The organism is Bacteroides sp. GD17, from assembly GCF_038448625.1.
Classification (GTDB): Bacteria; Bacteroidota; Bacteroidia; order Bacteroidales; family Bacteroidaceae; genus Bacteroides.
Genome location: NZ_JBCEZS010000012.1, coordinates 115,344 through 173,014, shown reverse-complemented (window position 1 = coordinate 173,014; position 57,671 = coordinate 115,344). Strand labels below are relative to the sequence as shown.

35 protein-coding genes (2 of these 35 cut by a window edge) are annotated in these 57,671 nt (G+C 47.1%); 24 read left to right on the top strand and 11 right to left on the bottom strand.

Going from position 1 to position 57,671, the window contains the following annotated elements; translation table 11 throughout:
• Both AAE250_RS17570 and AAE250_RS17565 read right to left on the bottom strand, forming a co-directional pair.
• A protein-coding gene (locus tag AAE250_RS17570; RefSeq protein WP_294601246.1) for a fimbrillin family protein crosses the window boundary here: on the bottom strand, positions 1–2,296 show its 5' portion. It extends 167 nt beyond the left edge of the window; the window shows 2,296 of its 2,463 coding nt (coding positions 1–2,296); it begins with the start codon at positions 2,294–2,296; its stop codon lies beyond the left edge, outside the window.
• A 76-nt stretch (positions 2,297–2,372) separates the two neighbouring features.
• Positions 2,373–4,175, bottom strand: coding sequence for a helix-turn-helix domain-containing protein (locus tag AAE250_RS17565; protein WP_294601248.1), 1,803 nt, complete (start codon positions 4,173–4,175; stop codon positions 2,373–2,375).
• Positions 4,176–4,307: 132 nt separating this feature from the next.
• On the opposite strand from AAE250_RS17565, the gene AAE250_RS17560 reads away from it, so the two are divergent.
• Positions 4,308–4,937 carry a cytidylate kinase-like family protein gene (locus AAE250_RS17560; protein WP_294601250.1) on the top strand — a complete coding sequence of 210 codons (630 nt, stop codon included), beginning with the start codon at positions 4,308–4,310 and terminating at the stop codon, positions 4,935–4,937.
• Positions 4,938–5,046: 109 nt separating this feature from the next.
• Here the strand turns inward: AAE250_RS17560 and AAE250_RS17555 are convergent, their stop codons facing one another.
• A complete protein-coding gene (locus AAE250_RS17555) occupies positions 5,047–6,708 on the bottom strand; it encodes a putative transporter (protein ID WP_294601251.1) in 1,662 nt (553 codons plus the stop codon).
• A gap of 262 nt (positions 6,709–6,970) precedes the next feature.
• On the opposite strand from AAE250_RS17555, the gene mutA reads away from it, so the two are divergent.
• From mutA to AAE250_RS17540, 3 genes are all read left to right on the top strand, one after another.
• Positions 6,971–8,869 (top strand): methylmalonyl-CoA mutase small subunit, encoded by a 1,899-nt coding sequence (gene mutA / locus AAE250_RS17550; protein WP_294601253.1) that lies wholly within the window; start codon positions 6,971–6,973, stop codon positions 8,867–8,869.
• Between the two features lies 1 nt (position 8,870).
• On the top strand, positions 8,871–11,015 hold the full coding sequence (gene scpA / locus AAE250_RS17545) for a methylmalonyl-CoA mutase (protein WP_294601254.1): 2,145 nt from the start codon (positions 8,871–8,873) through the stop codon (positions 11,013–11,015).
• 117 nt (positions 11,016–11,132) lie between these two features.
• Positions 11,133–13,292 (top strand): DNA topoisomerase 3, encoded by a 2,160-nt coding sequence (locus tag AAE250_RS17540; protein WP_294601256.1) that lies wholly within the window; start codon positions 11,133–11,135, stop codon positions 13,290–13,292.
• A 7-nt stretch (positions 13,293–13,299) separates the two neighbouring features.
• Here the strand turns inward: AAE250_RS17540 and AAE250_RS17535 are convergent, their stop codons facing one another.
• From AAE250_RS17535 to aroC, 4 genes are read right to left on the bottom strand one after another with little or no spacing between them, the layout of a single operon-like run.
• Complete coding sequence (locus tag AAE250_RS17535) at positions 13,300–13,857, bottom strand: NUDIX hydrolase (RefSeq protein WP_294601257.1); 558 nt, start codon at positions 13,855–13,857, stop codon at positions 13,300–13,302.
• Positions 13,858–13,864: 7 nt separating this feature from the next.
• The gene (locus AAE250_RS17530) at positions 13,865–14,944 is read right to left on the bottom strand and encodes an anhydro-N-acetylmuramic acid kinase (RefSeq protein ID WP_294601259.1); all 1,080 of its coding nucleotides are present in this window, start codon (positions 14,942–14,944) and stop codon (positions 13,865–13,867) included.
• Positions 14,945–14,948: 4 nt separating this feature from the next.
• Positions 14,949–16,304, bottom strand: a complete 1,356-nt coding sequence (locus AAE250_RS17525; RefSeq protein ID WP_294601261.1) for a dipeptidase — start codon at positions 16,302–16,304, stop codon at positions 14,949–14,951.
• 5 nt (positions 16,305–16,309) lie between these two features.
• On the bottom strand, positions 16,310–17,386 hold the full coding sequence (gene aroC / locus AAE250_RS17520) for a chorismate synthase (RefSeq protein WP_294601262.1): 1,077 nt from the start codon (positions 17,384–17,386) through the stop codon (positions 16,310–16,312).
• Between the two features lie 652 nt (positions 17,387–18,038).
• On the opposite strand from aroC, the gene AAE250_RS17515 reads away from it, so the two are divergent.
• The 3 genes from AAE250_RS17515 to AAE250_RS17505 all read left to right on the top strand — a co-directional run bounded on the left by AAE250_RS17515 (position 18,039) and on the right by AAE250_RS17505 (position 22,102).
• Positions 18,039–19,229: a DUF4925 domain-containing protein gene (locus AAE250_RS17515; protein WP_294601264.1), complete on the top strand. Its 1,191-nt coding sequence runs from the start codon at positions 18,039–18,041 to the stop codon at positions 19,227–19,229.
• Between the two features lie 275 nt (positions 19,230–19,504).
• On the top strand, positions 19,505–20,695 hold the full coding sequence (locus AAE250_RS17510) for a DUF4925 domain-containing protein (RefSeq protein ID WP_294601265.1): 1,191 nt from the start codon (positions 19,505–19,507) through the stop codon (positions 20,693–20,695).
• A 126-nt stretch (positions 20,696–20,821) separates the two neighbouring features.
• Positions 20,822–22,102, top strand: a complete 1,281-nt coding sequence (locus AAE250_RS17505) for an L-cysteine desulfidase family protein (protein WP_294601267.1) — start codon at positions 20,822–20,824, stop codon at positions 22,100–22,102.
• Between the two features lie 92 nt (positions 22,103–22,194).
• Here the strand turns inward: AAE250_RS17505 and AAE250_RS17500 are convergent, their stop codons facing one another.
• Together AAE250_RS17500 and AAE250_RS17495 are read right to left on the bottom strand one after the other, a co-directional pair.
• The gene (locus AAE250_RS17500; protein WP_294601269.1) at positions 22,195–22,767 is read right to left on the bottom strand and encodes an FKBP-type peptidyl-prolyl cis-trans isomerase; all 573 of its coding nucleotides are present in this window, start codon (positions 22,765–22,767) and stop codon (positions 22,195–22,197) included.
• Positions 22,768–22,826: 59 nt separating this feature from the next.
• Complete coding sequence (locus AAE250_RS17495) at positions 22,827–24,995, bottom strand: polysaccharide lyase 8 family protein (RefSeq protein ID WP_294601271.1); 2,169 nt, start codon at positions 24,993–24,995, stop codon at positions 22,827–22,829.
• Positions 24,996–25,230: 235 nt separating this feature from the next.
• On the opposite strand from AAE250_RS17495, the gene AAE250_RS17490 reads away from it, so the two are divergent.
• The 9 genes from AAE250_RS17490 (at position 25,231) to AAE250_RS17450 (ending at position 43,606) form a co-directional block, all read left to right on the top strand.
• Positions 25,231–28,488 carry a SusC/RagA family TonB-linked outer membrane protein gene (locus AAE250_RS17490; protein WP_294601273.1) on the top strand — a complete coding sequence of 1,086 codons (3,258 nt, stop codon included), beginning with the start codon at positions 25,231–25,233 and terminating at the stop codon, positions 28,486–28,488.
• Positions 28,489–28,507: 19 nt separating this feature from the next.
• Complete coding sequence (locus AAE250_RS17485) at positions 28,508–30,493, top strand: RagB/SusD family nutrient uptake outer membrane protein (RefSeq protein WP_342289182.1); 1,986 nt, start codon at positions 28,508–28,510, stop codon at positions 30,491–30,493.
• Between the two features lie 22 nt (positions 30,494–30,515).
• The gene (locus AAE250_RS17480) at positions 30,516–31,685 is read left to right on the top strand and encodes an Ig-like domain-containing protein (protein ID WP_294601279.1); all 1,170 of its coding nucleotides are present in this window, start codon (positions 30,516–30,518) and stop codon (positions 31,683–31,685) included.
• An 87-nt stretch (positions 31,686–31,772) separates the two neighbouring features.
• Positions 31,773–32,999: a DUF2264 domain-containing protein gene (locus AAE250_RS17475; RefSeq protein WP_294601280.1), complete on the top strand. Its 1,227-nt coding sequence runs from the start codon at positions 31,773–31,775 to the stop codon at positions 32,997–32,999.
• Between the two features lie 61 nt (positions 33,000–33,060).
• Positions 33,061–37,101, top strand: coding sequence for a hybrid sensor histidine kinase/response regulator transcription factor (locus AAE250_RS17470; RefSeq protein ID WP_294601281.1), 4,041 nt, complete (start codon positions 33,061–33,063; stop codon positions 37,099–37,101).
• A gap of 82 nt (positions 37,102–37,183) precedes the next feature.
• Positions 37,184–38,623, top strand: a complete 1,440-nt coding sequence (locus AAE250_RS17465; protein ID WP_294601282.1) for an alpha-L-fucosidase — start codon at positions 37,184–37,186, stop codon at positions 38,621–38,623.
• 27 nt (positions 38,624–38,650) lie between these two features.
• The gene (locus AAE250_RS17460) at positions 38,651–39,766 is read left to right on the top strand and encodes a glycoside hydrolase family 88/105 protein (RefSeq protein ID WP_294601283.1); all 1,116 of its coding nucleotides are present in this window, start codon (positions 38,651–38,653) and stop codon (positions 39,764–39,766) included.
• 36 nt (positions 39,767–39,802) lie between these two features.
• On the top strand, positions 39,803–41,917 hold the full coding sequence (locus tag AAE250_RS17455; RefSeq protein ID WP_294601284.1) for a glycoside hydrolase family 2 protein: 2,115 nt from the start codon (positions 39,803–39,805) through the stop codon (positions 41,915–41,917).
• A 141-nt stretch (positions 41,918–42,058) separates the two neighbouring features.
• Positions 42,059–43,606, top strand: coding sequence for a Gfo/Idh/MocA family protein (locus AAE250_RS17450; protein WP_294601285.1), 1,548 nt, complete (start codon positions 42,059–42,061; stop codon positions 43,604–43,606).
• A 164-nt stretch (positions 43,607–43,770) separates the two neighbouring features.
• On the opposite strand, the gene AAE250_RS17445 is transcribed toward AAE250_RS17450, so the two are convergent.
• Positions 43,771–44,400: an HU family DNA-binding protein gene (locus tag AAE250_RS17445; RefSeq protein ID WP_294601286.1), complete on the bottom strand. Its 630-nt coding sequence runs from the start codon at positions 44,398–44,400 to the stop codon at positions 43,771–43,773.
• A 435-nt stretch (positions 44,401–44,835) separates the two neighbouring features.
• On the opposite strand from AAE250_RS17445, the gene AAE250_RS17440 reads away from it, so the two are divergent.
• The 8 genes from AAE250_RS17440 (at position 44,836) to AAE250_RS17405 (ending at position 56,371) form a co-directional block, all read left to right on the top strand.
• A complete protein-coding gene (locus tag AAE250_RS17440; protein WP_294601287.1) occupies positions 44,836–46,932 on the top strand; it encodes a BT4734/BF3469 family protein in 2,097 nt (698 codons plus the stop codon).
• Between the two features lie 308 nt (positions 46,933–47,240).
• On the top strand, positions 47,241–48,416 hold the full coding sequence (locus AAE250_RS17435) for a 6-bladed beta-propeller (protein ID WP_294601288.1): 1,176 nt from the start codon (positions 47,241–47,243) through the stop codon (positions 48,414–48,416).
• A gap of 469 nt (positions 48,417–48,885) precedes the next feature.
• Complete coding sequence (ilvD, locus tag AAE250_RS17430) at positions 48,886–50,688, top strand: dihydroxy-acid dehydratase (protein ID WP_294601289.1); 1,803 nt, start codon at positions 48,886–48,888, stop codon at positions 50,686–50,688.
• Positions 50,689–50,710: 22 nt separating this feature from the next.
• Complete coding sequence (gene ilvB, locus AAE250_RS17425) at positions 50,711–52,405, top strand: biosynthetic-type acetolactate synthase large subunit (RefSeq protein ID WP_294601290.1); 1,695 nt, start codon at positions 50,711–50,713, stop codon at positions 52,403–52,405.
• Between the two features lie 19 nt (positions 52,406–52,424).
• A complete protein-coding gene (ilvN, locus tag AAE250_RS17420) occupies positions 52,425–52,985 on the top strand; it encodes an acetolactate synthase small subunit (RefSeq protein ID WP_294601291.1) in 561 nt (186 codons plus the stop codon).
• Positions 52,985–53,734, top strand: coding sequence for an acyl-[acyl-carrier-protein] thioesterase (locus tag AAE250_RS17415; RefSeq protein WP_294601292.1), 750 nt, complete (start codon positions 52,985–52,987; stop codon positions 53,732–53,734). Before ilvN ends, AAE250_RS17415 begins: the two co-directional genes overlap by 1 nt.
• 52 nt (positions 53,735–53,786) lie before the next feature.
• Positions 53,787–54,830 (top strand): ketol-acid reductoisomerase, encoded by a 1,044-nt coding sequence (ilvC, locus tag AAE250_RS17410; RefSeq protein ID WP_294601293.1) that lies wholly within the window; start codon positions 53,787–53,789, stop codon positions 54,828–54,830.
• Between the two features lie 224 nt (positions 54,831–55,054).
• The gene (locus tag AAE250_RS17405; protein ID WP_294601294.1) at positions 55,055–56,371 is read left to right on the top strand and encodes a BNR repeat-containing protein; all 1,317 of its coding nucleotides are present in this window, start codon (positions 55,055–55,057) and stop codon (positions 56,369–56,371) included.
• An 81-nt stretch (positions 56,372–56,452) separates the two neighbouring features.
• On the opposite strand, the gene AAE250_RS17400 is transcribed toward AAE250_RS17405, so the two are convergent.
• Positions 56,453–57,671: the 3' portion of an AAA domain-containing protein gene (locus AAE250_RS17400; protein WP_294601295.1), read on the bottom strand. 698 nt of this gene lie beyond the right edge of the window; only the last 1,219 of its 1,917 coding nucleotides appear in the window; its start codon lies beyond the right edge, outside the window — the gene reads right to left on this strand; the stop codon is at positions 56,453–56,455.

The window sequence follows — 57,671 nt, the reverse complement described above, 5'->3', positions numbered from 1 at the left end:
CCGTGCCTTCGTTCAGCGTAAGCGCGAGGAACTTCCCGGCACCCATGTCCAGCGTCTGCGGCGCCAGGGTGGCGGCGAAGGTATAGCTGCCATTACTCTCTGCATGCTTGCCCAGTACCACGGTTGCCGTGGCAATCTCTCCCGGCGTCCCGGTGCCGACGGTTGCCAGCTCCACGCCCGTATAGTCGTCCTTTATCTTCTCTACCTTCCGGTTGCGCACGGTCGTCATCCGGGCACCGTCCTTCTCGGCTGCGCTGAATTCGCTTCCGAAGCTCACGTTCACTTCCAGCCTTGCCATGAGGTGATGCAGCTTGGTGCCGTTGCCCGAACCTGCGGGATTGTCGGCTGTGCTGAAGTCGGGTGCCGTGCCCCAGGGCGTAGCAGCGGATTGTCCGGCCAGGTAATCGCTCTCCTGGTTGGCGGGCGGGGTGGCGCTGGGGGAGAAGAAGGCGGTGTAGATGTACGCTTGCAACTTATCCGTGCTGCCCGTAGCGTATTTGTCGAGCCTGTCCCAAAGGATGGGCGAATACTTGCCGTCCTTAGTGTCGATGCCGGCCGTACCGCCTTGATACTGCACGGGATATGTGCCGCTTCCGTTGGGCGCTACTTTGCCCGCTACGGTGGCTGCCAGATAGAGCATCCCTGCCTCACTGATGCCGCTGAGGGAGGTATTGGCAATGGCGATTTCATCGCTCTTCATGTCGCCTCCGTCCTGTGTCACCGTTCCCCAGGGGAGCACGTCGATGGAGCCTATGGCCAGTGCGGTAGGGATCAGCGTCAGATTCAGTACGTTCTTCGTGCCGGGTTGCAGCGTCAGTGCATCGGGCAGGGTGGCTTGGTAAGTCTGCCCGTTGCCCAGCGTCACGGTGAAGACGGTGCCGGTTGCCAGCGTCTGCGGTACGAGTAGCAGGGTAGGGGTGGTTCCATTGCCGACGGTCAGGGCGGGGTAGGTCTTCTTCTGTGCAGGGTCTGCGGTCAGGTTGATGCCGTCCAGCGTATAGGCGGCTGTCATTTCGGGCAGTACCAGGGTGGCTCCTTCCGGTGAAATGCCGGCGGGGAAACCGTCTCCGCGGGTCAGTGTCACGGCAAACTGTGCCATCAAGTGGCGGAAAGAGAGGGAAAGGCTGTTGGCAGTGTTTCCCGAAGCGGCAGTCAGCACTTCCGGCCCTGCGGCGAGCAGGTCTTTCAGACCGGTTATGGCGTCTTTGTCGGCATCATCCGGCGTGTGCAGGGCATAGAACTGGTCGGTAGAGGCAATCTCTTCTATATAATAAGGATGCGGCGTCGCTGTCCATGCGCTGGCAGCGGCATCGAAGGTGTAGGTGCGGCTGTCGGTCTGCTGCGCCTGGTTGCGCCACATCTCGAAGGTGGTCAGTCCGGCTGCTGTGGCGTCTGCAGGTACTTCTATATTCAGGGTGTTCAGAGAGACGGTGGTGCCTTCGGTCCAGGGGGAGATGCTGGCGGTGATGGCTGCCTGGTTGTTGTGCAGGGTCATGGTATAGGTATTCACCGTTCCGGCGGTCAGTGCCAGGCCGGCATCTATCTCGGCGATGTAGCTTTTTCCTTCGGCTGTGGTCAGGGTGATGCTTTTTCCTTCGCCGGCGGCTGTGGGCATCACGATGGCGGTGGCGGTGGTTCCGTCGGCACTCATCGGCAGTTCCAGGTCTTTACTGTCTCCTGTGGCGGTGAGGGCTTCGGCGGTCAGATTCCACGCTCCGTTGATGGCGGTTCCTGTCAGTACGGCTTTGGCGCCTGCCAGGTTCACGTCCTGGGTCGTGTCGTCGGTCACTACTTTCAGTACGAGTTTGCACAGGCGGTGTTCGAATATCAATGCCACGTTCGGTTTCCCGGAAGTGAGGCCGGTGATTTTCGTTGCTGTCATCAGGTCGATGGCAGACAGGTTGGTCTGGTCGGAGACATCTACCGGGACGGAGAGGTTGCTCGGTGTTACGGCTGTGGTGTGCGGGTAGTAAGCCAGAACATCCACTTGCATGTCTTCCGTTGGGAAGTAGGCAGTGTTTTCCGGGTCTGAGGGCTCAAAAAAGCCCTTTTCATCGAGGGTTTTGTACCTGTAGTTGGTCTTTTCGCCGGTAACGGTGGTGGTTTCTGCATTCAGCATGATGATGCCGATGGCATCGTTGGCTTGCCACTTGGCATCGGTTCCCTGGGAAACGATACCTGCATGAATGCTTAAGGAGACACGTTCGTTCGTTGGACACGTTTCGTCTTTGTCCGAACAGGCAGCCAGCACTGCTATGAGTGCCATGGCGGCGGTGAGGGTTCTGAAATGTTTCATACTTGGAGCAAATTAATATTGGTTACTTTTGCTGCAAATATGAGATTAATGGTGCAGGAAACTATTGCATTTTGTCCTAACGTTGTTGCATTTTGTCCTTTTGAGACGATTTTTCTTGCTCTTCTTGCATCTTCCGGTACTCCGTGGGGCTGATACCGTATTCTTTTCGGAACATACGATAGAAGGTGCTTGGTATATTGAAGCCGCAACTGAAAGCGATCGCTTCGATGGTCAGTTCGGAATGTTCATCGAGCATTTTGCGGGCTTCTTCTATCCTCATGATACGCATGTATTCCATGGGCGATTTTCCGGTAATGGCTCTTACGGCTTCGGTAAGTGTGTTTTTGTTTGTACGGAGTGCCGAGATGATGCTCTCCCGGCTGATATCGATGTTGGATATCCTGTTGTCGGAAAGCAGATACTCCCGGAACTGCGATACCAGTTCGCACTGTTCGGTGCTGGGCACAAATGCATCAGTCTCTTGGGGATCGGTCTCTTGGGGTTCGGTCGTCGAGGCTGCTGCTTTGCTACTTTGTATCACCCGTGCCAGTTCGTCCGCCAAGCTGTCTTTTTCCTTGATCTGCTTGTACAAGTTGCGGTTCTTGGTTGTTATTAACCGGTTGTAGTAGAAAACGCATATCAGCAATATCAACAGGATCAGGCATCCACCGAGTGCGAAAAGAAAATAATGGCGGTTGCGCTCCTTCTCGGCTATGTGTTTTTCCACTTCATACTGGGTGCGCAGTTCGTCGAACCGGGAACTGACTTCCGTATCGTACAATTCTTTGTTGGATGCAATGATCTCCTGATACGTGTCGAGTGCTTCGTCCACTTGTCCGGCCCGCATCAGGATCTCCATCTTTATCTCTTTGGCCGAGTTGATGTCGATTTCCGATTCCTGAACTTCCATCATGGCGCTGTCTATACTGGCGAGCGCTTCTTTATATTTGCCGCGCGACTGGAGAATCAGTGCCTTTGCCCGTAACATCTCGAAGTTGATAATACTGCTGTTGGTCATCTTTTCCAGTTTGGCAAGGTAGATTTCGGCCTTGTCGTACTCTTCAGTATCGATGTAATTGTTCATCAAAGCTGTGTTGTAGTTAACGCGGGCTGCAACGTCGGGTCTGCCGATGGTTTTCTCGAAACGTGCGATGGCTTTTTCGTATTCGGGCATCAGTTGCAGTGTTTCGGCATGGCGTTTTTGCGCACGCAGCGACATACATAGATATGCATAAGCCTGCGTCAGTATATTGTCGTAACCGGAAGTCTCCCATAACAGGCTGATGCACTCTCTGAGACACTTTTCCTGCTCCGGAAACCTCTTCTGGACGTTATAGATGGTGGAGGTGGCATAGAGTGCCGCACCCATGCCTGCTTTGTCATTCTGTGCTTTGGCCTTGTCGTACATTTCCCGGGCAGCTTCCGAAGCTCGCTCATAGTCCTCTTTCAAGTTATAAAGAGTGATGAGTTGCATGTGAATCTGGTAGTAGTATCTCCAAAGTTTATTATTCTTATAGAAATCAAGGTAACCGGGTATCTTACTTATTGCTTCGTCATACCTGCCTGCATTTACCAATGCTATGACGGTATTTCCATACACCATTCCCTGTGCGCTTACGTTGCCCTGCCTGACGGCTTCGGCTTCTGCCCGGTCGAACAGCGTCATCAGCGTATCCATCGCTTCTTTGTTGCCAGTGTCCGACATGTATAGAGTGTACAATCTGGCATAGGCCTTTAATTTGTCCTTGCCTTCGGATTGCTCAATGACGAGGTGTAGGGAATCCTTGAGTTGTTGCCGGGAATTCTGTGCCTGAACCGGCAGGATGAAACATAGGGTAAGGAATCCCAGTATGATAGCGATGCGTATTTTGCTTCTCATTTATAGATTGTTAGTATATGAGTCTCAAAAATACGGAAAAATAACTGCCGGGCAAATAAATTACTTCATTTTTTGTTTCTTGATTATTAATCCTTACTTTTGTTATTCAGTAAACCAATACAGATTGAAACTATGGATAAGAAATATGTTGTGAACATCGGTCGCCAACTGGGCAGTGGCGGACGGGAGATAGGAGAGAAACTTGCTGCCCGCCTGGGGATTGATTTTTATGACAAGGAGCTGATCAACCTCGCTTCGGAAGAAAGCGGACTCTGCCGTGAATTCTTTGAGAAAGCCGACGAAAAAGCATCGCAGGGAATTATCGGCGGCTTGTTCGGAATGAGATTCCCCTTCATCAGTGACGGAGCCATACCGGCCACTAACTGCCTGAGCAACGATGCACTGTTCAAAGTGCAGAGTGATGTCATCCGTAAACTGGCTTCCGAGAAATCCTGTTTATTCGTGGGGCGTTGTGCCGACTATATCCTGAGGGATAATCCTCGCTGCGTCAATGTCTTTATCTCCGCTTCGGCAGAAGACCGCATAGCCCGCCTCTGCGAAATGCATTCCATAACCAGAAATGCCGCCGAAGAAATGATGAACAGGGCAGACAAACGGCGTGCAGAGTATTACAACTATTATAGTTTCAAGACATGGGGTGCTGCCGCAACCTATCATCTGTGCATCGACTCTTCCGTGCTGGGCATTGACGAAACTGTGAATTTTGTAGAGGAGTTTGTGATGAGGAAGATCGGAGAATAAAACGAAGTAATATGATTTTAGGCACGGATTACACGGATAATGTAAACAAGACCGTGTAATCCGTGCCTAAATCATATTATTATATATACGCCTATACTTTTATAACGGATTACATCATCGTCAGCAGTATCATCTGCCCCGCCAAAATACGCAGGAACATCGTCAACGGATAAACCGTAGAATAACCTACCGACGGAGCATCGTTACCCGCTGCCTGGTTGGAGTAAGCCAATGCAGGAGGGTCGGTATTACTACCTGCAATCAATCCCATCAGGGTGAAGTAATTAACCTTGCAGTAAAGTCGTGCTATGATACCGATGATGAGCAACGGAATGACGGTTATCAGGAAACCGTAGCCTACGTACGATAAACCACTGCCTTCTACCACCGTCTGCACAAAATGCTCACCGGCTTCGATGCCCACACTGGCAAGGAAAAGCACGATACCTATTTCGCGGAGCATCAGGTTGGCACTCATCGTAGTGTAAGTAACCAGCTTCAGCTTATGTCCGAAGCGTCCGATGAGGATAGCTACCACCAGCGGACCACCTGCCAGACCCAGCTTCACCGGAGTAGGCATGCCCGGGAATGCGATAGGCAGACTGCCCAACAGGATACCCAGGAAGATACCAACGAAGATAGTCACGATATTCGGTGTGTCCAGACGCTTCAACTGGTTGCCCAGTACGCCGGCTACACGTCCCACGGCGTCTTGTTGCCCTACCACCATTACGCGGTCGCCTACTTGGAGTGTCAGGTTCGGGTCGGCAAACAAGTCCATACCGGAACGGTTGACACGCGTCACATTTACTCCGTACATACTGCGGAAGTGAAGACTTCCCAACTTCTTACCGTTAATTTCGGATTTGGTGACGAGGATACGGCGTGACACCATCGGCGTGTCCTGCTTTTCCCAGTCCACCTGAATTTCCTTGCCGATGAAAGCAATAACTGCCTCGGCATCTTCCTCGGAACATACAATGAACAGCTGGTCGCCAATGTGGAATTCCGTGTCCTGGTTCGGTATGCTGACGTGACCTTCGTGACGGATGCGTGAACATACAAACGGACGTCCCAGGAAATCCTTGACCTGGAGCAGCTTCTTGCCGTCGAGCGACTCATTACGTACTTCGAGGTGCAGCATGTGGGGCATGTGCTTCATGTCGGCTTCCTGCGTGTTGAGTTCTTCCTCCTCTTTCTTGAGGTTCACACGGCAGATGTAGCGTACGGCGATAATGGAACCGATGATACCTACCACACCAAGCGGATAGGCACAGGCATATCCCAATGCGATGGGATCTCCCGTATAGTTAAGCTGATTCAGCGCCTCTTGTGCAGCACCCAAACCGGGAGTATTGGTTACGGCACCGTAGAGAATGCCCACAATCATCGGCAGTTCTATGCTTCCGTCGATGAAGTAGATTCCCAATGCCACTGCGATGTTCAGTGCCACAATACCCACGGCGAGCATGTTCAGCGTCATGCCTCCCTTCTTGAACGAAGAGAAGAACGACGGTCCCACTTGCAGACCGATGCAGAATACAAACAAAATCAAACCGAATTCGCGGATGAAGTGCAGAATGTGTGTTTCGCCCGTAAAACCGAAATGTCCCATCAAGATACCGGCGAAAAGCACAAACGTAACGCCCAGTGATACCCCGAAGATTTTAATCTTACCCAGCAACACGCCCACAGATATGACGAATGCGTACAAGCAAACGATGTGGGCTACGGATGCAGGGTCCCATAGCAAAGTTTCTAACCAATCCATAGTAACCTTATTTATACCTATTTCTCAAAATTTCGCGCAAAATTAGTTAATAAAGGGGAGGTAGCAAAGGGTTTGCTGCTTTTCTTTTTGCGGAGTCCTTTTTTTCCTGTCGACTGTTCCCTTTTTAACTATGTTATCAATACGTCAGTCCCATGTGCGAATTTTGCTTAAAAAATCTTTTTGTTCTAAGTATTTCAGTATATTTGCAAGTCTCTTGAAGACACAATGAATAGTATTCATCTATTTTTAATTAAAATAAACTATGGCAGACAGTAAAGAAAAACTCTTCTCAGACTTTTCTCCCGTTTCCACCGAACAGTGGATGGAGAAAGTAACCGCCGACCTCAAGGGTGCGGATTTCGAGAAGAAACTCGTTTGGAAGACAAACGAAGGATTTAAGGTTAAACCTTTCTACCGTATGGAAGACCTCGAAGGTTTGAAAACAACCGATGCTCTTCCCGGTGAATTCCCTTACCTCAGAGGTACTAAGAAAGACAACAATGAATGGCTTGTTCGTCAGGAAATCAAGGTGGAATGCCCCAAAGAAGCCAATGCCAAGGCACTGGATATCCTGAACAAGGGCATCGATTCTCTTTCTTTCCATGTAAAGGCCAAAGAACTGAATGCAGAGTATATTGAAACTTTGCTGAAAGACATTTGTGCAGAATGTGTTGAACTGAACTTTACTACCTGCCAAGGGCACGTGGTAGAACTCGCCGAGCTTCTTGTAGCTTACTTCCAAAAGAAAGACTATGATCTGACGAAGTTGCAAGGCTCTATAAACTACGACTACTTTAATAAGATGCTGGCTAAGGGCAAAGAAAAAGGTGATATGGTAGCTACTGCCAAGGCCTTGATCGAAGCTACGGTCGTTCTTCCCAAATATCGTGTACTGAATGTAAATGCACTGACACTGAACAATGCAGGTGCATACATTTACCAGGAACTGGGCTACGCACTGGCGTGGGGTAACGAATACATGAACCAACTCACCGATGCCGGACTGACTGCTTCTACGGTAGCCAAGAGAATCAAATTCAACTTCGGTATCAGCTCCAATTACTTCCTTGAGATTGCCAAGTTCCGTGCTGCCCGTATGTTGTGGGCAAATATCGTGGCTGCTTATTCTCCCGAATGTCTGCGCGATTGCGAAAATAAAGGAGATAATAAAGAATGCCGTTGTGCAGCCAAGATGAAGATTCATGCTGAGACTTCTACTTTCAACCTTACTTTGTTCGATGCTCACGTAAACTTGTTGCGTACGCAGACCGAGGCGATGAGTGCTGCTCTGGCAGGCGTTGATTCAATGACGGTTGTTCCGTTCGATAAGACTTATGCAACTCCCGATGACTTCTCCGAGCGTATGGCCCGCAACCAGCAGTTGCTGCTGAAGGAAGAATCTCACTTCGACAAGGTGATTGATCCGGCTGCCGGTTCTTACTATATTGAAAACCTGACTGTAGCCATCGCCAAGCAGGCATGGGAACTGTTCCTTTCTATAGAAGAAGAAGGTGGTTTCTATGCTGCTGTAAAGGCCGGCAAGGTACAGGTTGCTGTCAACGAAAGTAACAAGACCCGTCATAAAGCAGTTGCTCAGCGTCGCGAAGTGTTGCTGGGTACAAACCAATTCCCGAACTTCAACGAAAAGGCAGGCGAAAAGAAACCGTTCGAAGCTACTTGCTGCTGCGGAGGTCACGATACTTGCGAGAAGGATGTTCCTTCCTTGAATTTCGACCGTGCTGCCAGTGAGTTCGAAGCGTTGCGCCTGGAAACTGAAGCTTCCGGCAAGCGTCCGAAGGCATTCATGCTGACTATCGGTAACCTGGCTATGCGTCAGGCACGTGCACAGTATTCCTGCAACTTCCTGGCTTGCGCCGGATATGAAGTTGTTGACAACCTCGGTTTCCCGACGGTAGAAGAAGGTGTAGAGGCTGCTATGGCTGCCAAGGCTGACATCGTGGTACTTTGTTCCAGTGATGATGAATATGCAGAATATGCTGTTCCGGCTTTCAAGGCTCTGAACGGTCGTGCCATGTTCATCGTAGCCGGTGCTCCTGCTTGCATGGACGAGCTGAAAGCTGCCGGTATCGAGAACTTTATCCATGTTCGTGTCAACGTGCTGGAAACATTAAAGGAATTCAACGCTAAACTTTTGAAGTAAGATGAGAAAAGATTTTAAAAACTTAGATATATATGCTGCTTTCCAGCCCGTCAACGGTGCTGAGTGGCAAAAGGCTAACGGCATCCATGCTGATTGGAAAACGCCGGAACACATTGAAGTGAAGCCTGTTTATACAAAAGAAGACCTCGAAGGAATGGAACACCTGGGTTATGCTGCCGGTCTTCCTCCTTATTTGCGTGGTCCGTACTCGGTGATGTACACGTTGCGTCCCTGGACTATCCGCCAGTATGCAGGTTTCTCTACTGCTGAGGAATCCAACGCATTCTATCGCCGTAACCTGGCTTCCGGTCAGAAAGGTTTGTCCGTAGCATTCGACTTGGCTACGCACCGTGGCTACGACCCCGACCACGAACGTGTAGTGGGCGACGTTGGTAAGGCGGGTGTATCTATCTGCTCTCTGGAAAACATGAAGGTTCTTTTCGATGGTATTCCCTTGAACAAGATGTCCGTGTCTATGACAATGAACGGCGCGGTACTTCCGGTTCTGGCATTCTATATCAATGCCGGTCTGGAACAAGGTGCCAAGCTGGAAGAAATGGCCGGTACTATCCAGAACGATATCCTGAAAGAATTCATGGTGCGTAATACTTATATTTACCCGCCTGCATTCTCTATGAAGATTATCTCTGATATCTTTGAATATACTTCTCAGAAGATGCCGAAGTTCAACTCTATCTCTATCTCCGGTTACCACATGCAGGAAGCAGGTGCTACGGCAGATATCGAGTTGGCTTACACGCTGGCTGACGGTCTGGAATACCTCCGTGCAGGTACTGCCGCAGGTATCGACATCGATGCTTTTGCTCCGCGTCTGTCCTTCTTCTGGGCTATCGGTACCAACCACTTCATGGAGATTGCCAAGATGCGTGCCGCGCGTATGTTGTGGGCAAAGATCGTGAAGCAGTTCAACCCGAAGAACCCGAAATCACTGGCTTTGCGTACGCACTCCCAGACTTCCGGCTGGTCACTGACCGAGCAAGATCCGTTCAACAATATCGGTCGTACTTGTATCGAGGCTATGGCTGCCGCACTGGGACACACCCAGTCTCTGCACACCAATGCACTTGATGAGGCTATTGCTTTGCCGACGGACTTCTCCGCACGTATCGCACGTAACACTCAGATTTATATTCAGGAAGAAACTTACATCTGCAAGAACGTTGACCCATGGGGTGGTTCTTACTACGTAGAGTCTCTGACTAACGAACTGGCTCACAAGGCTTGGGAGCTGATTCAGGAAGTTGAAAAGCTGGGTGGTATGGCGAAAGCTATCGAAACCGGTATTCCTAAGATGCGTATCGAAGAAGCTGCTGCACGTACACAGGCACGTATCGACTCCGGTTCTCAGACTATCGTAGGTGTGAACAAGTATCGTCTGGAGAAAGAAGCTCCGATCGATATCCTTGAAATCGACAACACGGCTGTTCGTATGGAGCAGATCGAGAACCTGAAGCGTCTGAAAGAAGGACGTAACCAGGCAGAGGTGGACAAGGCATTGGAAGCTATCACCGAATGCGTGAAGACCGGCAAGGGCAACTTGTTGGAACTCGCAGTGGAAGCTGCCCGTGTTCGTGCTACGCTGGGTGAAATCTCGTATGCTTGCGAAAAGATTGTAGGACGTTATAAAGCAGTAATCAGAACTATATCAGGCGTGTATTCATCAGAAAGTAAAAATGACGACGACTTCAAGCGTGCTTGTGAGTTGTGTGATAAGTTTGCCAAGAAAGAGGGACGTCAGCCCCGTATCATGGTTGCCAAAATGGGTCAGGACGGTCACGACCGTGGCGCCAAAGTTGTAGCGACCGGATATGCCGACTGTGGTTTCGACGTAGATATGGGACCGTTGTTCCAAACTCCTGCCGAAGCTGCCCGCGAAGCAGTAGAGAACGACGTTCACGTAGTAGGTGTTTCTTCACTGGCTGCCGGACACAAGACATTGGTTCCGCAGATTATTGAAGAACTCAAGAAGTTGGGACGTGAGGACATCGTAGTGATTGCCGGTGGTGTAATCCCCGCACAGGACTATGACTTCCTTTACAAAGCCGGTGTAGCTGCCATCTTCGGCCCCGGTACTCCGGTGGCAAAGGCTGCTTGCCAGATATTGGAAATCTTGTTGGATGAGTAATCTCCAATCGGGTAAATGATAAAAAGGGGTTGTCTCGACGATGTTGAGGCAACCTCTTTTCTTTTATTACTCTCTTTTTTGTACCTTTGCTCCGCGAATAAAATTGAAGAATAGCAAATGATAGTTTGTATTGCCGAAAAGCCCTCTGTGGCGCGTGACATAGCTGATGTATTGGGAGCGAAAGATAAGAGAGACGGATATATCGAAGGAAACGGATATCAGGTAACCTGGACCTTCGGCCACCTCTGCACGCTGAAAGAGCCGCACGAATATACACCTAACTGGAAGTCATGGAGTTTGGGAAGCCTGCCCATGATACCGCCCCGCTTCGGCATCAAACTGATAAGTAATCCTACCTACGAACGCCAATTCCATGTGATAGAGAACCTCATGCAGCATGCCGATATGATTATAAACTGCGGTGATGCCGGCCAGGAGGGAGAATTAATACAGCGCTGGGTGATGCAGAAGGCCGGTGCCCGCTGCCCTGTGAAGCGGCTATGGATTTCGTCACTGACGGAAGAAGCCATCCGGGAGGGTTTTGCAAAGCTACGCGATTCTTCGGACTTCCAACCACTGTATGAAGCTGGCTTGTCCCGTGCCATCGGCGACTGGCTGCTTGGTATGAATGCGACCCGTCTCTATACCATGAAATACGGTCAGAACAAGCAAGTGCTTTCCATCGGGCGTGTGCAAACTCCGACGCTGGCGCTGATTGTGAACCGCCAGTTGGAGATACAGAACTTCGTCCCCAAGCAATATTGGGAATTAAAGACGGTATATCGTGATACCACCTTCTCCGCCATCCTCCGAAAGAGCGAAGAAGAACTGATACTGGAAGCCGAAAAGCAAAAAGAAACAACTACGGCTGCCTCCGCCGCGAAGAAAGAAGAAGAAAACCGGGGTATAGACCCCATTACAGACCAGGAACGGGGACTTGCACTATTGGAGCAAATCAAAAATTCCCCTTTCACCGTTACCGACGTCAGTAAGAAGAACGGGAAAGAAGCCCCGCTTCGCCTCTTCGACTTGACTTCCTTGCAGGTAGAGTGTAACAAGAAGTTCGGATATTCTGCCGACGAGACGCTCAAGTTGATACAATCGTTGTACGAGAAGAAAGTAGCTACTTATCCGCGTGTCGATACTACTTTCCTGAGCGATGATATTTACCCCAAATGCCCCGGCATTCTGAAAGGACTGCGGGACTATGCCGTCTACACTGCACCACTGGAAGGAACTACTCTACTGAAATCGAAAAAGGTATTCGACAATTCAAAGGTTACCGATCACCATGCCATTATTCCCACCGGGCAGCATCCGCAGGGACTGAGCAATATGGAGAGCAGCGTCTTCGACTTGATAGCCCGCCGCTTTATCGCTGTGTTCTATCCTGATTGTAAATTTGCCACTACTACGGTGCTGGGCGAGGTAGAAGGTATAGAATTTAAGACTACCGGTAAGCAGATATTAGATCCGGGCTGGCGCGTCATTTTCGGTACGCCTGCGGCACAAACGCAGGAAGAGAAAGATGAAAAGGGAGGTGAGGATGAAAACGTACTCCCGGCATTTGTGAAGGGCGAAAGTGGCCCGCACGTCCCCAACTTGAATGAGAAATGGACACAGCCGCCCCGCCCGTATACCGAAGCCACCCTGCTGCGTGCGATGGAAACAGCTGGTAAATTGGTAGATAATGACGAATTGCGCGATGCACTGAAAGAGAACGGCATCGGGCGTCCGTCTACCCGTGCTGCTATCATAGAGACACTGTTCAAGCGGAATTATATACGTAAGGAAAAAAAGAATCTGATAGCCACGCCCACCGGTGTGGAATTGATTCAGTTTATTCATGAAGACCTGCTGAAATCGGCTGAACTGACCGGGCAATGGGAGAAGAAATTGCGCGAGATTGAGAAAAGAACATTCAGCGCTTCGCAGTTCCTGGAAGAGTTGAAGGAGATGGTTTCGGAGGTGGTAATGAGCGTACTTTCGGACAATACCAACCGTCGTATTACGATACAGGAAGCTGTGCAAGAGAAGACCGGCAAGTCTTCTGCATCTGCCAAAGCCGATGCTGGTGATAAACCTAAGAAAGAACCCAAGAAAAGAGCGCCGAGAAAGCCGGCGGCAAAGAAGGAGACGGTGCAGGCGGAGCAGCCGGATGTTCTCGTCGGCCAGCCTTGCCCGCTTTGCGGAAAGGGTACGATTATCAAAGGAAAAACGGCTTACGGTTGTTCCGAATGGAAAACCGGATGTACGTTCCGCAAGCCGTTCGAATAATTCGCATTTAAAATTTATTCATTTCCGCCATATACTTCCAAAGCGGTGCAGCCATCAATGCTTGGCGTATACCGCCTTGCCGCAACAATTCCTTTACTTCTTGCAGGGAAAGCAGATGCACGGTCAGGCTCTCCGTATCTTCCAGGTGCTGCTCGGAGATTTTCTCTACATCCGTAGCCAGGAAACAATAGGTAATGTTGGTATGGGTACTCGGGTTGGGGGAGAGTTGCATGTACTCTTTCCAGCTTCCGTTTCCGTAGCCGGTCTCTTCCAGTAGTTCCCGCTGTGCGGAGACCAGCGGAGAGGCATCTTCTTCTTCGCACACTCCGGCGCAAAGTTCGTAGGAGGTTTCCTGTATTCCGTGGCGATATTGCCGGATGAAGACGAACTGCCCGTCGCGGGTGATGGCGATGGTATTTACCCAGTTGGGATATTCCAGGATATAATAAGAAGGAATATGATTGCCGTTCGGCAGCACCACATGATCCTTGCGCACAGTGAGCCAGGGAGCTTTGTGAAGATACTCACTGGATATTACTTCCCAAGCGTCTTTTGACTTTTCCATAATTGGTTTATATTTTGAATAGCATGCCTCCGATGTTATCCATCGGTGCTCCCGTTACAGAGGCAAGGCAACCGGGCTCGTCTGCCATATAGAGTGCACCGAGGAAGGCGAATATCAGTGCTTCTTTGTATTCGATAATCTGCCGGTCGGGTATGACGATCTCGCAAGGACATAATGCGCCGATACGTTCTATCAGGAATTTATTGAAAGCGCCGCCGCCGGTAATCAGCAGTTTGCCGTTACTGCCGGAAGTCGGATGTGCGGCAATCACGCTCGAAACCTGATAGGCTGCATGTTCGTAGAAAGTACGCAGCCTGTCTTCCAGACTTAATCCATAGCTTTCGAGCATCGGATAAACCAGTGTTTCTACCCATTCGCGTCCCAGTGATTTCGGGCCGGATTGGTGATAAAACTCCATATTGTTCAGTTCATCCAGCAACTCTTGGCAGATGTGTCCGCGTCGGGCAATCTCTCCATCCCGGTCAAATTCCAGTCCTATCTGCCGGCAATAATGATTGATGACATAATTCACCGGGCTGATGTCGAACGCGATACGCCGTCCCTCTTGCTCGAATGAAATATTGGAGAAGCCACCTATGTTCAGGCAGAAGTCATAATCGGCAAAAAGCAGCCGGTCGCCGATGGGGACGAGGGGAGCGCCCTGCCCGCCCAGCATGATGTCCAGCCGACGGAAGTCCGATACGGTAGGTATGCGCGTTTCGGCGGCAATAGCGGCACCGTCGCCTATCTGATACATAATCTTCTTCTGAGGTTCGTGGAAGATGGTATGTCCGTGGGAAGCGATGATATCAGGTCGGACCCCGAATTCTTGCATGAACTCGTTCACCCGCTCGCCGAGGAACTTGCCGTATGCACTATGGAAAGTAATAAATTCCAGGGCACTCATTTCTTGCGCGCCGGTGCCGAGTATCTGTTTCATATCGTCCGGATAGCTGTAACCTTTCGCACAGTCTATGTGGAAAGACCATTTGCCGGCTTCCCGGTGGAAAGTGCAGCAACATACGTCCAGCCCGTCGAGCGACGTGCCGGACATAAGGCCGATGGCTTGGATTCGGAAGTCTGTCATGATGTTACTTATAAGTAAGGTAGAACTCTACAACTGCTTCAATTCCTTTACGGAAGATATCCAGCGGAATATTCTCGTTAGGGGAGTGGATTGCGTTGGATTCGAGTCCGAAGCCCATCAATACTGTTTTGATGCCCAGCACCTGTTCGAAGGTGGATATGATGGGGATGCTTCCTCCGCGGCGCACAGCGAGCGGTTTCTTGCCGAATGCCTTCTCGAAACCTTGTTCCGCTGCCTGGTAGGCGGGCAGGCTGATGGGGCATACATAGCCTTGACCGCCATGCATCGGGGTTACTTTTACTTGTACGCTATCCGGGGCAATGCTCAGAATGTAGTCGGCAAATAGTTGGGATATCTTATGGTGGTCCTGATGCGGCACCAACCGGCAAGATACTTTGGCGTATGCTTTGGAAGGGAGTACCGTCTTGGAGCCTTCGCCCGTGTAGCCGCCCCATATACCGCATACGTCGAAAGAAGGACGGCAGCTGTTGCGTTCCAGTGTGCTGTAGCCTTTCTCGCCGAACAATGCCTTTACGTCAATTGCTTTCTTATATTTCTCCTCGTCAAAAGGAATGTGGGCTATCATATCGCGTTCGGCTTGAGGAACTTCTTCTACATCGTCGTAGAAGCCGGGAACGGTGATGCGTCCGTCTGCATCTGTCACTTGGCTGATAATCTGGCAAAGTACGTTGATGGGATTGGCTACGGCACCTCCGAAGTGACCGGAATGGAGGTCGCGGTTGGGGCCGGTAACTTCTATTTCCCAGTATGCCAGGCCGCGGAGTCCCGTAGTCAACGAAGGCAGGTCGGCACCCAGCATGCTGGTGTCCGATACCAGGATGACATCTGCTTTCAGCAACTCTTTATGTTCCTCGCAGAAACTTTCCAGACTGGGAGAACCGATTTCTTCTTCGCCTTCGAAGATGAATTTCACGTTGGTTCTCAGCAGTTCGTTCTTTACAAGGTATTCAAAGGCTTTCACCTGGATGAAGGATTGCCCTTTGTCATCGTCTGCGCCGCGTGCCCAGATATGTCCGTCACGTATCTCCGGTTCAAAGGGGTCGCTCTTCCAGAGTTCCAGCGGTTCGGCCGGCATCACGTCGTAGTGGGCATACACCAGTACCGTTTTGGCGGCGGGGTCTACTATCTTCTGTCCAAAGACAATCGGATTACCCTTCGAAGGCATTACCAATGCTTCGTCTGCACCTGCTTCGAGCAGTAGTTGCGCCCAGCGTTCGGCACATGCCAGCATGTCGTCATGATGTTCCGGTTTGGCACTGATACTTGGAATACGGATGAGGCTGAACAAGTCTTCCAGCATCTTGGGTTCGTTCTCGGCGATGTATTTTTTTATTTCCATGGCAATTATAACTGTGTCGTTCTGTCAATCAAATAATAATCGAGTAAAGTCATGGCTGCCATTGCTTCTACAATGGGCACGGCACGTGGCAGTACGCAGGGATCATGGCGGCCACGGGCTTTCAGGGTCGTATCTACGCCGTCGATGTTCACCGTATGTTGTTCCATCAATACGGTCGCTACGGGCTTGAAGGCAACGCGGAAATAGATATCCTGTCCGTTGCTGATGCCACCCTGGATACCTCCCGAATGGTTCGTGCGGGTTTCGATGCTTCCATTATTGTTATAGAATACATCATTCTGTTCCGAACCTTTCTGCTTCAGTCCCTTGAAACCGTCTCCGTACTCAAATGCTTTGGCGGCATTGATACTGAGCATGGCGGCACCGAGTGCAGCATGCAATTTGCCGAATACCGGTTGCCCCAATCCGATAGGGCAGCCTTTGACGACACATGTCACTACTCCTCCTATCGTGTCTCCTTCTCCTTTTATCTTGAAGATAAGTTCTTCCATTTCCTTGGCCTTTTCAGGGTCGGGACAACGTACCGGATTGGTTTCAATCAAGTCGAGGTCGTAAGCGGTATAATTCTCCTCCAGGCGGATAGGGCCTACCTGCGAAGTGTACGCTGTGATGTGTATGCCCAATTGCTTCAGTGCTAATTTAGCCAATGCACCGGCCACTACGCGCGAAATCGTTTCGCGGGCAGACGAGCGTCCGCCTCCCCGGTGATCGCGGATACCATATTTTACCTTATATGTATAGTCGGCATGCGAAGGACGGTAAATCTCCTTCAGATTATTATAATCGTCCGAATGTTGGTTCTCGTTCCATACGATGAATCCTATCGGGCATCCTGTGGATTTGCCTTCGAAGATACCGGAAAGGAATTCCACCTTGTCGCCTTCCTTTCGTGCGGTAGTGATGCGCGACTGTCCGGGACGGCGGCGGTCAAGTTCCTTTTGTACAAAATCCATATCGATGGTTATTCCTGCAGGGAATCCATCTATTACTCCTCCGATGCCTTTACCATGCGACTCTCCAAAACTGGTAAGGCGGAGAATATTTCCAAATGAATTGAACATATCAAATGCTTTAAAGGTTTATATATTAGGCTAATGTGCCAATGCTTTTTCTACCAAAGAAGTTTTGGCTCTATAAAGGTAACAATTTATTTTCGTAAAACGTTTAAGAATATATGATAAAAAGTGGTTTTCTCGTTAAACTAACGTTTTGGTAGTAGCTTTCTACTCTGCGTAATGCATATCTTTTGTGTGCGGGATGTAAAGAGAAAAGTTCTTCGATATTAAGAGAAAAAGTCTGGAGAATATAGAGAAAAGTTCTTTTATTTAGTAATAATTCTCTGTTCGCGCCTTGCGAATACATATTCGCAGTGCTTGAACATGTATTCGCAAGGCTTGAATATATATTCGCAAGGCGTGAACAGACTTTCATGCTTAAATAATCTGCTTTTCTATTGGGATTGTTCTTTCTGTATATAATAGTGGTATGAAAGAAAGGATATTTCGTATATGGTTAAATGCTTAATTAAAAATATTTTATGGGGGTTGATCTGTTCTGTAATAGACTAAGAATACTGAAAAAAAGAACATTCTTTTTTTAGAGAAGACCTTGCTCAGTAGCTTTAAAAAGTGTTACTTTGTACCCTTGATATAAAATGGGAAATTTATGGCTCTTTGGAAGAGCTTTTTATTAACTAAACAAATACTTTAAAGTATGAAGAAAAATCTATTTTATTTGTTCGCATTGCTCTGTTCTGTGAGCTTGTTTACTGCTTGTAGTGATGATGATGACACTCCGAAGTTTCCGAAAGATGAAGTGAACGCAACTTACAAGTCAACTGATGCCTCTAATCAGCTGCAGTTGTTGTATAGCGGTGAACCGATGTTGGGAAAAAGCGCTACTTTCAATACTACTGATGGGAAAACTGCTACTATCGTTTTGGAAGGCGTAGCTGTTTCTTTGACCAAGATGCCCGCTGCCTCATCGGCAGGTTCTGGTGTGATTCCGGGTGAAGCTACTACTACTTTGAATGTGAATTTGGAGCCGGTGGGCGAAACTGGTTATACTTTTAAAGGAACGGACGAAACGAATGGACGTACCGTTGCATACGAAGGTGCAGTAGAAAAAGGAAAGCTGACTCTTCAGTTGAATGTTACGATGCCTAATAATAACTTGATTGGTACTTGGAATCTCTATCCTTATGATTCTACTCCTACTAACACTGTGCACCCGCTTCGTTTGACATGGGAATCTTCTAAAAAATTCCAGTTGGATTTATTTGGCATGGGAATGATAACAGAAATGCATCCGGGCGAATTGATGACTTTTATGAGTGCAATTGGTTTGCTCAACGATGGAGATATGAATCTTCAGGAAGCTATCTCATCTTTATTAAAAGATGTAACCTTCAAGGCTGACGGAAATATCCAGGCTTCTTATTCTGAGGCTGCTAATCTCGGAAACCCAGTGTGGAAGAAATCTCCGCTGAATATTGCTCAATATTACGTAAAAGACGGTAAGATTTATCTATTGCTGAATGTTGATGCGATTTTAGCAACCGTTGCTGGAAATAAATCAACCAGAATGGATATTACTACTATTCTTCCTCAATTAATGCAACTTCTTCCGATGGTTTATAGTGGAATCCCATTGGGATATTCTATAAGTGAGAATGGTACATTGGGGGTATACATTGAGAAAGAATTAGGCATGCAGCTGATAAATATGTTCTTGCCGTTATTGCAAAACGAAGAAGTCCTTGCTGAGATAATGGAATCGGTGAACTCTAATCCTGCTTTTGCAGCATTTGCAGGTGTTACACAAGCTATCTTTGAGCAATTGCCAACAGTTGCAGCAGGTACTACTAAAATGGAATTAGGCTTGAACTTTGTTAAGCCGGAATAAATATTCTATTCAAAATTAGATAAGACGGGGCTGCCTCGAAATGATCCATCTCTAAAGTTAGTCAAAAAGCTTTTAGAATTCGGCTCATTTTGAGGCAGTCTTGTTATATATTTACCTTTGTGTTTATACTTCTCTTATTTCAAATCCCTTTCTATAATATCTTTCTCATCTTAAATTTGTAACATAAATTTTGGGAGAAATCAAATTTTAGACCTTTTGCAGATAAAAATAAAGCTATTAATTTGCATGTTTTTTAATTTAAATATAAAACTTTTATGAGAAAGAATTTATTTTATGTATTTGCATTGGTCTGTTCAATGAGTTTGTTCACTGCTTGTAGCGATGATGATGATTCTAAGTTTCCTAAAGATGAGGTAAATGCAACTTATACTTCGACTGATGCCTCTAATCAGTTACAGTTGTTGTATAGCGGTGAACCAATGTTGGGAAAAAGCGCTACTTTTAATACGACCGATGGGAAAACTGCTACTATTGTTCTGAAAGGAGTAGCTACTTCTTTGACTAAGATGAATGCTGCTTCATCGGCAGGTTCCGGTGTAATTCCGGGTGAACCGTCTACTACTTTGGATGTCATTTTGAATCCGGTAGGAGGAACCGGTTATACTTTTAAGGGAAAAGATGAAAATACGAGTCGTACTATTGAATTCGAGGGCTCAGTAGAAGCTGGAAAGTTGGTTCTTCAGTTGAATGTGACTATAGCTAATGATTTGGTTGGCACTTGGGAACTCTATTCTTATGATCCTTATGGAGATGTATTCCCTATTCGTACGGTATGGGACTCAAATAAAAATTTCGAGTTGGACTTGCTCGGCATGGGCTTTCCTGTGGAGATGGAACCGGGTGGCTTGCTGGCAGTGATGAGTGTGATGGAATTAATTCCAGTCGCTGAAGATAAGAAGTTGGCTCTTCAAGGCGTCATGACAGCTTTATTGAAAAATGTAACTTTCAGAGCTGACGGAAACATTCAGGCTTCCTATTCCGAGGCAGCTAACCTTGCTAATCCCGTATGGAAGCAATCTCCGTTGAATCTTGTACAGTACAGTGTGAAGGATGGTAAGATTTATCTGTATTTGAATGTCGATGCTATCTTGGCTACCGTTGTTGGTAATCAACCTTCAACCAAGGTGGATATTTCTACTATTCTTCCTCAGTTAATGGAACTTCTCCCGATGGTTTATAATGGAATCCCATTAGGATACTTTGTAAATGAAAATGGTAGATTGTCAGTATATCTTGAGAAAGATTTGGGCGTGCAATTGCTAACTATGCTCCTGCCATTGCTGAAGGACGAAGAACTCCTTGCCACTATTATGGAGTCTGTAAATTCCAATCCTGATTTTGCTATGTTTGCTGGTGTTGTAGTGGGCATGCTTGAACAATTACCGGGTGTTGTAGCTGGTACAACGAACATGGAATTGGGCTTGAACTTTCATTCTGCAGAATAATATCTCGTTCTGATTATAGAAGCGAGGATGTAGCTTTTTGTAAACTGCATCCTCGTTTTTCTTTTTAAACACGCAGCTAAATACAAAACTATTTCCTATTTTTGCAGTTATTAATAGAATTATGCAATGACAGAAACAGAACGACAACAGATTATTGCCTTGGTGAAATGCGAGGTAATACCTGCAATTGGCTGTACAGAGCCTATCGCGGTGGCACTGTGTGTGGCAAAAGCTGCAGAAGTATTAGCTAAGCGTCCGGAGAAGATAACAGTGCTTCTGAGTGCCAATATCCTGAAAAATGCAATGGGAGTAGGTATTCCGGGAACGGGTATGATAGGACTGCCTATTGCTGTGGCATTGGGCGCATTGATTGGAAAATCGGAATACCAATTAGAGGTGTTGAAAGACAGTAATCCCGCTGCGGTGGAAGAAGGCAAACGCTTCATTGATGAAAAACGCATTCAGATATCGCTGAAAGATAATATTGAGGAGAAACTTTATATTGAAGTATGCTGTGAAGCCGGAGAGGATAAAGCTACTGCCGTCATAGCAGGCGGACATACTACCTTTATATATATAGCACGCAATGAAGAGGTATTGCTGAACAAGCAAACAGCCACCTGCTCCGAGGAAAAAGAGAATACCTTGGAACTGAGTTTACGTAAGGTCTATGATTTTGCCTTGACTGCCCCATTAGATGAAATCCGCTTTATCCTTGAAACAGCACGCTTGAACAAGGCTGCTGCAGAGCGTTCTTTTGAAGGTAACTACGGTCATGGTTTGGGCAAGATATTGCGCGGTAGCTATGAACATGAAATATTGGGTGACAGCATATTTTCCCATATCCTTTCTTACACTTCCGGTGCTTGTGATGCCCGTATGGCAGGCGCCATGATTCCGGTGATGAGTAACTCAGGCAGTGGCAACCAAGGTATTTCAGCTACTCTACCCGTCTTGGTTTATGCCCAAGAAAACGGAAAGTCGGAAGAAGAACTGATCCGTGCACTGATGATGAGCCATCTGACGGTGATTTACATTAAACAAAGCTTGGGACGATTGTCGGCTTTGTGTGGCTGCGTCGTTGCTGCCACCGGTTCCAGTTGCGGCATTACCTGGCTGATGGGAGGTACTTACGAACAGATAGCCTATGCCGTGCAAAATATGATTGCCAACCTTACCGGCATGATTTGCGACGGTGCCAAACCCAGTTGCGCCTTGAAAGTAACCACCGGCGTCTCTACCGCAGTCCTTTCTGCCATCATGGCAATGGAAAACCGTTGTGTCACTTCCGTAGAAGGAATCATTGACGAAGATGTGGACCAAAGCATCCGTAACCTGACCAAAATCGGTTCTAAAGGAATGAATGAAACGGATAAGCTGGTGCTGGAAATAATGACGAGCAAGTAGTGAATTAAAAATTAAGAATGAAAAACGAAGGGCTGCGCGGTTCAAGTGAACATTGCGCAGCCCTTCGTTTTTCATTCTTTACTTTTCATTGTTTAGTGACAGCATCCGCCTCCACATTCGTGGTCGCCGCATCCGTCGCCGCAGTCATCGCAGCCACAGCTGCAACCGCCACCGCTCATCATGCGTGCTACTTCTGCCAGTTCCTCGTTGGTTGCCGGGCGGCTCTCTACGATTTCACCGGTGAAGTTCAGATCGCAGCCGGCCAAAGGATGGTTCATATCCATTACCACAACGTCTTCTTTCACTTCTACCACGCTTCCGTTGATGCGTTGACCTTCCGAGGTCATCAAGGGGATAACAGCACCTTCTACAACGCGCTCGCTGTCGAACTCTCCTTCTATGATGAAGATATCTTTGGGGAGGTCGATAACATGATCGTCGTCATATTCACCGTAAGCCTCTGCTGCAGAGATGGTGAAGTCGAACTTATCGCCCTGATTCAGATCCTTCACTTCGTTTTCAAAAGCTTCCAGAGTCATTCCCAATCCGGAGATGAATTGGAAAGGATGTTCAGCGGGTGCTTCTTCTTCGAAATCTTTTTCCCCGTTTTCTATTGAGTACAGCTTATATGCTACGGTGATGTACTTGTTTTCTACTGTTTCCATTAAATCTTATTTTATTAATAAATTGGTTTCCTCACTTTCGTGAGCGGCAAAGATACGAATTAAAATTGAATATCGTATGCTTTTGTTGCTCCGGCATAAATGCCGTTATCCTTGAAACAACAACGGATGGTTTTTGTTTCTTTGGACCGGGCAGGCAACTGGATACTGACTTGTATATCAGCCTCTGTCTGTCCCGGATCTGCAATGTGCAGGCGGGCTGTGCGGGCATCGTCGCTCTTAATCATGAGGACGCAGGCTTTATCCACTGTCACACGAATGTCCTGATGATTGAACTCCCCTGCATGGTAGAATACTATTCCAAGAATTCCTGATTTCTTGTTTCTGACGACTTGCAGGTCTGCCGTATTCATCAAAATCTCTATACAGCTTTGGTTTCTGTACTTTTCTATCTCTTCAATCGTACTTTTTCCGGGAGCTACAATGTAGGCATAAGTCGCATCCGATGGTTGCTGACCGTGGTCGAAGCCGAGGCTGAAGACATCTTTCTGCTGCATCTCTTTGGAGGCGGTTTGATTGATATCGTACCAGTTACCGCTTTGTTTTTGTCTGGATACAAATACTTTTCCACCGTTGGGAAACAGATAGGCGATATCGTTGTGCAATATCCATTCGGGAGAATTATAGACGAAGTTCCCATTCTCTATGACAGCTTGTTTCTTGTCAGCACGGACAAGTATCTTGCTTTCCGGGACTGATAAGCATTGGTTGATGGTGGTGTTTATTTCCTTGGCCGATGAAGAACGGATGCCTGCGCCGAGACAGACCACTTCGTCGTCGAAGAAGAACCAGGCTTTTCGGGCACCGGTCTGGATGTCTGCGTAAGTATCCATATAAGAATAGGTGGAAACGCCATAAACGCTGTCGGACACTCCACCGGCAAAGGTCGATGTACCGGGAGTCTGCCAGTCGCTGGCTGCCTGGGGGATTTCTTCCAGTTGGGGGGCAGTTACGCCGGGAATGCGTGTCCAGTTCCATACGGGGAAGATATCGGCGTATTCATTGCCTGCGGTGACGATATTGGTGCAACCGTCGGACATGAAGTAGGTTTTCAGGTTCTCACCGTTTCCGTACTCGCAGCGTGCTGTGCGGTTGGATACCATCCGTACATCGAACGTATAGCCGGGGCGTACATGCAGGGTATAGTCTCCGCGGAAGTAGTGAGTGTGCCTGGGTTGCAGGGCATATCCGGCAGACTCTCTGCCTTCCAGACGGGCGATGATGGCTCTGAATTCATCGGCATGCTCAGTGTCCAACTCTGCCATGCGCTTGGCGAATAGTGCTGTATGCGACTTGTTGGTGACCCCGGGGCGGCTCACACCTCTCCCCAGGACATCGAACAACATGTACTGCCCGCGTATGGTAGCATAGTATGTTTCGCGCATGAATTTGCTCAGCAGGGCTAATTTCTCCTGTGGTATAGCGTATCGGGTTCCTTTGGTATACATGGCAACTTGTGTGATACCTTTCAGAATTTCGTCCCCATATCCGCCGATGTACAGTTGCTGTCCATGTTGGAAATAGCTGTTGTCGTATTGGAAACCTTCTTTAGTCGTATAGACAATGGGGCTGTAGACATTTTCGAGAGCTGTTTCCAGGTCTGCTTCGTTTTGCGAGAGGCAAGCACGGTATATCCAGTGGAGGGCAATGTCCGTACGATTGGCTCCGGTCCATTTGGCCGGATCTCCGCCATCTTTTTTGATACGTTCCAGCAACTTGCTTTCCAACTCTGTGGAAAGTTGCTTCTTGCCCGTACGCATTTGTATGAGCAGGACGCCCAGTCTTTGGGGTTCGGCTATTTGGTTATACCACCAGTTGTGGCACCAAGGGTTTCGTTCGTGCCAGTATTCAAGCCCTTTCTCTATTTTGTCGAACAGGCTTTCGTCTTCGTAATATTTGTTTTGAGGGTTGGTATAGGCAAATGCAAAATCATAAAGACGGTCTACATGTGCAAGCGGCGGCCAGTTGGTGCGTTGTATACTGGCATAGTCTACGTCGGTAAAGGAACCATCGACATCATTGTAGTTTTTTAGCTCTTCCTCTATTTTCTCAGGTGCAGGGTTGGAAGCAAAGTCTTGCCTGATTTTTTTCATTAGCAGTTCAAATTCGTTGCTTTCTGCTTTTGAGATGGAGGAAGTGCTTGAATTTGCCCGGACAACACTACACGTCATGAGCAAAAAAATGAGGATAGGTAAAATGTAATTTTTCATAAGTATAATCTGTTTATGCCTGCGAAGGTATCTCTTTTTATTCAAATCTTAGCTAATATATATTGGAATTTAGTGTGTCCGGCTTTTGTTTTTTAATATATCATATAGTTGTTGTTGCTTGATTTATAGCGTGTTATCTTCTGTTGCTGAATTTGAGCAAAAGAAAAATCTAAAACAGTAAACCATAATATTTTAATACCCATAGATTTGCGGCGTTAATTTTAATTTAAACATTATGAAAGATGCAAAAATGTTAATTAGAAGTTGGAACAAACATCAATACTTGATGCTTTTCCTATGCTTATTCTTTTTTTCTGCAGGAATATCCCAAACGGTACGTGCCGCTTCGGATGTTGTAATGGGTGTTGACCAGCAACTGCAGGTTACGGGTGTTGTAAAAGACACTAATGGCGAACCGATGATTGGAGTTACAGTAATGGTAAAAGGGGCTGGTACCGGAGCTATTACGGACATTGACGGTAATTACAGTGTATCTGTACCCGGAAGCAAGAGTGTACTGACATTCTCTTTCGTGGGATATACTACTAAAGAAGTAACCGTCGGCAATCAGAAAGTTATTAATGTTACCTTATCCGAAGACTCCAAAATGATTGATGAAGTGGTAGTAATCGGTTTCCAATCTCAAAAGAAAGGAAACTTGACTGCTTCCGTAGCTTCCGTTGGGGCAGAAACTTTGGAAAACCGTCCGGTTGCCAATATCGGACAAGCGCTGCAAGGTATGGTTCCGGGTTTGAACGTCAGCATTGCTGGTGGTGACCCCAATAAAGTACCTTCCTTGAATATCCGTGGTGCTACGACATTCCGCCAGAGAGGTACATCCAATGACGACAAGAACAAGTTCGATGTCGTTTCCGGTTCTCCGCTGATTTTGCTGGATGGTGTAGAAATCAGTTCTGAAGACTTGAACCAGCTGAATCCGAACGATATCGATAATATGTCGTTCTTGAAAGATGCTTCTGCCGCCGCTATTTATGGTACAAGAGCTACTTTCGGTGTAATTTTGGTTACTACCAAAGGTGGAAATTACAAGCAGAAAGCAAAAATCGAATACTCTTACAATTTGGCTTTCGACCAACCTTATGAATTGCCTGATATCCTGGACTCCTATTATATTTATAAAGCCGGGGCAGACAAAAGATTATGGACTGGTGAAATTTCCGAATACACCCAGCACGATAAGGATATGATGAACGGCATGATGGCCTACATGAAAGATCCTGTAAACAATAAACCTTACTATATGGAAGGTAGTGCCATTCAGTGGGTAGGTAATACACGTCCTTATGAAGAATTGGTGAAAGACTGGACTCCGACTCAGAAGCACAATCTTTCTATCAGCGGTGGTGGTGAAAGAATCAGTTATTACATCTCTTTGGGTATGCAAGACCAAAAGGGTATGTATGAAATCAAGACCGACAAGCTGAAAAGATACAATGCTATGTTGAGTGTGAATGCCAAAGTGACCAATTGGTTTAACGTAGCCGCCAAGGCTTCATACAACGTATTTGATTATGAAGGACCGACGCAGCAGACAGATGGTTCTAACCTCTGGTCGTATGCTAAATCCTACTATCCGGAGAACTACATTTACCAACCGGTGTTGACGGGTCCGGACGATCCTCTGCCCAACCATGTAACAGAAAACCCGGTGAGCTACTTGTATGCTGGAGGTCGTAATATTACTTCCAGACGTAAGACTATCCTTTCTATCAGTCCGGAATTTATCATCTTGCCCAAGATTCTGAAAATAAAGGCAGACCTCTCTGTTACTCCGACTACTTATCAAAGAGAGAAGACGCACCCGAAGCAGGGACGTGTCAATAATTCATGGACTGCTCTTGAGTATCGTTGGGCAACACAGAATGATGGCTATGTAGAACGTTCTTCAACGGATAAGTATTCTATCAACGTATATGCCGACTACAACCAGACTTTCAACGAGAAGCACAACTTCTCTGCATTGCTCGGTATTAACCAGGAAGAAGAAAGTTATGCCGGCTCTTCCATTTCATTGGAGAAGATGCTCGACCCGTATATCCTAAACCCCAGCTTGGTAGAAGATGTTACGGCTAATACTTCCTCAAACTCTCACTCTGAAGTTTCGGCACGCGCGTTGTTCGGTCGTATCATGTACAATTACATGGGTAAATACTTGATTGAGGCGGATGCCCGTTATGACGGTAGTTCTAAGTTCCCGAAAGATTCACGTTTCCAATTCTTCCCCACTGTATCTTTGGGATGGAGAGTTTCGGATGAAAAATTCATGGAATGGTCTAGAGAATGGCTGGACAACTTCAAGATCAGAGCTTCATGGGGACGTTTGGGTAGCCAGCCAAGTTCCGAGTATCCGTACCAGTCTGTTTTCAACTTGGTAGAAGGATATTTCTTGTTCGACGGAACACGTTATCCCACAGGTATCTCTACTCCTTCGTTGGTGAATCCTAACCTGACTTGGGAGAAATCAACGACCAAGAACCTTGGTTTTGACTTTACTTTCTTGAAAAACCGCTTGACGTTTAGTGCCGATATCTTTGAAAGAAAAGTAACCGACATCTTGATTCCGGGTGGAAAAGATTATCCGGCATTGATTGGTGACAACGACCTGCCTTATGAAAATGCAGGTGTATTGAAAACTACGGGCTTTGAACTTCAAGCAAAATGGTCGGACAGACTGGCTAACGGACTTAGCTACAGTGTAGGTGTTGCACTTTCCGATGACAAGGCAGAAGTTGTAAGCTACCCCTCCAATCCGACTAACAAACTCGGTGATGGTAGTCTGTATAAAGGATATACTGTAGGAGATATCTGGGGATACGTAACCGGTGGTATTCTTCAGGAAGGCGATTTCGACGGTGTAGGTGCCAATGGCAAGCCGTTGTATCATGGACCGTATTTCAAAGGCGGACAGGCTTATCCGGGATATGTATGGTATAAAGATTTGGATAATGACGGTGTTATTACCAGTGGTTTAAATACTGTAGACGATCCGGGTGACAGAAAGATAATCGGAAACAATGCGCCGCGCTATCGCTACAACATTACTGCCAACTTCCAATACAAAGGATTCGACTTGGATTTGATGTTCCAAGGCGTAGGTAAGAGAGATTATTGGTTGGCTTCTACTTCAAGTTATTGGGGCAATGGAGCCGGTTCATGGGAGACATACAATGATTCATGGACTCCGGAAAGAACGAACGCCAAATTCCCGATGTACGGTTCGGGCGTGGGTAGCTATACTCAGACAGGCTATCTGCTGGATGCTTCCTATATTAAGCTGAAACAAGTGATTCTGGGCTACAGTTTCCCGAAATCATTGATCAACAAGATTGGAGTTGAGAAACTGAGACTGAATATAGCTGGTTATAACTTGTTTACAATCTCAGATGTACCCAAGTATTATGATGCAGACTATCTGTCTGACGCATATCCTCCCAAACGGACATTCAGTGTAGGTATTCAAGTAGGATTTTAATTCTTTAAATCAATAGATTATGAAAAAATATTCAATTATAACTTTACTCGTGACCTTGGTGGCAGTCTTGTCGTCTTGCAACGATGACTTCATGCAGCGAGATCCGATAGATAAAATGGCAGACGGTACCTTCTTTACGAAAGAGGCCGATTTGCAACTATACTTAGACGGTATATACAGATACTATGTGTATGGACATGGTATTGGCGGAACCAATAATACTTCACACGATAAAGGTTTCTTGGCAGTGAAGGCCGGTAGCCAGATTATTTTCGGAGATGCATTCAGCGACAATACGGTCTATGCAGGTGGTATTGACAGCAAGTTGGGTGGTACTTATGATACTCCGAATACGGCTTCCAAAAACATGGACTCACCCTGGCAATGGATGAAACTTCGTAAAGTGAATTACTTCCTGAATCATTATGGTGAAGTTGGTGATCCGGAAACTTTGAAAGGATATGCCGCTCAGGCTTATTTCTTCAAGGCATGGGACTACTACATCAAGTTGGTGGCTTTGGGTGAAGTACCTTGGTTGGATAAAGAACTGGATACTGCTTCTCCTGAAATGTACGGTCCCCGTATGCCGCGTACGGAGTTGGTCGAAAAGATTCTGGAATGCTTTGATTTTGCAATCGCTAATCTGGAAGACAATGATAACTCTTGCGGACATATCAATCAGGATATGGCCTTGTTCCTGAAATCCCGTTTCTGTCTGTTCGAAGGAACTTTCCGGAAATATCATACTGAATTGAATCTGCAGTCTTCAGCCAATGACCTCTTAAAGATGAGCCGTGATGCTGCCAAGAAGATTATTGATAAAAACAGATATCGTCTTTTCAAAAATGCCGACGGCGACGGCTATTGGCGCATGTTCATACAGAAAGGAAGTCCTGAAACGGAAGGTAACGAGGAAACCATTCTGGCACGTGTATATGACGGTGTAAAACTGGGACATGACAATCCGCGTTACTGGGGAATGAACAACCACACACGCTACTGTATGGGAGCTCCCTTGTGCATGATCGAAGATTATCTGTGCGAAGACGGACGTCCTATCTACCTTGCAGGTAGTGAAGGTAACTACACTGTGAATCCTTTGTTCAAGGGATATGACGGTATGTGGGAAGAATTGGATAACCGTGACCCTCGTCTGAGACAAACAGTTTGCAAACCGGGTGAATATGCTTCTATTTTCGATATGGATGATAATACATACGGTCTGGAAGAAACCGGTGTGATTTATCCGATGATTATTTACGATACCGGCGGTGGTTCTCCGATGAAGCACTATAACTCTACAGTAACCGGTTACCGCTTTATCAAGCACTGGATGCCCGACTATTCTGAATGGGAAGCTAATCCCAACGGTGTACAGACAGCCCACATGTTCCGTTATGGAGAATTGTTGCTGATCTATGCAGAAGCCAGAGCTGAATTAGGTGAAATCACTAATGAAGATTTGGATATTACGATCAATGCTTTGCGTGAAAGAGCCGGATTTGACTTTGTTAAATATCCCAATGCCAGACTGACTTTGTCCAATATTCCTGCCGATCCGCGTTTGGATGCTATCTATGCCGAGAAACTGGATTACTCAGTATCTCCGATTATCCGTGAAATCAGACGTGAACGCCGTGTGGAAACCATGATGGAAGGCATGCGTTACGAAGATTTGATGAGATGGAAAGCCGGTAAGTTGTTTACTGTTCCCGTAAGAGGTATGAAGATGACTCCGGAAAAGATTGAGTTGTACAGCAAGAACCGTAACGATGAAACATACAAGGACTATCCGTTCAAGGTTACAGTTCCTATCGGTGAGGTAGGCAATCAGGTACGTGTAGATGAAGAAGGTTTCATTATTCCTTGGCCTACATCCACTACTGTTATCAAAGGTGTACGCCCCTGGGACGACAAACGTTACTATTATCCGATACCTTTGAACGAGATGCTTCTGAATCCGCAGTTGAAACAGAATCCGGGTTGGAAAGACATTAATAGATAACCGATAAATATAGCGTAAGATTATGAAAAAGAATATATACTTATTAGCAGGAATGCTTTCGTTCGGGGCACTGTTTGCAGGTTGCAGCGATGACGATGACTTCGGCAAGGCTGTGAACATTACGGTTGAAAATGCTACGAATCTCGAAAGCGATATCTTCGGTGTAGTTGTGACAGAAGGACAGCCTTTACAACTGAAGCCGTTCATTATGCCTGAGAGTGCAAGAAAAAATGCCATCAGCTACCACTTTGCAGGTGAGCCGACCGGTGCCATTGATTTGAGCGCCGACGGTTTGATTACTCCTAAGTTGACAACGCCCGCTACAGGTGCCATCCCTTCTCCGCTGGGCACGGATACGATTATTGTGCGGGTAGACGATGGTTCGGGTACATTTGTCAGATATCCGGTCAGAGTAGTCAGCAATGTAGTGCTTGTTTCCAGCATCACTATCCAGTCTGCCGGACAAAGTGTTGAAGAAGAGCATGGCAAAACCTTTGATTTGGCTCAGTATGTGACTCTTAATCCGAGCAATGCTACCGATAAGGGCGTTTCTTACTCTTCGGCAGATGAGACTGTGGCAACGGTCGATCAGAATGGTTTGATTACGATCGTAGGAACAGTGGGACAAACTACCGAAATCACGGTAACGGCTAATGATAGAGGTAAGCAGACGGCCACTTGCAGAGTGAAGGTTGCTGCTGAAGCTCCGATGTATGTTGGCTTCCCGTTCTCAGCAGATAGTTGGAAGTATTCTTCCAATTTGGGTACTAAGGAAGGCGATATGAAGAATCTGTTTGATGATAAGAATTCTACGTTCTGGTGTCCCGACATTCAGACTCGTCCCATCTATGATCCGGTTTGCTATCTGGATATTGATTTGGGCCAGGTTATTAAGTTCGGCCAGTTGGGCTACAGACATCGTAGTTTGAATTATTCTCATCTGCAATGCCATACCTTCAAGATGGAAGCTAAGAAGGCAGAAGGTGATGCATGGACCGATTTGGGTGAATTCGTCACGGAACCTTTGAAAGTAGAGGATTATCAATTATTCCCCGTTGATCCTATTGAAGCTCAGTACATCAGAATCACCTTCATCAAGGGGCATTTGAGAGATGGAAAGACCGATTGGGATTATTCCGAAACCGGTAATGTCTCTGTAGGAGATTTGCAGATATTTGTTTATAACAGATAAATATTTCTGTAAAATTGATAACTTTGGAGGGAAATCTTATTATGAGATTTCCCTTCTTGATAAATATACATTTATATAGATAATACTATGGCTCTGAAAAACAACTTGATACTTTGTTTGCTGGCATTGATAGTCTCCGTAAATTCTTATGCTGGTGAGATTTCCCGGACTACCGGATCGGAAGAACGTCAATTATGGGTTAATACTCTCGTTCAAATAGCCGATCCCGTTTTGACTAATCTTGCGAATGAGACTTTGCGCGCCAATATGCCTCAGGAATCTCTGGATAGTAAACGTGGTCATAAATTCTCTCATTTGGAAGCAGTGGGGAGAACGATTTGTGGGATAGCTCCCTGGTTGGAACTCGGAGTTGATGACACAGAAGAAGGAAAGCTACGGGAAAAGTATATTGCTTTAACAGTGAAGGGGCTTGCTAATGCTGTTAATCCGTCTTCACCTGATTATTTGGATTTCAAAACGCCCTATCAGCCTTTGGTAGATGCTGCTTTTTTATCACTTGGCATATTGCGGGCTCCTACTCAGCTCTGGGGAAAATTGGATAATCAAGCCAAAGAGAATCTGTTGACTGAGTTGAGGCATACTCGCTCTATCAAGCCATTTCAAAACAATTGGTTGCTTTTTGCTTCGATGATTGAAGCTACGTTATTGGAATTGACAGGAGAGTGCGATCAGGAACGGCTGTTGCATGGAGTAGAAATGTTTCGTGATCAATGGTATTTGGGAGATGCTACTTATGGTGACGGGCCTCACTATCATGCTGACTATTACAATAGTTTTGTTATTCATCCATTGTTGACGGAAGTTTTGCGTGTGATGGAAAAACATCACATATCCGGCGCTGACTTTCTGCCTGTACAGATGAAACGTTTTTCACGTTATGCCGAGCAGCAGGAGAGACTGATCTCGCCGGAGGGTGCTTATCCGGTTATCGGTCGTTCTATTGTTTATCGTACAGGTGCGTTTCATGCTTTAGGGCATGCTGCATTGCTTCATAAATTGCCATCGTCAATCAAACCGGCTCAGGTACGTTGTGCTTTGTCGGCAGTTATTAAGCGGCAGTTTGCTGCGCCTCATACTTATGACGATCAAGGCTGGTTGCGCATTGGCTTTGCCGGAAGCCAGATTGAAATGTCCGAATCTTATATTAATACAGGAAGTGTCTACCTTTGCACATTTGGTTTTGTTGCGTTGGGCTTACCGGATGCCGATCCGTTTTGGAGTGAAGAATTTACTCCGTGGACTTCCTTGAAAGCTTGGAATGGAGAGACAGTGCAGGCCGACCATGCTTTATAAGATGAATCCAAATTGCAGATACATGTAAAAACAGTTTTTCATTTAATCTGATAGAAAACTTATGAAAACCAAATACTTGCTGCTTTTTCTGACTCTTTTTTATATTATACCGGTTTCCTCTGCCGTTGAAAAATATAAATTCAGGACTATGTCGCCCGACGGAGGGTTCTATTACGATGGGGTGAAGGCGATAGAGCAGGACAAAGACGGCTTTATTTGGGTTATGATGGACTATGAACTCTATCGTTTCGACGGCTATCATTATAAGAAGTACTATCCTTACTTTGCTTCGATGGCTCCGACGAAGAGATGGATTTTCAATAACATGGCATCCGACTCTTACGGCTATCTGTATGTGAATACGAATAACGGACTATACCGTTACGCACGGATTTCGGATCGGTTTGAACGAATCTTCGATACAGTTACACACGTCGAGGTCGATAAAGCGGATAATGTCTGGGTCAGATACCAGAACGTATGGAGCATCCTGAATGTGAATACGGGAGAACTCAATACTCCCTGCTATGACGGAAAAGAACCCACTTATAGCAATACGGCCTTTTGCATTCATAATAAAGACTTATATACATTTATCAATCGGAAAATCTATCGTTATAATTATGCCGAGAATAAGTTTGTTCTCTGTCTGACACTGCCAAATTCCGGTAATTGGAATATCCGTTTTGCCCAGGCATATATGGGAAAACTATGGGTGTTTGTCAGTAGGGAAGGAGTCTATAAGATAGACTTGTCTTCTTTCAAGATAGAAGATCATTATGAGCCCCTTCCCGAATATGATGGTGCTTCCTTACGGACATTCTATGTAGACAAAAAAGAAAATATCTGGTTCGGAACTATAGACGGTTTGTATATACTCAATCCTTCGAGCCGAAAGCTGACGCAATACAAGCATTCAGACACAGATCCTTTCAGTTTACCCAACAATTCTGTTTGGGAAATATGGGAAGACAGACAGTCTAATGTCTGGATCGGTACTTACTCCGGAACCTTATGCTATGTGAACATTAACGAGGACAATACTTTCAAAACTTATCATACACAGAACAGCGGATTGAATTACGCTACGGTAAGTGCGTTTGCCGAGGAGCGGGATTATCTTTGGATAGCTACGGAAGGAGGCGGCGTGAATCGGATGAACAAAGTTACCGGAGAATTCAGTTCCTTTACCGGTAAAAACTGTGAAACATCCAATAAGGTAAAATCGTTGGTGATAGATGCCGGTCATAACTTGTGGGTTTCTACGTTCAGGGGTGGTATGGATGTTTATGACGCCGGGCAGCATAAAGTGACTAATTACAAGTCTTCTCCGGACAATCCCCACTCACTGTTGGTGAATGATATCCGGAAAACCATTCTCGAAGGAGATTCGGGGATGTGGGTGGCTTATCAGTACCCCGCGCCGAAAGTCTCTTATTTCTCTTTCCGCGACAAGTCGTTTACCCATTTCAGTCTGGATAGCATACACGATTATGCCTATTTGTTCGATATTCTGCGGCAAGGAGAGAAAACGTTATGGGCCATCAGTAATGAAGCGCTTTATCGTATGGACATCAATACACATGCCGTGGAGAAAATCATTCCCAATGACTCCACGTATCTGGGGCTGTTTACTTTCTGCCTGGACGATTCCGGTAACATCTGGATTGGCACTATTGGTAACGGGCTTATCAAGTTTGATACCAATACTTCCAGCTTTATCTCGTTGAAGGATGAGTTGAAGCAGGATATTTATTCCATTTATAGTATTTGCTACGATGATGGTAATGTCTGGATGGGCACGGACGATGGACTGTTCCGTTATGATATAGCCGACAACCGCCTGATGAAGTTCGATAAAAGGGAGAACACGCAAGGGCAGGTTTATTACCCGCTGGCATCCATGAAAGGGAAAGACGGGTTGCTGTATTTCGGAGGTACGAACGGCTTTACCGTCATCGATCCAAAGAAGATATCCTATAATGACTGTAAACCTAAAGCCATTATTTCCGACTTTTTCATCGACCATGAGTCGGTTCATCCCAACTATGTGCTCAATGACTCGCTTACTACCGTTGTCCTGGGCTATGACCAGGTGAACTTTGGCTTTCAGTTTTCTTCCGATAACTATCACATCCCCGAGAAGAACCGTTTCAGATATCGCTTGAAGGGGTACAATAACTCCTGGATCACCACGAACGCGCAGCAACGCATCATCATGTACTCAAAAGTTCCGGCAGGCACCTATTACTTTGAAGTTTATGCGGCCAATAACGACGGCGTTTGGAGCGATAAACCCACGGTGATAAAGATAATAAGAAAGACCGCTCCCTGGTTCAGCCTGCCTGCTTATCTCTTTTATGTATTGGTTGTGATGGGCATCGCCTTCACCATCTACCGCCATTTCTCCGAAAAGAAGAGGTTGAAGATGATGCTTTACCACGAAAGTATCGAGAAAGATAAGAAGGAACAGATTCACCAGGCACAGCTGCGTTTCTTTACCAATATATCGCATGACTTCCGGACTCCGCTTTCCCTGATTCTTGCCGCTTTGGACAAATTGCGGCGTGACGGGCTGAAAGAGTACTATTACCGGATACTGAACGGCAACGTGCAGCGCCTGCTGAATCTGGTGAACGAACTGATGGACTTCCGGACAGTGGAGAACGGTATGATGAAGCTGGAATTGCAGCCGTTGGACATCAACCATTTTGTAAAGGAGATAGCCAATGATTTTATAGACTATGCGGAGCAACGGAACATAGACTTCCGCATAAAATGCGACGAGACTCTGCCTGCGGATATTTATGCCGACAAGAACGTTGTCGAGAAGATTGTTATGAATCTGCTGAACAATGCTTTTAAGTATACACCGGACAAAGGAAAGATTCTTTTGGAAACAAGATGCGGTAAGGACTTTGTATCCCGCTATAAGGATAGCTATACAGTAGGCGAAACGGTGGATAATGTCTTCTCCATTGTAGTGAGTGATACCGGAGTGGGCATATCCCGAGAGTCTATAAGCAGTGTTTTTGAAAGGTTCTATAAAGTGAATACGGTCAATGCCGATTCCCATCTGGGTACGGGAATCGGTCTGGCACTGGTAAAGAGCCTGGTATTGCTGTCTAAAGGTACTGTCTCTATTTATAGTGAGCGAGAGATGGGTACGGATATGATTGTCTGTCTGCCCCTTGACAGCAGTATCTTCGATGCTGCGGACTTCATGAAGCAGAAGGAACCCGTGCAGGAAGCTACTGTGCCGCCTGCTGCGGGTGAAGAGGCTACATCTGCCGAGCTGAAAGATATAGAGGAAGAGTTCCTTCCTTCTACTAAGAAGAAAATACTGATTACGGAAGATAATGTGGACTTGAGGGCCTTGATTGCCGAATCCTTGTCCGATGAATTCCAGGTGATGCAGGCCGGTGATGGGATAGAGGCGCTGAAACTGATCGGGGAGGTAGACTTTGACTTGATTATAAGCGACATCATGATGCCCAATAAAGACGGAGTCTCTTTGTGCAATGACATAAAAGGAGATGTGAACACCTCGCATATTCCCGTCATCCTGCTGACAGCCAAGACCAGCCTCGAAAGCAAGATCGAGGGGGTAGATTCGGGAGCAGACCTCTACTTCGAGAAACCGATTGATTTTACTTATCTGCGTTTGTCCATCCGGAACATATTCAGAAACCAGCAGCAGCTGAAGGAGCACTATGCCAAAAACTACTACGCCGACAGCAGCGAACTGGCTTCCAACGAGCAGGACACCAAATTCCTGAAACAGCTGATTGCTTTTGTTGAGGCCAATATGGACCAGCCGCAAATGGACGTTAACCTGATAGCCGAAGAACTGTTGATGAGTAGGAGCAAACTTTACACAAAAGTAAAAAGCCTGACCGGAAAATCGGTTGTAGAGTTTGTGTTGAACTGCCGCCTGCGCAAAGCCGCCCGATTGATTATCGAAGAGAACATGACGATGCGGGAAGTGATGATGCAGATCGGTATCGAAAGTCAGGCCTATTTCACCAATTCGTTTAAGAAAGTATTCGGTGAAACGCCTACCTCCTTTGCCGCAAAGCACAAAAACAGCGCTGAGGGATGATTTGGATAAAACAAATGGCAAATTGAGCAAAACGAAGAGAGGGGAATTGGCGTTCTTTGCAGAAACTTTTAAATTTAATACCATGAAAAGAATTTTGCAGATAACCGTTTTTCTCTCATTGTTGTCTGTGGGTACATTCGCCCAAACGCAACATCAAGTATTGCCTGCCGACCAGGAGATCCCTTTGAAGTATGGTGCCGACCGTTTAGGAAAACGTCAGGATGCCGCCATGCAGAAATTCCGTGACAATAGATTGGGTGCTTTCATACATTGGGGACTTTATGCCATCCCCGGCGGAGAGTGGAATGGAAAAGTATACAACGGAGCTGCCGAATGGCTGAAGTCGTGGGCGAAAGTTCCGTCGGACGAATGGATGAAACTGATGGAACAATGGAATCCCGAAAAGTTCAACGCCAAAGCCTGGGCAAAGATGGCCAAGAAAATGGGCGTGAAGTATGTGAAGATTACCACGAAGCACCACGAAGGCTTCTGCTTGTGGCCGAGTAAATACAGCAAATATACAGTAGCGCAGACACCTTGTAAAAAAGACCTGTTGGGCGAAATGGTGAAAGCCTACAATGACGAAGGAATCGACGTTCATTTCTATTTCTCGGTGATGGACTGGAGCAATCCGGACTACCGCTATGACATCAAGTCGGAAGAAGACGAAGCTGCTTTCGCCCGCTTCCTGGAGTTTACGGACAATCAGCTGAAAGAACTTGCCACCCGCTATCCTACCGTGAAAGACTTTTGGTTCGACGGTACCTGGGATGCCAGCATCAAGAAGAACGGCTGGTGGACGGCTCATGCAGAACAGATGCTGAAGGAACTGGTACCCGGCGTAACGATTAACAGCCGCCTGCGCGCCGACGATTACGGCAAGCGCCACTTCGACAGCAACGGCCATCTGATGGGCGATTACGAATCAGGATATGAGCGTCGTCTGCCCGATCCGGTGAAGGATTTGAAAGTAACCCGTTGGGACTGGGAGGCATGTATGACGGTGCCCGAAAATCAATGGGGATATCATAAAGACTGGTCTATAAGTTATGTGAAGACTCCGCTGGAAGTGTTGGAGCGCATTGTGCATGCTGTTTCTATGGGAGGCAACATGGTAGTGAACTTCGGACCGCAAGCCGACGGCGATTTCCGTCAGGAAGAGAAGGAACTGGCTGATGCCATCGGCAAGTGGATGAAGGAATATGGCGAATGCATTTATGGCTGCGATTATGCCGGTTGGGACAAACAGTCCTGGGGCTACTACACCCGCAAAGGAAAAGACGTGTATATGGTTGTCTTTAATCCTCCTTATTCCAGACATCTGGTAGTAAAGACGCCGAAGGGTACTACTATTACAAAAGCGGTTGTATTGAACGGAAAAGAAGTGGCAGTAATTGAAACCGCCCGCAACGAGTACAACGTGGATATGCCCGCCAAGACTCCCGACGGTCCGTTTGTCATCAAGTTGCAAGTAGAAGAAAATGCAAGTGCTGCGGATAAATACCGTGATGCGTTGACTTGATTCTAACCTATTAATATATATAATGTTATGAAGAAGCTTTTCCTTTTTCTGTCTTTCTTCTTAATAACCGTCACGCAGGTTGCCGCACAGCAAAGCTTTGATAAACCCGCTATAAAATCCATTATGAAGCGGGTGGCCGACTGGCAGATAGCCAATCCCAATAAAGGAGCGGAGCACGATGACTTGGACTGGACACATGCCGCTTTGTATATGGGCATGCTGGACTGGGCGGAACTCACCGAGCAGGAAGATGGAGACGACTCATATTACCAATGGTTGCTCCGCATCGGGCGGCGCAATCATTTCCAGGTAGGAAAGTGGATGTATCATGCCGATTTTATTGCCGTGGGGCAGCCTTTTATCGACCTTTACAAGAAATATGGCAATAAGAAGATGATTGCTCCCGTCATGGCGCGCGCCAACTGGATTGTGGAGAATCCTGCCGAAACTACCTTGGAACTGGATTATGGCAAATTGGAAACCCTGGACCGCTGGTCCTGGTGCGACGCATTGTTTATGGCTCCCCCTGTATATGCCAAACTTTATGCGCTGACCGGAGACAAGAAATACCTGGATTTCCTGAACCGGGAGTACAAAGCCACTTACGACTACTTGTACGACAAGGACGAACACCTCTTTTACCGCGACCGCCGTTACTTCGGCAAGAAGGAAGCCAATGGCAAGAAAGTGTTTTGGGGACGCGGCAACGGTTGGGTGCTGGGAGGACTGGCCGAAATCTTGCAGGCTCTTCCTCAGGACGAACCTTCACGCGCTTTCTATCAGGACTTGTTTGTAGAACTGGCTACCCGTGTGGCCGGTTTGCAGAGTCCGGACGGATATTGGCATGCCAGCTTGCTCGATCCGGCTTCCTATCCGTCGCCCGAAACGAGTGCAACCGGTTTCATCGTCTATGCGCTTGCATACGGTGTGAACGAGGGACTGCTCGACAAAACCGGCTTTATGCCGGTCATCGAGAAGGGCTGGAAAGCACTGACAGATGCCGTGGAACCTGATGGCAAACTGGGCTATGTGCAGCCGATAGGTGCCGATCCTCGTAAGGTGACGCGAGATATGACCGAAGTCTATGGAGTAGGTGCATTCCTGTTATCGGGATGCCAGATCTATAAGATGGCAGGCAAATGACCGAATAATAAAAAATGAATTAGAGAGCAACTGACAATGAGAAACAACACATTACTTTTATTAGTCATTGGGCTGATGTTGTGCATATCCGCTGGAGTGGATGCGCGCGAAGTGACATCTTTCAATGACGGTTGGGAATTTAAGAAAGGCCCGTTCTCCAAGGACGCCATGCAGGCTGCAAAGAAATGGAACGCCGATTGGCAGGAAGTGGCCATTCCCCATACTTGGAATGCAGAAGACATGCAAAAGAAAGCCGATGCTTTCTACGAAGGCGTAGGCTACTACCGCAAGAAGTGCACTTTCCCCGAAAGCCTGAAAGGCAAACGCATCTTCCTGCGTTTCGAAGGAGTGGGCGCATGTGCCGAAGTCTATATAAACGGCTACCTGGCCGGAACGCATAAAGGAGCCTATTCCGCTTTTGTATGCGAGATCGGTGCGCAGGTGAAGTACGGCGAAGAAAACGAAATCGTAGTGAAGGCGGACAACACCGCGCGTCCCGATGTAATCCCTACCAATCATATTCTGTTTGGCGTTTACGGAGGAATCTACCGCCCCGTATGGCTGGTTGTGACGGAACCTTGCAGCATCGTTGTGAACGACTGTGCCTCTTCCGGCGTGTATATCACCCAGAAGAATGTTTCAAAGAAATCGGCTGAAGTAACCGTAAAGGTGAAAGTAGATAATGCTACGATGGTGCCCGCTTCATTGGAACTGGAAAATGCCGTGTACGACAGGAACGGGAAGTTGGTGAAGAAAGACGTTCGCCCCTTTGAGCTGACTCCGCAAGGTGTGCAGAACTATTCTTCGCACTTCACACTGAGCAATCCCCATTTGTGGCAAGGACGCGAAGATCCTTACCTGTATAAAGTCGTATCGCGTCTTGTGCAGAACGGGCGTGTGATAGACGAAGTTGTTCAGCCGTTAGGACTCCGCAAGTACGAAGCCGTGGCAGGCAAGGGCTTCTTCCTGAACGGAAAGAAATACCCCATGTATGGTGTAACCCGCCATCAGGACTGGTGGGGACTGGGCAGCGCTCTCACCAACAAGGAGCACGATTTCGACCTGGCTCAGATTATGGATATCGGTGCCACTACCGTTCGCTTTGCACACTACCAGCAGTCCGAGTACCTCTATTCCCGTTGCGATACGCTGGGACTGGTCATCTGGGCAGAGATACCTTTTGTGAACCGCGTCACCGGGCAGGAGTGGGACAACGCCCACCAGCAGATGCGCGAACTGGTTCGCCAGAGCTTCAACCATCCTTCCATCTACGTATGGGGGATTCATAACGAGGTATACCATCCGCACGGCTACACCGCCGCCCTTACGCAATCCATTCACGACCTTTGCAAACTCGAAGACCCCGACCGCTATACGGTGTCGGTCAACGGTTACGGCACTGCCGACCATCCCGTCAATCAGAATGCCGATATACAAGGTATGAACCGTTACTTCGGCTGGTACGAAAGGAAGATACAAGACATCAAGCCGTGGGTGGAGAAGATGGAAAAAGAATACCCCTGGCAGCGCCTGATGCTGACGGAATATGGCGCCGATGCCAACATTGAACATCAGACGGAGCTTCTGGGCGATGCCTTGAACTGGACAAGTCCTTTCTATCCGGAGACTTTCCAGACCAAGACGCACGAGTATCAATGGAGCATTATCGCCCAGCATCCTTATATCATCGCTTCTTATCTGTGGAATATGTTCGACTTTGCAGTACCTACTTCGAGAAGGGGTAGCGTAGAAGCCCGCAACATGAAAGGCATGATGACCATCGACCGCAAAATCAAGAAAGACTCTTACTTCTGGTATAAGGCGAACTGGAGCAAGGAACCGGTGCTCTACCTGACGCAACGCCGGAATACGGATCGCGAGCGAAAAGAAACTTCCGTTACCGTCTATTCCAACATAGGTACTCCGAAGGTGTACCTCAACGGGCAGGAACTGACGGGTGTAAGAAAGGGCTATACCGATGTACATTATATCTTCGACAAAGTGGTGCTGGACAATGGCAAGAATGTGTTGAAGGCTACCGTTTCTTATCAGGGAAAAGAGTACACGGACGAAATAGAATGGAACTATCACGGAGAGCATAGCCGCGAGGCCGATTTCTTTGAGTATAAGAAAGAGCACGGTAGTTGGTAATACTTTCTAATACTTTCGTTGATAATACTTTTATAAGCAATACTATCTGTCATTCTCCTCCTCCCGGGAGGAGGGGAATTAAGATACTCTGCATCTATAGAACGAAAAAGAACTTTATTATAACTTTAATTTAATAGAAATATGACGAACTTTAAATCATTATTGTTAGGGCTTTGCATCGTGTTCGGTGCCTGCTCTACCCAAAGTCAGACTTCCACCCAGCAAACCAATGAATACGGTACGAAGTGGCAATGGGACAAGGGAACCATTGTAGTGGAAACTCCCGAGCGTCCGGCCGGACAGCAGAGCGTATTAGGCCTGACTACTCCCAAGATGGAAGTAGTACGCGTAGGATTTGTTGGACTGGGCATGCGCGGTCCTGGTGCCGTGGAGCGTTTCACGCACATACCGGGTACGCAGGTGGTAGCACTCTGTGACTACGAGCAGTCTCGTGCAGAGAAATGCCAGGAACTTTTAAAGAAAGCGTCTCTCCCCAAAGCCGCCATTTATTCGGGCGAGAAGGGGTACGAAGACCTTTGCAAGCGCGATGACATCGACTTGGTTTATATCGCTGCCGACTGGTTGCATCACTTCCCCGTAGCCATGTGTGCTTTGGAGAACGGCAAGCATGTAGCTATCGAAGTTCCTTCTGCCATGAACCTGCAGCAATGCTGGGATTTGATCAATATGAGCGAGAAGACCCGCAAGCACTGCATGATTCTGGAGAACTGCTGTTACGACTGGTTCGAGATGAACACCCTGAACATGGCACAGCAAGGCGTTTTCGGTGAAGTGATCCGTGCACAAGGCGCTTATATCCACAACCTGGAACCTTTCTGGGATCACTATTGGAAGAACGGCGAGAGCGACAAACTGGGATGGCGTCTGGACTACAATATGCGTCATCGTGGCGACGTATATGCCACTCACGGCCTCGGCCCCGTGGCACAAGCGCTCGATATCCACCGTGGCGACCGCATGAAGACATTGGTAGCTATGGACACCAAATCCGTGATAGGCAAGGCATTGGTGGAAGAAAGAGCAGACTCCGTTTGCAACAGCTTCCGCAACGGCGACCACACCACAACCATGATTCGTACGGAGAACGGTAAAGTGATTGAAATCCAGCACAATGTAATGACTCCCCAGCCTTACAACCGTCTCTATCAGTTGACCGGAACCAAAGGCTTTGCCAATAAATATCCCATATCCGGATATGCTCTTGCCGGCGATCAGTTGGCTGCTTCGGGCGTGCAACCGCAGGTGGACAATCTGAGTTCCCACAGTTTTCTGCCGAAGTCCGAAATGGAAGCGCTTGTAGCTAAGTATCAGCATCCCATCTTGAAGAAGTACGGTGAGATGGCCAAAGAAGTAGGCGGCCACGGCGGTATGGACTTTATTATGGACTGCCGTCTGGTATATTGCCTGCAGAACGGTTTGCCGTTGGATATGGATGTATATGACCTGGCTGAATGGTGCTGCCTGGCGGAACTTGGCACGCTTTCCATGGATAATAACTGTGCTGCCGTAGCATTCCCCGACTTCACCCGTGGCGAGTGGAATGTGGTGAAAGGTTACAAGCATGCTTATGCAAGTCCCGAAGAAGAAAAAGCTGCCGAGGAGAAAGCAGCAGCCATCACTGCCGAACTGAAAAAACAAGGCTCCAAAGAGTGGGCCGAAGCTGAATGATAAATTCTCTCTAACCTAATCTGAATTTACTTTTTTGTTGTTATTACCAGCACTCCATCACTATTGATTGTAATCTACTGAAAAATAAACGTTTAAACCGTGCTGGTAGTAGTGTAGGTAGCGTGACGGTAAATGGTTACCGTCACGCTTTTTTTCTCTAATATTTACTTCTGTTCTTCTGTAACTTCCTTATTTACAGCCTTAACGTACACTTTGTGAGACCCTCTCCCGATCGTGTCCAAATAACCTTTATTAACAAGCAAATTGAGGTCATTTAGCGCTTTGTTCTTCAAAAGTCCGGTGATTCCGCTATAATCCTTCCGCGTAATGAAGGGATGAGTGTCCAAATACGCCATCAAGCGGCGATAACGTTCGGCGCCACTCAGCTCCTGACTGTGGCGGAATCCGTATCCGGGACGTACGCGCTCCAGGAATCCGGCGCACCGCTTACGGAAGGCGGGGGAGACGCGGAAGTTCACCCTCCCGAAATAAATGCTTTGCGCGTGAATCTCCTTCTTGTCCTCCACGGGGCGGGCGCTTAGTCCCGCCGAAAAATAGCCCAGGTTGCCGAGCTGTACGTGGTGCCCCTCCGAGAGGTAATAAGAGATGCGCTCCTCGAATGCTGCCAGCAACCCTGCGATGTCTCCGGGGCTGAAGCTGGACATGGTGCTGATGTCGTTCACCAATCGTTCGGTGTCGATGGTACCCTTGTTTACGATACGCGGGTATAGGAGTTGTGTTTTGCCGTCGTCTTTAGCGCCCGGCATCGGTCTGAAATCATACTGTGCTGCCATAATGTTTATTGTTTTTAGTTTGAAATACATGGGTTTAGGTTCCGGGATACTGGTACTTTTTCTCTGTTATACTTGTACATAATGTGGAAAGGAAACGTGCAGAATATCCAAAAGCCTTATGTAAGACTTTGCCCCGCGCGCGGGGGCTGTCCGGCACAGGCTTGTGAACCGCCGGGCACACGTTGCCGGGCTGTTCGGCACACGTACGAGGGACGAAGTCTTACATTACCCAAAGATACAAAAATAATAAGGCGAATGCAAGTTTATGACCTTCTTTTTCTTAATTTTATCCAAGTATCTCAGACACTGCACAATGGCGTTCTTCATGAAGATAAATACCTCTTTTTGTTTGGATATACGAAGGCTTGTCCGTACCTTTCGGCCGCTTAAGAAATAGTTCTTATCCATTAAATATTAACAAAAGAATACGGCAAAATGAAAGTAACTTTGCTCAGAACCGATGCAAGCACCGGAAAAGAAACAATCAGCACTTGCGAGGCAGGTGCGTTTATGGAACGAATCAAAACAGAAACTAAAGGACAATACGTCAGCGGATTGCGCACGATGCTTAGCTATACGGCGGGCAAGGAAGATCGGGGTAGTTATGAACACATCGACCGCTTGCCACGTGTCTGTCCCTGTACGGAATGGGGACGAACCGCCGGAGGAGAGCGGAAAATGAAGCACTATAACGGCATCGTGATGCTTGATGTCCGGCAACTTGCCGGGCGTGCCGAAGTGGAACTGGTGAAAGAACGGGCGGCGCTTCTGCCCCAGACTTATGCCGCCCTTACCGGAAGCAGCGGGCGAAGCGTGAAGATATGGGTCTGCTTTGCCCTGCCCAATGGGAACCTGCCTCAGAAAGAGGAAGAAATAAACCTGTTTCATGCCCATGCCTACCGCATGACTGTGCAATGTTACCAACCGATCCTGCATTTTTCGATACAACTGAAGACGCCTTCGCCTTCGGACTGTTTCCGAATGACGCAGGACAGCCATCCTTACTATAATCCCGATGCCGTATCTTTCTGCCTGGAACAGCCGTTGGCAATGCCCGGCGAACAGACTTTTCGGCAACGCAAGCAGGCGGAGGAGAACCCGTTGCGGCGTTTACAGCCGGGATATGAGACTTCGCAAACCTTTACATTGCTGTTTGAAACAGCCCTGAATCGTGCTTTGGACGAAGTGGAGGAGTGGCGGCGCGACGATGACCTGCAACCGCTGTTGGTACATCTGGGCGTGCAATGTTTCAAGGCAGGCATCCCCGAAGAAGAGGCGGTGCGGCAGGTGATGATCCATTTCTATCGCGGTGCGGACGAGCAGACGGTGCGCACTACGCTTCGCAACCTGTATCGCGAATGTAAAGGTTTCGGCAAGAAAAGCATACTTACACCCGAGCAGGCCACTTGCCTGAAGCTGGAAGAATTTATGGAACGCCGTTACGAAATTCGTTACAATCAGTTGCTGGGTGACCTGGAATATCGGCAGCGCGACTCCATTCATTTCTATTTCCAGGTGATGGATCAGCGTGCCCGCAGCAGTGTGGCGATGGATGCCCTGCAGGAAGGCATCCGTGCGTGGGACAGGGATGTGAACCGCTATCTCACCTCCAATCGTGTGCCGCTGTACAATCCTGTGGAAGAATACCTTTGCGACACAGGTCGCTGGGACGGTAAGGACCGCATCCGTGCGCTGGCGGACTTGGTGCCGTGCGACAATCCGCATTGGCGGGAGCTGTTCTATCGTTGGTTCCTGAACATGGTGGCCCATTGGCGCGGGCTCGACAAGATGCATGCCAACAGCACTTCGCCGTTGCTGACCGGTGCGCAGGGGTATCGCAAAAGTACTTTTTGCCGGATCTTGCTTCCGCCCGAACTGCGCTTCGGCTATACGGACAGTCTGGATTTCAAGAGCAAGCGCGATGCGGAAATGTATCTGGGCCGCTTCTTACTGGTGAATATTGATGAGTTCGACCAGATCAACGTCCGGCAGCAGGGTTTCTTGAAGCATCTGTTGCAGAAGCCCGTAGCCAATCTTCGTAAGCCATACGGAAGCAGTATTCAGGAAATGCGGCGCTATGCATCGTTCATCGGTACGAGCAATCATAAAGATTTGCTTACAGATACCAGCGGCAGCCGTCGCTTTGTGTGTGTGGAGGTGAAGGCGCCTATCAATACCAATGTTACGATAAATTACAAGCAACTCTATGCCCAGGCGATGCACGACGTTCTGGAAGGCGAGCGTTATTGGTTCGACGATGATGATGAGGCTATCTTGAAAGAGACGAACCGCGAGTTCGAGCAAGTCAGTCCTCTGGAGCAGATGTTCCATTGTTGTTTCCGCTCTCCAGAAGAAGGGGAGGCGGGAGAGTATCTTTCGCCGATGCAGATTTTGGAGGTGCTGCATGGCAGGAACAGGGAGATAAAGCTGAATAGCACCAATATATGTAGTTTCGGGAGGATATTGAAGAAGAATGAGGTGAAGTCGAAACGGACGAATAAGGGGGTGCTGTATTGGGTGGTGAGGATGTGATGGAGTGAGTAAAAAAAGACAGCATGAATGATTGATGTATCCCATAGTCATTAGAGTAAAGATAAAACGCTTTTGAGTAAGGGATTTCTGGTGTTTTCCGTTAAATTTGCAGAAATACTTTGTAACCGAAATTATCATTTGTTATGGTGTTTTCTGACGATATCAGGAGGCTGTTACAACTTAGAAACAAAGATATTATAGAATCATTCTTTAACTGAAAATGTTATCTTGCTAATATTGCAAGTATATTTTGAGATTCAGATGTGTCATATACGATTAAAAACTCTTTAAACTTAATCTATACATATATGAAATTAGCGACACTTACCCTTTTGGGGATAATATGTACTTGCTTAACAAGTTGTTCTGTAGGTAAGAGTGAAGACGGCGATTTGCCTGTGCTTGATTTGTCCAAAGAATATCCTAAAGAAAAATTGGATATACGCGAGATTGCGGATGTTGAGTATATCCCATTGGAAACTACTGATGAATCTGTTCTTGGAATGGGGTTGGTATCTATGTCTGATGAATATATCATAATCAACTATTTTGGTAACATATTCTTCTTCGATAGGAAAACCGGAAAGTTTCTTTGGAAATTCAATCGAAAAGGAGGTTCGGGAGAAGAATATTCTACAGGAATTATTCTTATTGTCGATTTCCTTTCTGAGGAATGCTATGTTTATGACTGTGTCCGTAATAAAATTCTGGTCTATACCTATCATGGAGATTTTAAGCGCTCTTTTCCTATTAAGAAGGAAGGACTGCTACTAATCCCAACATACAATTATAATAAGGATTATTTGGTAGGATACAACAAATTTACGTCCCGTAGTGATTTCAAACTGTTAGATCCACATCCATATTATTTAATTAGTAAGCGGGACGGAAAAATAAGCCCTTTGCCTATAGACGTTGAGAACTCTATTAATACCAAGTTAGAGCGGAAATTTGTTAAGGGAGGTACATATTCTATTAGTCTTTCTGAAATGATTAATTTGCTGAAAGCTGGTGATGAAACATTTATTGGTGATTTTGCATTGGATACTCTTTATATCTCAAAGGAGCATAAATTAACTCCTGTTGCAGTTCAAAAGCCTGAAGTCTTTTCCTCCGATGTGCCATTAGTTGTTAGTGCGGATCTCTTTACAGATAGTTATATGGGGTTTTACGTTGTTAAAATGAGATATGTTCCGGAAGATCCTTATAAACCTCTGAATGAAGCCCCTTATTTGTATTGGAATCGTAAAACAGGGGAAATCCACCGTTATGAATTATATGACTCTAATATTCTGACAGAGAAAATACTTCGCCCTTTGATGTTTCATACGCAGCTTGATAAGAATCAGGCAATATTTCGTTTTAAAGCTGAATTTCTGGTTGAGCAATATGAAGCAGGTAAGTTGCGTGGTGAGTTGAAAGAGATTGCTTCAAAATTGAATATAGAAGATAATCATGTTTTGGTTTTGTGTAAATTCAAATAGTGGACGAACTACGGCAAGCAGCTTTCTGCTTCGCAGGAACTGAAAGGTACGGCCGACATCATTCTTGCAGACAGAAATGTATTGGAAAGGCTGCTGGCTCCGTTGAGGAAGATAATGGAATATAGCGAATAAGTCAAGTGCAGACCGTTTAAGTGATAAAATCGGATTTTAAAGCGCCGTTTTCTTACGATTATTCGCTTTAATCTCATTTTTTTCTTCAATTTGTTTGGAGTTTATAAAAAAGCCCTTACCTTTGCAGCACAATTAAAACAAAAAAGAGTAATAAAGATATTGAGTTATGAATCTACATACATCTATTAACCTGGCAGTCCTGCATATTATTCGCGTCGTGGTGGTGGCATCAAGAGCGTGAGAAAGGTTATGTATGTATTCGTACGTTAGAAGATAAATTATTAAGCCTTTCTCACAGTAGTGGGGGAGGCTTTTTCATTAAAAAGAAGATTGTAAAATGAAGCATCAGTTACGTAGTTCGTTCAGCACACAAGGTCGCCGTATGGCAGGAGCCCGTGCTCTATGGGCAGCCAATGGCATGAAGAAAGAACAGATGGGCAAGCCTATCATCGCTATAGTAAACTCGTTCACGCAGTTTGTTCCCGGTCATGTGCACCTGCATGAGATAGGACAGTTTGTAAAGGCGGAGATTGAAAAGCAAGGCTGTTTTGCGGCAGAGTTCAATACGATTGCTATTGACGATGGTATCGCTATGGGACACGACGGCATGCTTTATTCACTGCCTTCCCGAGACATCATTGCCGATAGCGTGGAATATATGGTGAATGCCCACAAAGCAGATGCTATGGTTTGCATCAGTAATTGCGACAAGATAACTCCGGGTATGCTGATGGCAGCGATGAGGCTGAATATCCCTACCGTGTTTGTTTCCGGTGGGCCGATGGAGGCCGGCGAGTGGAACGGACAGCATCTCGATCTGATTGATGCTATGATTAAGTCGGCCGACGAAAGTGTAAGCGATAAGGAGGTTGCCAAGATTGAGCAACATGCCTGTCCTACTTGCGGATGCTGCTCGGGCATGTTTACCGCCAATTCCATGAACTGCCTGAACGAAGCGATTGGTCTGGCCCTGCCCGGCAACGGTACGATTGTAGCTACCCACGAGAATCGCAAGAAACTCTTTAAGGATGCTGCCAAACTGATTGTAGAAAACGCAACTAAATATTACGAAGAAGGAGATGACAGCGTACTTCCGCGCAGCATTGCCACCCGTCAGGCTTTCCTGAACGCCATGACGCTGGACATTGCGATGGGTGGCTCTACCAATACGGTGCTTCACCTGCTGGCTGTGGCTCACGAAGCCGGAGCTGATTTCAAGATGGACGATATCGATATGCTGTCTCGCAAGACTCCATGCTTGTGCAAAGTTGCTCCCAATACCCAGAAATATCACGTACAGGATGTGAACCGCGCCGGTGGTATCGTTGCTATCATGAGCGAACTGGCGAAAGGCGGTTTGGTAGACACCACGGTACGCCGTGTGGACGGAATGACGTTGGCCGAAGAAATAGACCAATATGACATCACCAGCCCGAATGTATGTAAGAAGGCAATCAAGAAATACTCCAGTGCAGCCGGTGGAAAGTTCAATCTGGAACTCGGCTCGCAGGATGCATATTATAAGGAATTGGATACCGACCGCGCAACGGGTTGCATCCGCGACTTGGAACATGCTTATAGTAAGGATGGTGGTCTGGCTGTTCTGAAAGGAAATATTGCCCTGGATGGTTGCGTCGTCAAGACGGCAGGTGTGGACGAGAGTATCTGGAAATTTACCGGTCCGGCTAAGGTCTTTGATTCACAAGAAGCGGCTTGCGACGGTATATTGGGAGGAAAGGTCGTCAGTGGCGATGTCGTCGTCATCACTCACGAAGGTCCGAAAGGCGGCCCGGGTATGCAGGAGATGCTTTATCCGACTTCCTATATCAAATCCCGCCATTTAGGAAAAGAATGTGCACTGATTACCGACGGACGTTTCAGCGGCGGTACTTCCGGGCTGAGCATCGGACATGTATCTCCCGAAGCTGCTGCCGGTGGCAATATCGGCAAGATTAAGGATGGGGATATCATTGAAATCAACATTCCGGAGCGCACCATCAATGTGAAGCTGACAGACGAAGAACTGGCAGCACGCCCGATGACTCCCGTCACCCGCGACCGCGAAGTGTCCAAGGCACTGAAGGCATACGCCAGCATGGTAAGTTCTGCCGATAAGGGAGCTGTGAGGTTGATTGATTAATTGAAAATTGAGAAATAATAATATGGAAAACTTAATAACAGGCGCAGAAGCATTGATGCGCTCTCTGGAACATCAGGGAGTAAAGACCATTTTCGGTTATCCGGGTGGCAGCATCATGCCGGTATTCGACGCCTTATATGACCACCGAAAGAATCTGAATCATATCCTGGTTCGCCATGAACAGGGAGCAACCCATGCTGCACAAGGCTTTGCACGTGTATCGGGCGAGGTCGGCGTATGCCTGGTGACCAGTGGCCCGGGTGCTACCAATACCATAACCGGCATTGCCGATGCCATGATAGACAGTACGCCCGTCGTTGTCATTGCAGGTCAGGTGGGAACTGCTTTTCTGGGTACGGATGCTTTTCAGGAAGTGGACTTGGTAGGCATCACGCAACCTATTACAAAGTGGAGCTATCAGATTCGCCGTGCGGAAGATGTGGCTTGGGCAGTGGCACGTGCTTTCTATATTGCACAGAGCGGACGTCCCGGTCCTGTAGTGCTGGACTTTGCGAAGAATGCCCAGACGGAAAAGACGGAATATGTTCCTACCAAAGTAGATTATATCCGCAGCTATCTGCCCGTTCCCGAGATGGAACCGGAAGCTATACAGCAGGCTGCCGATTTGATAAATGGTGCCGAGCGCCCCTTGGTGCTGGTGGGACAAGGTGTAGAGTTGGGCAATGCACAGCAGGAGCTTCGTACTTTCATAGAGAAAGCGGAAATGCCTGCGGGTTGTACGCTGCTGGGACTCTCGGCTTTGCCTACGGAGCATCCTCTGAATAAAGGTATGCTGGGGATGCATGGCAATCTGGGCCCGAATATCAATACCAACAAGTGCGATGTCCTTATTGCCGTAGGTATGCGCTTTGATGACCGCGTGACCGGTAAACTGGCAACTTATGCCACGCAGGCAAAGATTATTCATTTCGATATCGACCCTGCAGAAATAGATAAGAATGTAAAGACAGATGTTGCCGTATTGGGTAATTGTAAAGAAACCCTGGCTGCTGTTACCAAACTCCTGAAACCGGCCAAGCATAAAGAGTGGCTGGAAAGCTTCCTTCCTTACGAAAAAGTGGAAGAGGAGAAGGTGATCCGTCCGGAACTATATCCGTCGGGAGATGCACTGAGCATGGGTGAGGTGATACGTGCTGTCAGCGAAGCTACTAACAATGAGGCAATACTGGTGACGGACGTAGGCCAGAACCAGATGATGTCCGCCCGCTACTTTAAATATACTAAAGAACGCAGCATCGTAACTTCCGGCGGCCTCGGTACAATGGGCTTCGGTCTGCCTGCTGCCATTGGCGCTACCTTCGGACGTCCTGACCGCACGGTCTGCGTCTTTATGGGTGACGGCGGCATACAGATGAACTTGCAGGAGCTGGGAACCATTATGGAACAAAAAGCTCCGGTGAAGATGATTCTGCTGAACAATAACTTCCTGGGTAATGTTCGTCAATGGCAGGCGATGTTCTTCAACGGACGATATTCGTTCACGCCGATGCTGAATCCGGATTATATGAAGATAGCTTCGGCCTATGATATTCCGGCGCAGAAGGTATTTACCCGCGAAGAACTGAAGAAGGCAATCGACGAAATGATTGCGACGGATGGTCCGTTCTTGTTGGAAGCATGTGTGATAGAAGAAGGTAATGTATTGCCGATGACACCTCCGGGTGGTTCGGTCAATCAGATGTTGCTGGAGTGCTGATTTTAAATAAATGGATTATATGGACAAGACATTATATACAATTATCGTTCATTCGGAGAACTTCGCCGGTCTGCTGAATCAGGTGACGGCTGTATTCACCCGTCGGCAAATCAATATCGAGAGCTTGAATGTATCGGCTTCTTCTATCAAAGGAGTACATAAATATACCATTACCGCCTGGACGGATAAAGATACCATCGAGAAGGTGGTCAAGCAGATCACCAAGAAGATAGATGTGCTGCAAGCGCACTACTTCACCGATGATGAAATCTATCAGCACGAGATAGCTCTTTATAAGATAACGACTCCTATCCTGGAGGAGAAACCGGAAATCTCCAAGATTATCCGTAAATACAATGCACGCATTGTAGAGGTGAACGGAGTGTTCTCTATTGTAGAGAAGAATGGCATGAGTGAGGAAATCACGAATCTATATGAAGAGTTGCGCGCACTGGACTGTGTACTTCAGTTTGTCCGTTCGGGTCGCGTGGCTATTACTACCAGCTGCTTCGAGCGTGTCAACGAATACTTGGCCGATCGCGAAGCAAAATATCGTCAAAGCAAACAAACGGAAGAATAATGAGTGAAAACAGTAAGATAGGTACTTATAAGTTCGTGGCCGAACCGTTCCACGTGGACTTTACCGGACGCCTGACAATGGGTGTCCTTGGCAACCATTTGCTGAATTGTGCAGGTTTCCATGCCGGCGACCGTGGTTTCGGCATTGCTACTTTGAATGAGGACAATTATACGTGGGTATTATCCCGCCTGGCTGTAGAACTGGATGAGATGCCCTATCAGTACGAAGACTTTTCCATTCAGACTTGGGTAGAGAATGTCTATCGTCTTTTCACCGACCGTAACTTTGCTCTTATCAATAAGGACGGGAAACGGATTGGCTATGCACGCTCCGTCTGGGCAATGATCAGCATGAACACCCGCAAACCGGCGGACTTGTTGGCTTTGCATAGCGGCAGCATCGTAGACTATGTGTGCGATGAGCCTTGCCCCATCGAGAAGCCCTCGCGCATCAAGGTTGCTTCGACAACACCGGCAGCCTCCGTGAAAGCGAAGTATAGCGATATCGACATTAACGGGCATGTGAACAGCATCCGTTACATAGAGCATATCCTTGATTTGTTCCCGATCGAGATGTATAAGGAGAAGCGTATCCGTCGCTTTGAGATGGCATACGTAGCCGAAAGTTATTATGGCGACGAACTTACCCTCTTCATGGACGATGCCGGCGACGGTGTTTATGAAGTGGAAGTGAAGAAGAATGGCAACGAGGTTGTCTGCCGCTCTAAAGTGATATTTACAGAGAAATAATAGAATATTAATCAACGGTGGCGTAAGCCACAAATAAAAACTGAAACAAAAAATGGCACAATTGAATTTTGGCGGTGTTATTGAGAATGTAATGACCCGCGAAGAATTTCCTTTGGAAAAAGCACGTGAGATTTTGAAAGATGAGACGATTGCAGTAATCGGTTATGGTGTGCAAGGTCCCGGACAGGCTTGTAACCTGCGCGATAACGGCTTCAATGTAATTGTAGGGCAACGCCCGGGAGCTACTTTCGAGAAGGCAGTAGCAGACGGATGGGTACCGGGTGAAACTTTGTTCGGTATCGAGGAAGCTTGCCAGAAAGGTTCCATCATCATGTGTCTGCTGTCCGATGCAGCCGTAATGTCTGTATGGCCTACTATCAAACCTTATCTGACTCCGGGCAAGGCTCTTTACTTCTCTCATGGTTTTGCTATTACCTGGAACGACCGTACCGGTGTGGTTCCTCCCAAAGATATCGATGTTATCATGGTTGCTCCTAAAGGTTCGGGTACTTCACTTCGTACCATGTTCCTCGAAGGCCGTGGCTTGAACTCTTCATACGCTATCTATCAGGATGCTACGGGCAAAGCTTTCGACAAGACTATCGCACTGGGTATCGGTATCGGTTCGGGTTATCTGTTTGAAACGACTTTCCAACGCGAAGCTACTTCCGACCTTACCGGCGAACGTGGTTCGTTGATGGGGGCTATCCAGGGATTGCTGTTGGCTCAATACGAGGTATTGCGCGAAAACGGCCATACTCCGTCGGAAGCATTCAACGAAACAGTGGAAGAGCTGACTCAGTCTTTGATGCCGTTGTTTGCTAAGAATGGTATGGACTGGATGTATGCCAACTGCTCTACTACCGCTCAGCGTGGTGCTTTGGACTGGATGACTCCGTTCCACGATGCTATCAAGCCGGTAGTTCAGAAACTGTATGACAGCGTAAAATCCGGTAACGAGGCTCAGATTTCTATCGACAGCAACTCTAAGACCGATTATCGCGAGAAGCTGAATGCAGAACTGAAAGCATTGCGCGAAAGCGAAATGTGGCAGACGGCGGTTACGGTTCGTAAACTTCGTCCGGAAAATAACTAATTACAGGTTGTACTGGATATATAAAGCCCCCTTCATTGGCGTATTGCTGATGGAGGGGGCTTCATATTATACAGAATATCTTCTCAGTCTAGTTGAACGCTGAATCGTAATATTGTCTATCTTTTATTTTTTTTTGTCTATTTAGAAATTGATAGGTTAGGGGTAAATTTGCAGCGGATAAAGGAATGTGGCAAAGGTATGATAAAACATTAAAGAGTATCAACATGAAAAAAGTAATACTGGCTTTTTATTTATTATTATCGACCTTTTCGTTGTCTGCTCAGACGGCTAAAAGGGAAATCGTTGTAGCACCGGTTCTTTCGGATTTTCCGGTGGAATTTTGCTTGTTGACTCATGGAGATAAGCAGTTTGTAGCTTATTATGCTCCCGATCATCAGATGATGGTAGCTTCCCGAAATATCAATGAAGATAAATGGTTATTTCAACCTCTGCCTTCAAAAATTGGGTGGGACGGTCATAACTCCATTGCAATGAAGGTGGATAGCGACAATCAAATTCATTTGAGCGGAAATATGCACGTGGCTCCTCTGATGTATTTGAGAACCACGAAGCCGTTGGATATTACTTCGTTTGAGGAAATTAATTATATGGTTGGTAAGGATGAAATGAAGGCAACATATCCGGCTTTTATGAATGGGCCGGACAATGCTTTTATTTATCACTACAGAGACGGTGGAAGTGGCGACGGAAATGAGATATTCAATGTTTATGATGTGAAGACTCAGACATGGAGCAGGCTCCTGGATAAACCTTTGACTGATGGTAAGGGACTGAGGAATGCTTATATGAGTGGACCGAGCTTGGGGCCTGATAATTATTATCATTTGGTTTGGGTCTGGCGGGATTCATATCATTGTGAAACAAATAATCACCTTTCGTATGCCCGCAGCCGTAACTTGAAGGATTGGGAGAGTGTGGACGGAAAACGCGTAGAACTTCCGATAACGATTGAACAGGAAGAATTGTGGGTTGATCCGGTACCTGTAAAAGCAGGACTTATCAATGGAGGGGCACAAGCTGGATTCGATAATGAGAACCGTTTGCTTATCACTTATCATAAATTTGATAAGAATGGTAATAATCAGGCATATATAGCCCGGTTTAATCATGGAGAATGGGAAATCAGGCAGATAAGTGATTGGGATTACAGGTGGTATTTCTCTGGTGGAGGTAGTATCGTTTTTGAAATAGGCATAAAGGGGGCTCAAAAATATGGTAATAATCTGGTGAAGGTTAATTATAGTCATGTCAAGTATGGAGAAGGGTATTGGCTGGTTGATGAAAATACCTTGGAGGTGGTTAAGACTGTAACAGTAAAATCTCCGTCGGCGAAGGAGACGCCTATGGATAAACCAGCGCTATCTATGATAAAGAAAACGGTAAATGATTGTGGTAAAGGATTTAAAGGGAAGAAGTTCCGTCTGGAATGGGAAACCTTGCCTCAAAATCGTGATACGATGCGTACAGGAGTGCGCGTTGAGCCGACAATATTGAAGGTTATTGAGGAGACGATTCAGTAATCATAAATAATTATTATAAGATACTTATGAAAAAAGCAGTTGTGTAATTTACTTCTACTTAGGTCAAACAGATGATGCATTTTACACAGATGCATCATCTGATGAAACAGGCTTTGTCTTGCCTGAAAATTCTATGAACTTCCGGTAGAAAGCATGATGCTCTAATGTGGCTGCTTCTCCTAATATTACCAGTTTCATGCGGGCACGGGTGATGGCGACATTCATTCTTCGCAAGTCATTGAGAAAGCCGATTTGTCCTTCTTCATTGGCACGGACAAGGCTGATGAAGATGACGTCGCGTTCTTGTCCCTGGAAACCATCTACGGTATTCACGGTGAACAGGCTGCGATAAGGCCTGAGTGCGGCATCTGCCTTGAGCTTGTTACGGAGATACTGTACCTGTGCTTTGTAGGGAGAGATGATACCGAAATCAATCCGTTCTTCCAGAATCCGGCTTCCGCCAATCCGGTTGATGTAAGCTTTCAGTTCCAGTAACAGTAAATCTGCTTCTGCTTTGTTGATGCGTCCGAATGTCTCGCCTACAAATTCTTCTTTGAAGTCCATTTCCGAAGTGTCTATCCAGCTGATTGCACTGTCCCAATCCAGGATTCCCCGGTAACGTACTTCGGGAGCAGCTTCCAACTCTCCGTTATAGAACCATTGGGATGGAAACTTCATGATGTCCTCGTGCATGCGGTACTGCACCTTCAGCAGAGAGACTACTGCGGGCTTATTGACTACCACTTTCTCCATCAACGTACGTTCCAACCCTCCGCGGGCAGCTTCATAACATTTTATGGTAGGTGGTAGCTGGCAATGATCGCCGGCCAATATCACGCGGTCTGCTTTACGGATGGCAATCCAGCAGGCGGCTTCCAATGCTTGGGCGGCTTCGTCGATGAAAAGAGTACCGAAACGGCGGCCGTTGAGCAGTCGGTGGTTACTGCTTACCAAAGTAGAGGCTATGACGTGTGCCCCATCAAAAAGATCGGCATTGATTTGTATCTCCAGGGCAGTGCCGCGGTCGCGCAGACGACTCATACGACTGCGTACCCCTTCGCGCTCATCGTAACTGCCACGCCGGGCACGTCCGCCGAGTTCGCGGAGATTCTTCCGGATGCTCCACAGTTCCGGGTAGAGAGGATGATTCTCAAAACGCCGTTCGTAGGTAAAGGACAGCATCTTATCATTGACACGGGTAGGATTGCCGATACGCAGCACATTGACGCCTCTGTCCACCAGCTTCTCCGAAATCCAGTCGACGGCTGTGTTGCTTTGGGCACAGACCAGCACTTGCGGT

Excerpts from the sequence above, each read along its gene's own strand:
- AAE250_RS17565 (WP_294601248.1), bottom strand. The coding sequence starts at position 4,175 with ATGAGAAGCAAAATACGCATCGCTATCATACTGGGATTCCTTACCCTA.
- AAE250_RS17560 (WP_294601250.1), top strand. The coding sequence starts at position 4,308 with ATGGATAAGAAATATGTTGTGAACATCGGTCGCCAACTGGGCAGTGGC.
- AAE250_RS17555 (WP_294601251.1), bottom strand. The coding sequence starts at position 6,708 with ATGGATTGGTTAGAAACTTTGCTATGGGACCCTGCATCCGTAGCCCAC.
- mutA (WP_294601253.1), top strand. The coding sequence starts at position 6,971 with ATGGCAGACAGTAAAGAAAAACTCTTCTCAGACTTTTCTCCCGTTTCC.
- scpA (WP_294601254.1), top strand. The coding sequence starts at position 8,871 with ATGAGAAAAGATTTTAAAAACTTAGATATATATGCTGCTTTCCAGCCC.
- AAE250_RS17540 (WP_294601256.1), top strand. The coding sequence starts at position 11,133 with ATGATAGTTTGTATTGCCGAAAAGCCCTCTGTGGCGCGTGACATAGCT.
- AAE250_RS17535 (WP_294601257.1), bottom strand. The coding sequence starts at position 13,857 with ATGGAAAAGTCAAAAGACGCTTGGGAAGTAATATCCAGTGAGTATCTT.
- AAE250_RS17530 (WP_294601259.1), bottom strand. The coding sequence starts at position 14,944 with ATGACAGACTTCCGAATCCAAGCCATCGGCCTTATGTCCGGCACGTCG.
- AAE250_RS17525 (WP_294601261.1), bottom strand. The coding sequence starts at position 16,304 with ATGGAAATAAAAAAATACATCGCCGAGAACGAACCCAAGATGCTGGAA.
- aroC (WP_294601262.1), bottom strand. The coding sequence starts at position 17,386 with ATGTTCAATTCATTTGGAAATATTCTCCGCCTTACCAGTTTTGGAGAG.
- AAE250_RS17515 (WP_294601264.1), top strand. The coding sequence starts at position 18,039 with ATGAAGAAAAATCTATTTTATTTGTTCGCATTGCTCTGTTCTGTGAGC.
- AAE250_RS17510 (WP_294601265.1), top strand. The coding sequence starts at position 19,505 with ATGAGAAAGAATTTATTTTATGTATTTGCATTGGTCTGTTCAATGAGT.
- AAE250_RS17505 (WP_294601267.1), top strand. The coding sequence starts at position 20,822 with ATGACAGAAACAGAACGACAACAGATTATTGCCTTGGTGAAATGCGAG.
- AAE250_RS17500 (WP_294601269.1), bottom strand. The coding sequence starts at position 22,767 with ATGGAAACAGTAGAAAACAAGTACATCACCGTAGCATATAAGCTGTAC.
- AAE250_RS17495 (WP_294601271.1), bottom strand. The coding sequence starts at position 24,995 with ATGAAAAATTACATTTTACCTATCCTCATTTTTTTGCTCATGACGTGT.
- AAE250_RS17490 (WP_294601273.1), top strand. The coding sequence starts at position 25,231 with ATGAAAGATGCAAAAATGTTAATTAGAAGTTGGAACAAACATCAATAC.
- AAE250_RS17485 (WP_342289182.1), top strand. The coding sequence starts at position 28,508 with ATGAAAAAATATTCAATTATAACTTTACTCGTGACCTTGGTGGCAGTC.
- AAE250_RS17480 (WP_294601279.1), top strand. The coding sequence starts at position 30,516 with ATGAAAAAGAATATATACTTATTAGCAGGAATGCTTTCGTTCGGGGCA.
- AAE250_RS17475 (WP_294601280.1), top strand. The coding sequence starts at position 31,773 with ATGGCTCTGAAAAACAACTTGATACTTTGTTTGCTGGCATTGATAGTC.
- AAE250_RS17470 (WP_294601281.1), top strand. The coding sequence starts at position 33,061 with ATGAAAACCAAATACTTGCTGCTTTTTCTGACTCTTTTTTATATTATA.
- AAE250_RS17465 (WP_294601282.1), top strand. The coding sequence starts at position 37,184 with ATGAAAAGAATTTTGCAGATAACCGTTTTTCTCTCATTGTTGTCTGTG.
- AAE250_RS17460 (WP_294601283.1), top strand. The coding sequence starts at position 38,651 with ATGAAGAAGCTTTTCCTTTTTCTGTCTTTCTTCTTAATAACCGTCACG.
- AAE250_RS17455 (WP_294601284.1), top strand. The coding sequence starts at position 39,803 with ATGAGAAACAACACATTACTTTTATTAGTCATTGGGCTGATGTTGTGC.
- AAE250_RS17450 (WP_294601285.1), top strand. The coding sequence starts at position 42,059 with ATGACGAACTTTAAATCATTATTGTTAGGGCTTTGCATCGTGTTCGGT.
- AAE250_RS17445 (WP_294601286.1), bottom strand. The coding sequence starts at position 44,400 with ATGGCAGCACAGTATGATTTCAGACCGATGCCGGGCGCTAAAGACGAC.
- AAE250_RS17440 (WP_294601287.1), top strand. The coding sequence starts at position 44,836 with ATGAAAGTAACTTTGCTCAGAACCGATGCAAGCACCGGAAAAGAAACA.
- AAE250_RS17435 (WP_294601288.1), top strand. The coding sequence starts at position 47,241 with ATGAAATTAGCGACACTTACCCTTTTGGGGATAATATGTACTTGCTTA.
- ilvD (WP_294601289.1), top strand. The coding sequence starts at position 48,886 with ATGAAGCATCAGTTACGTAGTTCGTTCAGCACACAAGGTCGCCGTATG.
- ilvB (WP_294601290.1), top strand. The coding sequence starts at position 50,711 with ATGGAAAACTTAATAACAGGCGCAGAAGCATTGATGCGCTCTCTGGAA.
- ilvN (WP_294601291.1), top strand. The coding sequence starts at position 52,425 with ATGGACAAGACATTATATACAATTATCGTTCATTCGGAGAACTTCGCC.
- AAE250_RS17415 (WP_294601292.1), top strand. The coding sequence starts at position 52,985 with ATGAGTGAAAACAGTAAGATAGGTACTTATAAGTTCGTGGCCGAACCG.
- ilvC (WP_294601293.1), top strand. The coding sequence starts at position 53,787 with ATGGCACAATTGAATTTTGGCGGTGTTATTGAGAATGTAATGACCCGC.
- AAE250_RS17405 (WP_294601294.1), top strand. The coding sequence starts at position 55,055 with ATGAAAAAAGTAATACTGGCTTTTTATTTATTATTATCGACCTTTTCG.